The sequence below is a fragment of the Streptomyces colonosanans genome (assembly GCF_001866645.1).
Lineage (GTDB): Bacteria > Actinomycetota > Actinomycetes > Streptomycetales > Streptomycetaceae > Streptomyces > Streptomyces colonosanans.
On the sequence record NZ_MLYP01000029.1, the window covers coordinates 1 to 57495 of the forward strand.

Annotated in this window: 48 protein-coding genes and 9 pseudogenes (1 of these 57 only partly in view); 27 read left to right on the forward strand and 30 right to left on the reverse strand. The window is 69.6% G+C overall.

The annotated features are described in order from the left end of the window. The 10 genes from BIV24_RS11165 to BIV24_RS11210 form a co-directional block, all read left to right on the forward strand. A partial coding sequence (locus tag BIV24_RS11165) for a non-ribosomal peptide synthetase (RefSeq protein WP_143064592.1) occupies window positions 1-6623 on the forward strand: 6623 nt, incomplete at its 5' end. A gap of 2 nt (window positions 6624-6625) precedes the next feature. Beyond that, a complete protein-coding gene (locus BIV24_RS11170; RefSeq protein ID WP_071366094.1) occupies window positions 6626-6841 on the forward strand; it encodes an MbtH family protein in 216 nt (71 codons plus the stop codon). A gap of 5 nt (window positions 6842-6846) precedes the next feature. Beyond that, complete coding sequence (locus BIV24_RS11175; protein WP_071366095.1) at window positions 6847-8082, forward strand: cytochrome P450; 1236 nt, start codon at window positions 6847-6849, stop codon at window positions 8080-8082. A 34-nt stretch (window positions 8083-8116) separates the two neighbouring features. Next, window positions 8117-8860, forward strand: a complete 744-nt coding sequence (locus BIV24_RS11180; protein ID WP_071366096.1) for an SRPBCC family protein — start codon at window positions 8117-8119, stop codon at window positions 8858-8860. After that, window positions 8836-9060 carry a hypothetical protein gene (locus BIV24_RS11185; RefSeq protein ID WP_245766758.1) on the forward strand — a complete coding sequence of 75 codons (225 nt, stop codon included), beginning with the start codon at window positions 8836-8838 and terminating at the stop codon, window positions 9058-9060. The genes BIV24_RS11180 and BIV24_RS11185 overlap by 25 nt, the downstream gene beginning before the upstream one ends. Window positions 9061-9062: 2 nt before the next feature. Then, complete coding sequence (locus BIV24_RS11190; RefSeq protein ID WP_071366097.1) at window positions 9063-9815, forward strand: thioesterase II family protein; 753 nt, start codon at window positions 9063-9065, stop codon at window positions 9813-9815. 412 nt (window positions 9816-10227) lie between these two features. Next, entirely contained in the window at window positions 10228-11367 is a 1140-nt protein-coding gene (locus BIV24_RS11195; protein ID WP_177198685.1) for an alpha/beta fold hydrolase, read from the forward strand. Between the two features lie 204 nt (window positions 11368-11571). Continuing rightward, entirely contained in the window at window positions 11572-11853 is a 282-nt protein-coding gene (locus BIV24_RS11200) for a DUF5132 domain-containing protein (protein WP_071366099.1), read from the forward strand. 289 nt (window positions 11854-12142) lie between these two features. After that, the gene (locus tag BIV24_RS11205) at window positions 12143-12604 is read left to right on the forward strand and encodes an aldo/keto reductase (RefSeq protein WP_071366100.1); all 462 of its coding nucleotides are present in this window, start codon (window positions 12143-12145) and stop codon (window positions 12602-12604) included. Window positions 12605-12756: 152 nt separating this feature from the next. Next, the gene (locus tag BIV24_RS11210) at window positions 12757-13542 is read left to right on the forward strand and encodes an SDR family NAD(P)-dependent oxidoreductase (RefSeq protein WP_071366101.1); all 786 of its coding nucleotides are present in this window, start codon (window positions 12757-12759) and stop codon (window positions 13540-13542) included. A gap of 63 nt (window positions 13543-13605) precedes the next feature. Here the strand turns inward: BIV24_RS11210 and BIV24_RS36405 are convergent, their stop codons facing one another. The 8 genes and pseudogenes from BIV24_RS36405 to BIV24_RS31610 form a co-directional block, all read right to left on the reverse strand. Further along, window positions 13606-13971: a transposase gene (locus tag BIV24_RS36405; protein WP_079168169.1), complete on the reverse strand. Its 366-nt coding sequence runs from the start codon at window positions 13969-13971 to the stop codon at window positions 13606-13608. A gap of 36 nt (window positions 13972-14007) precedes the next feature. Continuing rightward, on the reverse strand, window positions 14008-14664 hold the full coding sequence (locus BIV24_RS11215; protein ID WP_071366102.1) for a TMEM175 family protein: 657 nt from the start codon (window positions 14662-14664) through the stop codon (window positions 14008-14010). Window positions 14665-15356: 692 nt separating this feature from the next. After that, window positions 15357-15746: pseudogene (locus tag BIV24_RS11220) on the reverse strand (AfsR family transcriptional regulator); the annotation flags it as partial. After that, complete coding sequence (locus BIV24_RS11225; RefSeq protein WP_071366104.1) at window positions 15670-16152, reverse strand: (2Fe-2S)-binding protein; 483 nt, start codon at window positions 16150-16152, stop codon at window positions 15670-15672. The pseudogene BIV24_RS11220 and the gene BIV24_RS11225, both read right to left, overlap by 77 nt. After that, complete coding sequence (locus tag BIV24_RS11230) at window positions 16149-17081, reverse strand: FAD binding domain-containing protein (protein WP_071366105.1); 933 nt, start codon at window positions 17079-17081, stop codon at window positions 16149-16151. The genes BIV24_RS11225 and BIV24_RS11230 overlap by 4 nt, the downstream gene beginning before the upstream one ends. After that, a complete protein-coding gene (locus BIV24_RS11235) occupies window positions 17078-19354 on the reverse strand; it encodes a xanthine dehydrogenase family protein molybdopterin-binding subunit (RefSeq protein WP_079168170.1) in 2277 nt (758 codons plus the stop codon). Before BIV24_RS11235 ends, BIV24_RS11230 begins: the two co-directional genes overlap by 4 nt. 267 nt (window positions 19355-19621) lie before the next feature. Next, window positions 19622-19960 carry a GNAT family N-acetyltransferase gene (locus BIV24_RS11240; RefSeq protein WP_071366106.1) on the reverse strand — a complete coding sequence of 113 codons (339 nt, stop codon included), beginning with the start codon at window positions 19958-19960 and terminating at the stop codon, window positions 19622-19624. Window positions 19961-20000: 40 nt separating this feature from the next. Further along, a pseudogene (locus BIV24_RS31610) lies at window positions 20001-20174 on the reverse strand (pirin family protein); the annotation flags it as partial. Between the two features lie 122 nt (window positions 20175-20296). Between BIV24_RS31610 and BIV24_RS11245 the strand changes: the two are divergent. Beyond that, the gene (locus BIV24_RS11245; RefSeq protein WP_071366107.1) at window positions 20297-20752 is read left to right on the forward strand and encodes a hypothetical protein; all 456 of its coding nucleotides are present in this window, start codon (window positions 20297-20299) and stop codon (window positions 20750-20752) included. 732 nt (window positions 20753-21484) lie between these two features. Here BIV24_RS11245 and BIV24_RS11250 read toward each other — a convergent pair. Further along, window positions 21485-22993 carry an MFS transporter gene (locus BIV24_RS11250; RefSeq protein WP_071366108.1) on the reverse strand — a complete coding sequence of 503 codons (1509 nt, stop codon included), beginning with the start codon at window positions 22991-22993 and terminating at the stop codon, window positions 21485-21487. A 57-nt stretch (window positions 22994-23050) separates the two neighbouring features. Between BIV24_RS11250 and BIV24_RS11255 the strand changes: the two genes are divergently transcribed. Then, the gene (locus BIV24_RS11255) at window positions 23051-23578 is read left to right on the forward strand and encodes an anthrone oxygenase family protein (RefSeq protein ID WP_245766759.1); all 528 of its coding nucleotides are present in this window, start codon (window positions 23051-23053) and stop codon (window positions 23576-23578) included. Here the strand turns inward: BIV24_RS11255 and BIV24_RS36410 are convergent. The 4 genes and pseudogenes from BIV24_RS36410 to BIV24_RS11265 form a co-directional block, all read right to left on the reverse strand. Further along, window positions 23527-23805 carry a DUF6059 family protein gene (locus tag BIV24_RS36410; RefSeq protein ID WP_425442557.1) on the reverse strand — a complete coding sequence of 93 codons (279 nt, stop codon included), beginning with the start codon at window positions 23803-23805 and terminating at the stop codon, window positions 23527-23529. The genes BIV24_RS11255 and BIV24_RS36410 overlap by 52 nt on opposite strands. Before the next feature lie 20 nt (window positions 23806-23825). Beyond that, window positions 23826-24485: an AfsR/SARP family transcriptional regulator gene (locus tag BIV24_RS11260; RefSeq protein ID WP_071366110.1), complete on the reverse strand. Its 660-nt coding sequence runs from the start codon at window positions 24483-24485 to the stop codon at window positions 23826-23828. Continuing rightward, window positions 24454-24669, reverse strand: a pseudogene (locus BIV24_RS36415) (AfsR/SARP family transcriptional regulator); the annotation flags it as partial. The gene BIV24_RS11260 and the pseudogene BIV24_RS36415, both read right to left, overlap by 32 nt. Beyond that, window positions 24666-25148, reverse strand: coding sequence for a flavin reductase family protein (locus BIV24_RS11265; protein WP_071366111.1), 483 nt, complete (start codon window positions 25146-25148; stop codon window positions 24666-24668). The gene BIV24_RS11265 and the pseudogene BIV24_RS36415, both read right to left, overlap by 4 nt. A 435-nt stretch (window positions 25149-25583) precedes the next feature. Here BIV24_RS11265 and BIV24_RS11270 point away from each other — a divergent pair, with 435 nt between their 5' ends. The 3 genes from BIV24_RS11270 (at window position 25584) to BIV24_RS35240 (ending at window position 27587) form a co-directional block, all read left to right on the forward strand. After that, window positions 25584-25910 (forward strand): TcmI family type II polyketide cyclase, encoded by a 327-nt coding sequence (locus tag BIV24_RS11270; RefSeq protein ID WP_071366112.1) that lies wholly within the window; start codon window positions 25584-25586, stop codon window positions 25908-25910. A gap of 88 nt (window positions 25911-25998) precedes the next feature. Beyond that, on the forward strand, window positions 25999-26403 hold the full coding sequence (locus tag BIV24_RS11275) for a cupin domain-containing protein (RefSeq protein WP_425442558.1): 405 nt from the start codon (window positions 25999-26001) through the stop codon (window positions 26401-26403). Window positions 26404-26438: 35 nt separating this feature from the next. Then, window positions 26439-27587 carry a beta-ketoacyl-[acyl-carrier-protein] synthase family protein gene (locus BIV24_RS35240; RefSeq protein WP_425442560.1) on the forward strand — a complete coding sequence of 383 codons (1149 nt, stop codon included), beginning with the start codon at window positions 26439-26441 and terminating at the stop codon, window positions 27585-27587. Between the two features lie 50 nt (window positions 27588-27637). On the opposite strand, the pseudogene BIV24_RS35245 reads toward BIV24_RS35240, so the two are convergent. The 6 genes and pseudogenes from BIV24_RS35245 to BIV24_RS36650 form a co-directional block, all read right to left on the reverse strand. Further along, window positions 27638-28753 (reverse strand): annotated as a pseudogene (locus BIV24_RS35245) (NAD(P)/FAD-dependent oxidoreductase); the annotation flags it as partial. A gap of 118 nt (window positions 28754-28871) precedes the next feature. Then, entirely contained in the window at window positions 28872-31109 is a 2238-nt protein-coding gene (locus BIV24_RS11285) for an MMPL family transporter (protein WP_071366115.1), read from the reverse strand. A 268-nt stretch (window positions 31110-31377) separates the two neighbouring features. After that, entirely contained in the window at window positions 31378-32046 is a 669-nt protein-coding gene (locus BIV24_RS11290; RefSeq protein WP_071366116.1) for a hypothetical protein, read from the reverse strand. Further along, window positions 32046-32369: a PadR family transcriptional regulator gene (locus BIV24_RS11295; RefSeq protein ID WP_071366117.1), complete on the reverse strand. Its 324-nt coding sequence runs from the start codon at window positions 32367-32369 to the stop codon at window positions 32046-32048. The genes BIV24_RS11290 and BIV24_RS11295 overlap by 1 nt, the downstream gene beginning before the upstream one ends. A gap of 11 nt (window positions 32370-32380) precedes the next feature. Next, on the reverse strand, window positions 32381-33724 hold the full coding sequence (locus BIV24_RS11300) for a helix-turn-helix transcriptional regulator (RefSeq protein WP_071366118.1): 1344 nt from the start codon (window positions 33722-33724) through the stop codon (window positions 32381-32383). A gap of 244 nt (window positions 33725-33968) precedes the next feature. Then, window positions 33969-34484: pseudogene (locus BIV24_RS36650) on the reverse strand (ATP-binding protein); the annotation flags it as partial. Window positions 34485-34619: 135 nt separating this feature from the next. Between BIV24_RS36650 and BIV24_RS11305 the strand changes: the two are divergent. Beyond that, window positions 34620-35357 (forward strand): DDE-type integrase/transposase/recombinase, encoded by a 738-nt coding sequence (locus BIV24_RS11305; protein ID WP_079168173.1) that lies wholly within the window; start codon window positions 34620-34622, stop codon window positions 35355-35357. A 467-nt stretch (window positions 35358-35824) separates the two neighbouring features. Continuing rightward, on the forward strand, window positions 35825-36229 hold the full coding sequence (locus tag BIV24_RS36420; protein WP_425442561.1) for a helix-turn-helix domain-containing protein: 405 nt from the start codon (window positions 35825-35827) through the stop codon (window positions 36227-36229). On the opposite strand, the pseudogene BIV24_RS34800 reads toward BIV24_RS36420, so the two are convergent. Next, window positions 36112-37668, reverse strand: a pseudogene (locus BIV24_RS34800) (acyl-CoA carboxylase subunit beta); the annotation flags it as partial. The gene BIV24_RS36420 and the pseudogene BIV24_RS34800 overlap by 118 nt on opposite strands. A gap of 323 nt (window positions 37669-37991) precedes the next feature. Between BIV24_RS34800 and BIV24_RS11315 the strand changes: the two are divergent. After that, the gene (locus BIV24_RS11315; RefSeq protein WP_425442559.1) at window positions 37992-38600 is read left to right on the forward strand and encodes a hypothetical protein; all 609 of its coding nucleotides are present in this window, start codon (window positions 37992-37994) and stop codon (window positions 38598-38600) included. Window positions 38601-38611: 11 nt separating this feature from the next. Here the strand turns inward: BIV24_RS11315 and BIV24_RS11320 are convergent, their stop codons facing one another. From BIV24_RS11320 to ltrA, 5 genes and pseudogenes are all read right to left on the reverse strand, one after another. Next, window positions 38612-38875: a hypothetical protein gene (locus BIV24_RS11320; protein ID WP_071366119.1), complete on the reverse strand. Its 264-nt coding sequence runs from the start codon at window positions 38873-38875 to the stop codon at window positions 38612-38614. A gap of 107 nt (window positions 38876-38982) precedes the next feature. After that, window positions 38983-39774 carry a class I SAM-dependent methyltransferase gene (locus BIV24_RS11325; protein ID WP_071366120.1) on the reverse strand — a complete coding sequence of 264 codons (792 nt, stop codon included), beginning with the start codon at window positions 39772-39774 and terminating at the stop codon, window positions 38983-38985. A 93-nt stretch (window positions 39775-39867) separates the two neighbouring features. Further along, window positions 39868-40155, reverse strand: a complete 288-nt coding sequence (locus BIV24_RS35250; RefSeq protein ID WP_245766763.1) for a transposase — start codon at window positions 40153-40155, stop codon at window positions 39868-39870. A 57-nt stretch (window positions 40156-40212) separates the two neighbouring features. Next, window positions 40213-41286, reverse strand: a pseudogene (locus BIV24_RS11330) (IS110 family RNA-guided transposase); the annotation flags it as partial. Between the two features lie 135 nt (window positions 41287-41421). Further along, a complete protein-coding gene (ltrA, locus tag BIV24_RS11335; protein ID WP_071366121.1) occupies window positions 41422-42852 on the reverse strand; it encodes a group II intron reverse transcriptase/maturase in 1431 nt (476 codons plus the stop codon). A gap of 1124 nt (window positions 42853-43976) precedes the next feature. On the opposite strand from ltrA, the pseudogene BIV24_RS31635 reads away from it, so the two are divergent. From BIV24_RS31635 to BIV24_RS11345, 3 genes and pseudogenes are all read left to right on the forward strand, one after another. After that, a pseudogene (locus tag BIV24_RS31635) lies at window positions 43977-44186 on the forward strand (IS5/IS1182 family transposase); the annotation flags it as partial. Window positions 44187-44285: 99 nt separating this feature from the next. Further along, window positions 44286-45140, forward strand: coding sequence for an NmrA/HSCARG family protein (locus tag BIV24_RS11340; RefSeq protein ID WP_071366122.1), 855 nt, complete (start codon window positions 44286-44288; stop codon window positions 45138-45140). Window positions 45141-45409: 269 nt separating this feature from the next. After that, window positions 45410-46012, forward strand: a pseudogene (locus tag BIV24_RS11345) (NADP-dependent oxidoreductase); the annotation flags it as partial. 151 nt (window positions 46013-46163) lie between these two features. Here the strand turns inward: BIV24_RS11345 and BIV24_RS11350 are convergent. From BIV24_RS11350 to BIV24_RS11360, 3 genes are all read right to left on the reverse strand, one after another. Then, window positions 46164-46937, reverse strand: coding sequence for a TIGR04282 family arsenosugar biosynthesis glycosyltransferase (locus BIV24_RS11350; protein ID WP_079168176.1), 774 nt, complete (start codon window positions 46935-46937; stop codon window positions 46164-46166). Further along, the gene (locus BIV24_RS11355) at window positions 46934-47632 is read right to left on the reverse strand and encodes a glycosyltransferase family 2 protein (RefSeq protein ID WP_071366123.1); all 699 of its coding nucleotides are present in this window, start codon (window positions 47630-47632) and stop codon (window positions 46934-46936) included. Before BIV24_RS11355 ends, BIV24_RS11350 begins: the two co-directional genes overlap by 4 nt. A 174-nt stretch (window positions 47633-47806) precedes the next feature. After that, window positions 47807-48865, reverse strand: a complete 1059-nt coding sequence (locus BIV24_RS11360) for an NAD-dependent epimerase/dehydratase family protein (protein ID WP_071366124.1) — start codon at window positions 48863-48865, stop codon at window positions 47807-47809. A gap of 80 nt (window positions 48866-48945) precedes the next feature. Here BIV24_RS11360 and BIV24_RS11365 point away from each other — a divergent pair, with 80 nt between their 5' ends. Then, window positions 48946-50352, forward strand: a complete 1407-nt coding sequence (locus BIV24_RS11365; protein ID WP_107459360.1) for a glycosyltransferase 87 family protein — start codon at window positions 48946-48948, stop codon at window positions 50350-50352. A 5-nt stretch (window positions 50353-50357) separates the two neighbouring features. Here the strand turns inward: BIV24_RS11365 and BIV24_RS11370 are convergent, their stop codons facing one another. Continuing rightward, the gene (locus tag BIV24_RS11370) at window positions 50358-50801 is read right to left on the reverse strand and encodes a GtrA family protein (protein WP_071366126.1); all 444 of its coding nucleotides are present in this window, start codon (window positions 50799-50801) and stop codon (window positions 50358-50360) included. A gap of 225 nt (window positions 50802-51026) precedes the next feature. Between BIV24_RS11370 and BIV24_RS11375 the strand changes: the two genes are divergently transcribed. The 4 genes from BIV24_RS11375 (at window position 51027) to BIV24_RS11390 (ending at window position 55746) form a co-directional block, all read left to right on the forward strand. Next, window positions 51027-52460 (forward strand): molybdopterin-dependent oxidoreductase, encoded by a 1434-nt coding sequence (locus tag BIV24_RS11375; RefSeq protein ID WP_079168178.1) that lies wholly within the window; start codon window positions 51027-51029, stop codon window positions 52458-52460. Between the two features lie 2 nt (window positions 52461-52462). After that, window positions 52463-52966, forward strand: coding sequence for a hypothetical protein (locus tag BIV24_RS11380; protein ID WP_071366127.1), 504 nt, complete (start codon window positions 52463-52465; stop codon window positions 52964-52966). Further along, window positions 52963-53643, forward strand: a complete 681-nt coding sequence (locus BIV24_RS11385; RefSeq protein WP_071366128.1) for a class I SAM-dependent methyltransferase — start codon at window positions 52963-52965, stop codon at window positions 53641-53643. Before BIV24_RS11380 ends, BIV24_RS11385 begins: the two co-directional genes overlap by 4 nt. A gap of 279 nt (window positions 53644-53922) precedes the next feature. Further along, the gene (locus BIV24_RS11390; RefSeq protein ID WP_071366129.1) at window positions 53923-55746 is read left to right on the forward strand and encodes a glycoside hydrolase family 15 protein; all 1824 of its coding nucleotides are present in this window, start codon (window positions 53923-53925) and stop codon (window positions 55744-55746) included. Window positions 55747-56042: 296 nt separating this feature from the next. On the opposite strand, the gene BIV24_RS11395 is transcribed toward BIV24_RS11390, so the two are convergent. Continuing rightward, window positions 56043-56435 carry a YbhB/YbcL family Raf kinase inhibitor-like protein gene (locus BIV24_RS11395; protein WP_071366130.1) on the reverse strand — a complete coding sequence of 131 codons (393 nt, stop codon included), beginning with the start codon at window positions 56433-56435 and terminating at the stop codon, window positions 56043-56045. An 818-nt stretch (window positions 56436-57253) separates the two neighbouring features. On the opposite strand from BIV24_RS11395, the gene BIV24_RS11400 reads away from it, so the two are divergent. Continuing rightward, window positions 57254-57495: the 5' end (the start) of an NTPase gene (locus tag BIV24_RS11400; protein ID WP_071366131.1), read on the forward strand. 289 nt of this gene lie beyond the right edge of the window; the window shows 242 of its 531 coding nt (coding positions 1-242); the start codon lies at window positions 57254-57256; the stop codon falls past the right edge of the window.

The following is a 57495-nucleotide window of genomic DNA, read 5'->3' on the forward strand; positions in this document are numbered from 1 at the left end:
AGGCGGGAGCCGCGTATCTGCCGATCGATCCGGAGTATCCGCGGTCCCGGGTCGAGTTCATGCTGGAGGATGCGCAACCCGCGCTGGTCGTGGACGATCCGGCCCTGGTCACCGAAGATTCCGGCTTCCCGGACACCACGGATCCCGTCGTCGCGCTGGACGCGCGCCATCCCGCGTACGTGATCTACACCTCGGGCTCGACCGGCCGTCCCAAGGGCGTCGTGGTCAGCCACGGGGGTGTCTCCAGTCTGGTCGCGGCGCAGGTGGAGCGGTTCGCCATCGACTCGCACAGCCGTGTGTTGCAATTCGCCTCGCCCAGCTTCGACGCATCGGTGTCGGAGCTCTTCACCGCGCTGCTGACCGGCGCCACGCTGGTGCTGCCGCCTCCGGGATCGCCGCTTTCGGCCCTGACCGACCCTGCCGCCGGAGTGACGCATGTGACGCTGGTGCCGTCGGTGCTGGCTGCCGTGCCGGAGGGCGCGCTGTCCGTGTCGACGCTGGTCGTGGCCGGTGAGGCGTGCTCTCCCGAGCTGGTCGAGCGGTGGGCGCCCGGCCGCCGCATGATCAACGCGTACGGCCCGACCGAGACCACGGTGTGCGCGACGATGAGCGAGCCCCTGACCCCCTGCGGCCAGGTACCACCCATCGGCCGCCCCATCGCCAACACCCGGGTCCACGTCCTCGACGAGCGGCTGCAGCCGGTTCCGCCCGGTGTCCCCGGCGAGCTGTACGTGGCCGGTGCCGGACTGGCCCGCGGCTATCTGAACCGTCCGGGGCTGACCGCCGAACGGTTCGTCGCGGACCCGTACGGCCCGGCAGGCAGCCGCATGTACCGCACCGGCGACCTCGTACGCCGACGCACCGACGGCGACCTGGAGTACGTCGGCCGTGCCGACCAGCAGGTCAAGATCCGCGGCTTCCGCATCGAACCCGGCGAGGTGGAGACGGTGCTCATCGCCCACCCCGATGTCGCCCAGGCAGCCGTGGTCGCCCGTCAGGACCGCGCCGAGGACAAGCAGCTCGTCGCCTACGTGGTGGCCCGCCACGGCACGCGGCCCGTCCGCGACCACGGCATCGAACAGGACCATGTGGGCGAGTGGCGGGAGATCTACGACGCATTGCCCATCACCGCGAACGAAGTCTCGTTCGGGCAGAACTTCACGGGCTGGAACAGCAGTTATGACGCCGAGCCGATCCCGGTCGAGCAGATGCGGGAGTGGCGTGACGCGACCGTGGAGCGCATCCGGGCCCTGCGTCCCCGCCGGGTGCTGGAGGTCGGTGTCGGCACCGGCCTGCTGCTCTCACAACTCGCTCCGGAATGCGAGACGTACTGGGCCACGGACTTCTCCGCCACGGCTGTCGACGCACTCGCCTCCCAGGTGAAGCAGGAACCCGGCCTGGTGGAACGGGTCGTACTGCGGACGCAGCCGGCGCACGACACCGAAGGGCTGCCCGTCGGCACCTTCGACACGATCGTGCTCAACTCCGTGGTCCAGTACTTCCCGACAGACGCGTACCTGGCCGAGGTCATCGATCGGCTGATGGAACTCCTCGCTCCCGGCGGAACCCTGTTCGTCGGGGACGTCCGCAATCTACGGCTGCTGCGGTCGCTGACCACCGCCGTGCAGCTGCACAAGGCGGACCCGGACACGGATCTCGCCGCGGTGCGACGTGCGGTGGAGCAGGCAGTGCGGGTCGAGAAGGAACTCCTGGTCGACCCGGACTACTTCACCGCCCTGCACGACCGCATCGACGGCCTGGGCGCCGTCACCGTCCAGCTCAAACGAGGCCACCACCACAACGAGCTGACCCGCTACCGCTACGACGTCGCCTTGCACAAGCAGCCCGTCGCCCCGTTCCCGCTCGAAGGGCGGACCGAGGTGGCATGGGACGGCCTGGACACCCTGCGCGGCCTCCTCGTCGAGGAGGACCCGGCCGTGTTGCGGGTCACCGGTGTACCGAACAGCCGCGTCGCCCGGGAGGCCGCGATCGCCCGAGCCGTGCAGACCGGCGACACCCCGCTGCCCGAGCTGCTGGACCGCCTCCACACGGTGGACGGCGACGACGGCCCGGACCCGGAGGAGTTCCCTGTGCTCGGTGCCGAGTACGGCCGCTGGGTCGGCGTGACCTGGTCCGGCACGGCGGACGACGCGGTGGACGTGGTCTTCGCCGACCTGTCGCGGCTGCCGTCGGGCGTGCCGGACGGGCTGTGCCGGCCCGCCCGGCACGGTACTTCGCCGACGTCGCTGACCAACGATCCAGCTGGGGTCCGCGCCACCGGTGCCCTCATGACCGAGCTGCGGGACTGGGTGCGGGACCGGCTGCCCGACTACCTCGTGCCCTCCGCGTTCGTCGCGCTCGACGCGCTGCCGCTGACCGCGGGCGGAAAGCTGGACCGCGCCGCACTCCCCGCGCCCGACCTCGGCTCCGCGGCGTCCAGCAGGGCCCCCCGCACCCCGCAGGAGCAGCTCCTCGCCGAGCTCTTCGCGAACGTCCTCGGTCTGCCCCGGGTCGGGGTCGACGACAACTTCTTCGACCTGGGCGGACACTCACTCCTGGCCACCCGCCTGGTCTCCCGCATCCGGGCCGTCCTCGACGCCGAGCTCGACGTGCGGGTCCTGTTCGAGACGCCGAGCGTGGCCGGTCTCGCGCGGCGGCTGGACGAGTCCGGACAGGCGGCCAGGCCCGCGCTGACCGCATGCGCGCGCCCCGAACGGGTGCCGCTGTCCCACGCGCAGCGCCGACTGTGGTTCCTGCACCAGATGGACGGGCCGAGCGGCACGTACAACATGCCGCTCGCCCTGCGACTGACCGGCGCTGTCGACCGGCAGGCGCTGCGCGAGTCGCTGGCGGACGTGGTGGCCCGGCACGAGAGCCTGCGTACCGCCTTCCGCGCCGAAGGCGGGGTCCCCTACCAGCACGTGCTCACCCTGTCGGAGGCCCGCCCCTGCCTGCCGGTGACCGACACCGACGAGGCCGAGCTGCCCGAACGGCTGGCGCAGGCGGCCAGGCGCGGGTTCGACCTCGACGCCGAACCACCGCTTCGGGCAGAGCTGTTCGCGCTCGCGCCCGAGGAGCACGTCCTCCTGGTCGTGGTGCACCACATCGCGAGCGACGGCTGGTCCATGGGGCCGCTCTCACGGGACCTGGCCACGGCCTACGCGGCAAGGTGCCGGGGCGAGGAGCCCGCATGGTCTCCGCTGCCCGTGCAGTACGCCGACTACACGGTGTGGCAGCGGGAACTGCTCGGTGAGGCATCCGACGCAGACAGCCGCTTCTACGCCCAACTCGATTATTGGACCAAGGCGTTGGCCGGGCTGCCCGAGCAGATCACGCTGCCGGCCGACCGGCCGCGCCCCGCGACCGCATCGCACCGCGGCGGTCAGTTGGCGGTGGGGATCGACGCCGAGCTCCACCAGGGGCTGCGGGAGCTGGCCACGAAGCACGGCGCGAGCGTGTTCATGGTGCTGCAGGCGGGCCTGGCCACACTGCTCAGCAGGCTCGGCGCGGGGAACGACATCCCGTTGGGGAGCCCGATCGCGGGCCGCACCGACCAGGCGCTCGACGACCTCGTCGGCTTCTTCGTCAACACCCTCGTGCTGCGTACCGACACCTCCGGCGATCCGGCCTTCACCGAACTCCTCGGCCGCGTCCGGCAGACCGCTCTGGCGGCCTACGCCCACCAGGACGTGCCGTTCGAGTATCTGGTCGAGGTCCTCAATCCGGCCCGTTCCCTCGCCCACCACCCGCTGTTCCAGGTCATGCTGGCCCTGCAGAACGCCCCTGCGGCCGACTTCACCCTGCCTGGTCTGAACGTCGGGCACGTGGCGGCGCCGACCGGTACGGCCCGGGTGGACCTCACGTTCAGTCTCGCCGAACAGCACGGTCCCGACGGCAGCCCCGCGGGAATTCTGGGAGCGGTGGAGTACGCCACCGACCTGTTCGACCCGGAGACCGTCGAGGCGCTCTTCGCCCGCTGGGCCCGGCTGCTGCGAGCCGTCGTCGCCGACCCGCAGCGGCCGATCAGCCGGATCGACACGGTGTCCGTCGAAGAACGCGGTCAGTTGCTCGCCGAGAACGCCGACGTGAAGTTGCCCGAGGCCGGGCTGCCCGAGCTGTTCGCCGCCCGGGTGCGCGCAACCCCGGACGCGGTGGCGGTCGTCTGCGGTGCCACCACTCTCACGTACGCGGAACTCGACGTGCGCGCCAACCGCCTGGCCCATGCCCTGATCGGGCAGGGAGTGCGGCCGGAGACGGCGGTGGCGGTGCTGCTGGAGCGTTCACCGGAACTGGTCGTGGCGATCCTGGCGATCGTCAAGGCGGGCGGCACCTACGTCCCGCTCGACCCTCGCTTCCCGTCCTCGCGCGTCGACCTGATCGTGCGGGAGACCGGTGCGGCGCTGGTGCTCACCGAGGACGTGCTCACCGCGCTCGGCCAGGCCGAGGCACGGACCACCGAACCTCACGTCCGTTGCCTACCTGAGCAGTTGGCCTACGTGATGTACACCTCCGGCTCGACCGGGCAGCCCAAGGGCATCGCCATCACCCACCACGACGTGGCGGGTCTGGCCCTCGCCCCCTGCTGGAGCGGCGGCGCCCACGAGCGGGTGCTGCTGCTTTCCCCGACGGCCTTCGACGCCTCCACCTACGAGTTCTGGGTCCCCCTGCTCGGCGGTGGCCGGATCGTCGTGGCCCCACCCGGGCAACTGGACACCCAGGCGCTGCGACAGGTGGTCTCGGACAACGATGTGACCGGTCTATGGCTGACGGCCGGGTTCTTCCGTCTCGTGGCGGAAGAACGGCCGGACGCCTTCGCCGGTGTGCGCGAGGTGTGGACCGGCGGTGACGTGGTCTCCGCCACGGCGGTCGCCAGGGTGATGGAGGCCTGCCCCGGCATCCGCGTGGTCAATGGCTACGGTCCCACCGAGACCACCACCTTCGCCGCCCACCACCGCATGACCACACCACCGGACACCATGCGCGGCGTACCGATCGGGCAACCGATGGCGAACATGCGCCTTCATGTGCTCGACGCCGGACTGCGCCTGGTCCCGCCGGGCGTCGTCGGCGAGCTGTACATCGCCGGGACCGGTCTCGCCCGCGGCTACCTGGGCCGCCCGGGCATGACCGCCGAGCGGTTCGTGGCCGACCCGTACGGCCCGGCGGGCAGCCGCATGTACCGCACCGGAGACCTGGTCCGGCGGCCGGCCGACGGCACAATGGAGTTCACCGGTCGCGCCGACGACCAAGTCAAACTACGCGGGTTCCGGATCGAGCCCGGCGAGATCGAGGCAGTGCTCGCCGGTTGCCCCGGGGTCGCCCAGACCGCCGTCGTCGTCCGCGAGGACCGGCCCGGAGACAAGCGACTCGTCGCCTACCTGGTACCCGCGCCCGGCCCGGCGCCCGACCCGGCGGACCTGTCCGAACGGTTGCGGCGCGCCCTTCCGGAGTACATGGTCCCGTCGGCGTTCGTTCCCCTCAATGCGCTGCCGCTGACCCGCAACGGCAAGCTCGACCGCGCCACGCTGCCCGCCCCCGAGTACGGCGCGTCCGGGCCCGGACGCGGCCCGCGCACACCTCAAGAGCAGTTGCTCTGCGGCCTGTTCGCCGAGGTACTGGGTCGCGAACGGGTCAGCATCGACGACAGCTTCTTCGACCTGGGCGGACACTCGCTGCTCGCCGCTCGCTTGGTCTCCCGGATCCGGGAGACCATGGGGGTCGGGCTGGGGCTGCGCGCCCTGTTCGAGGCCCCCACGGTCGCCGGCCTGTCGGAGCGCCTGGCGACGGGCAGCCCCGAGGACGCCTTCGACGTCGTCCTGCCCCTGCGCACCACCGGGGACCGCACCCCCCTGTTCTGCATCCACCCGGGCGGCGGCATCAGCTGGTGCTACAGCGGCCTGCTCACCCACCTGGGACCCGAGCACCCGGTCTACGCCATCCAGGCCCGCAGCCTCGGCCGGCCCGAGCCGCGGCCCACCTCCTACCAGGAGATGGCGGCCGACTACGCCGACCAGATCCGCAAGATCCAGCCGGAGGGCCCCTACATGCTGCTCGGCTGGTCCGCGGGTGGCCTCATCGCCCACGCGATCGCCACGGAGCTGCACCAGCGGGGCGAACGCACCTCGCTGCTGGCGATCCTCGACGCCTACCCGGTCAAGGACGTCACCTTCGACGAAGCACCCGTCCCCAGCGAACGGGACGTGCTGGTCGGCATGGCCGACTGCGACCCGGACGAGCTGGGTGACGCGCCACTGACCTATCCCGACGTCATGGAGATTCTCCGACGCCGCGGCAGCGCGCTGGCCAACCTGGAGGAACACCACATCGAAGCCGTCGTCGCCATCATGATCAACAACGCGACGCTCGCACTCGCCCACGAGCCGGACGTCTTCGACGGCGACCTGCTGCTGTTCAACTCCACCATCGACCGAGAGGACGACTCGGCCAACGCCGGTATCTGGCAGCCCTATATCACCGGGCGGATCGAGTCCCACGACATCGCCACCCGCCACGACCGCATGACACAACCCGGTTCCCTGGCCCAGATCGGCCCGATTCTCGCGGCGAAGATCGCGGACATCGCCGGGACCGTACCGAACCCGACGACCTGTCAGGAGCAGTGACCATGACCAACCCCTTCGAGGACAACGACGGCCGCTACATCGTTCTCGTCAACGAGGAGAACCAGCACTCCCTGTGGCCGTCCTTCGCCGACATCCCCGCCGGCTGGACGGTCGCACACCCGGAGGACACCCGCGAGGCATGCCTCGCCCACATCGAAGAGCACTGGACCGACATGCGACCCGAGAGCCTCGTCGACGCGATGGACGGCCAGGAGTAGCCCTCATGACGACCACCGTCGGTGATCCCCTGGCCGATCCGCGTACCGGACCCGGCGAGATCACCACTGCGATGCTCTCGGCGGAGTTCCGCCGCGACCCGTACCCGCTCTACGACCGGATGCGCCGGGAAGCCCCGGTGCACCGCAGCCCGCAGGGCATCTGGTACCTGACCCGGTACGCGGATGTCGAGCAGGCCCTGGGCGACCTGCGGCTCTCCAATGACCGCGACCGGATGACCCGCGCTTTCGGTGCCCGCGACGGCAGTCTGCGGGACATCAGCCGGCTCACCGCGCGGCTCGGACGCGTGATGAGCAACACCGACCCGCCAGAACACGCCCGGCTGCGCAAGCTGGTCAACAAGGCGTTCACCGTCCGGCGTGTCGAGGCGCTGCGGGACCGCATCCAGGCGGCCGTCGACCAACTCGTCGACAGGGCGTTGGCGGCGGGGCATGCGATGGACGTCATCGCCGCACTCGCCTCGCCGTTGCCGCACTCCGTGGTCTGCGAGCTGTTCGGGATTCCGGACGGTGACCGCGAACGCGTCAAGGGATGGTTCCGTGTACTGGGCCGGATGACGGAGGACATCGACAAGGCCGTGGAGGTGGTGGACCAGTTCGAGGAGTACCTGATGTGGCTCGTCGCCCGGCGGCGAAAGGCCCCTGGGGACGACCTGATCAGCGGGCTCGTCGCCACCCAGGCGCGCGACGACCACCTCACCGACACCGAGCTCCTGTCCACCTGCTTCATGCTCATCACCGCGGGCGATGAGACCACCACCAACCTCATCGGCAACGGCACCCTCGCCCTGCTCTGTAATCCCGGCCAGTTGGCCGGGCTGCGCACGGATCCCACGCTGATCCGAGCGGCAGTCGACGAGCTGGTGCGCTATGACTCGCCGACACAGGCGATCGTGCGGGTGGTGGCCGAGGAGGTGGAGTTCGCCGGACAAACCCTGGACGCCGGGGACCTGGTGTATCTGGTGCTTGCCGCCGCCAACCGCGACCCCGAACGCTTCGAGGCCCCTGATCGACTGGACCTCACGCGCTCCGGCAACCGGCACCTGGGCTTCGGCAATGGACCCCACTTCTGCCTCGGGGCGCCACTGGCCCGGCTGGAGACCGAGCTGGCCATCGGCACGCTCGTCCGTCGACTTCCAGAACTGCGCCTGGACACGAACCAGTTGGAGTGGCGTCCCAACCCATTGCAGCGACGCCTGGTCGCGCTGCCCGTCGCCTACTGAACACCACCGAATCGCTGATCAAGGAGTCACCGTCATGACCCGGGAATTCCGGGTGCGCCGGGAACAGGACCTTCCGGCCACACCCCAACAAGTCTGGAACGCGGTCGCCACCGGAGCCGGCAATCTCGGCTGGCTCTACCCCATGGAGGTCGAGCCACACGTGGGCGGCGCCGTCACCCGCGGCCACGCCACCGTCGTCGAATGGAAGCCGCCGCACCGCTTCGCCTGCCGTTCCGAGGACGGCAAGGGCTTCTCCAACACCCTCAGCTACGCCATCGAACCCGGGAACGACGGCATCTCCCATCTCTCCATGGGGATCCACTGGGTGCACGAAGGAACCGTGGACGACGGCTGGGACACCCGCGCCGACGCCGCCGAGAAACACGTCGACTTCTACCAGCACAGCCTCGCCGAGTACCTGCGCCACTTCGAAGGGCGCCGCGCCACCTACGTCAAGGCCGGCCGGCCCGCACCACCTGCGCACGCCGACGTGTTCACCGCACTGCTCCGGCAGGCCGGCCTCACCGATGGCACCGCCGTCGGCGACACGGTGCGCTTCCGCGTACCGGACGGCCTCGGCGGGCCACGGGACGCCGTCGTGGACTACCTCAGCGGCAACTTCCTCGGCCTGCGCACCACCGACGGGCTCTACCGCTTCTTCAACGGGTACGCGTGGAACTGGCCGATCTGGCTCGGACACCATCTGTTCACCGACCCCGTCGACGAGAAGCAGGCAACGCAGGAGTGGAAGGCATGGCTGGAGAAGGCGGCACCCTGATGGAGGCAAGCCAGATGTCCGCTACCGGAACACTCCTGTATTCCGCGGAGCTCATCCAGGAAGGCGGCGTCTACAAACTCGTCGTCACCGACCGCCTGCGCCACACCGTGCAGACCGCGTACATCCCCAGGAGGGCGGTGGAGCAGATTCCCACATTCCTCTCCAAGCTCGACTCCAAGCAGCTCAACGGTTTCCGGTAGCCATGGCGGCCCACAACGACAAGAAGTGGTTCCGTGTTCACCGGCGCGCGGAGGACCCCAGGCTCCGACTGGTGTGTTTCCCGCACGCCGGCGGCACGGCACAGCTGTTCCACGGCTGGCCTATGCTGCTGCCACGGGACATCGAGGTGCTCGCCGTGCGGTACCCCGGCCGCCAGGACCGGCTCGCCGAAGCGTGCATCGAGGACATGGCCACCCTGGCCGACTCGATCGAGGACGCCCTGCTGCCCTGGCTCGACCGGCCGTTGGCGCTCTTCGGACACAGCATGGGATCTTGCGTCGCTTACGAGGTGTCCCTACGGCTGGAGGCCCGCGGCATCGTCCCGCAGCACCTGCTGGTCTCGGCACGCGCCGCTCCCCACAGCGCCGAACACACCGCACTGCACCTCACCGACGACGAAGCCCTCATCGCCCGCGTGCGACAGCTCGGAGACCTGCACTCAGAGGCATACGACGTCCCCGAGCTGCGTGAGCTGCTGCTGCCCGCCCTCCGCGCGGACTACCGGCTCATCGAGGGCTACCACCCCCGCCATCCCAGCCCGGTCAAGGCACCGATCACTGCGTACGTCGGTCGGGACGACCCGAGTTGTGTTCACGACCGGGTGCTCGCCTGGTCCGAACTCGCCGCCCCGGGCTCCTTCGAACTGCGCTCGTTCCGCGGCGACCATTTCTACCTCGTGCCTCACGAAGCCGAAGTGGTCGCGGACGTCGCCCGGCACTTGACGCCCGCGACGTAACGCACCTTCGGGTGGGGAGTGCTCCGACATGCAGGAGGTGAAGAACGACAACCTCACCAAGCGCGGCGTACTGCCCCACCGGGCCGCACCATCCGCGCCTGCCGCCCCGGGCCGACGACCGGACGAGCCGGTACCTGTTCAGCCCGGAGCTGCTCGCAAACTCAAGGCTGCGACTCGCACCGGTCGCCCATCCGGGCCAGCGGCGATCGGGCACCGCTTCCGGACATGGCGCACCGTTCAACCCGGCTGAGCATGTCGGCTCCAGCGGCTGCCCGTACGGCTGCGACTGGAGGCGGAGCCCGATGTCGCGGCGTATGGCGCCCGCCGGGTTCCCCGGGGACGATGCCTGTACCGGGCACTCAGGCGCACGGCATCGGCAGCAGCGGCCACGAGGACCGAGATGGAGGCAACGATGCGACCGGACACACGCGCCACCGACGCAACGCTCCGGCTGCTCAGCCGGGACTGGGCCGGACTGGTCATCGCTCTGCTGCCGGCGGCTGCCGGCGCGTGGTGTATCGCCCTCGGAAGCGGCTGGAGGGTTCTCGGCGGTGTGCTCTGCGCCGCGGCCCTGGCACTCGCTCTCGGGTCTCTTCGCCACCTGGTGCATGTGGCACGCGTACGGGTGAGGCATCCGCCACCCGGACGAATGGTCGACCTGGGCGGTCATCGCATGCACATCCTCGCCGAAGGGGACAGGGGGACACGGCCGACGGTGGTGTGGATGCCGGGCGGCCATGTCGGCGGGTACGCCCTGTACCCGCTGCACGCGTTGGCGCGGGAGCGGATGCGTTCGGTCCTGGTGGACCGTCCGGGCTCCGGCTGGAGCGACCCGGGCCCGTTCCCCCGCACGACGGCCGCCGAAGCCGTCGAACTGCTCGCCGTGCTGGAGCGGGGCGGCGAAAAGGGGCCCTACGTCTTGGTGGGGCACTCCTTCGGGGGACTGCTCATGGCCAACGCAGCCAGGCGCCGCCCCGACCTGGTGTCGGGTCTGGTGCTGCTCGATCCGACCCCACCCGACGCGATCGCCTTTGGCCCGCCTGTACCAGCCCTACGGCGGGCCGCCGGGCAGCAGATCGCCATCGCGATGCGCCGCCTCTTCGGCCTCCACGCCCTTGCAGACAGGAACGGGGCTCATGCCTCCGAGGACCCGGCGCAGGTCCTCTCCGCGGTCGAGACCAGTGCCAAAGCAGCCTGCGCCGCCGCGTCGATCCTGCGAGAGCTGTCGCCGGACGGCATAACGAGAGACGGCTGGCACACGGTCGTGCACGACGGCGATCTCGACTCGCTCCCGCTCCTCCTCGTGGCGCCACGCGACCTGACCGGTGGTGACGAGATCTTCGATGCGGTCGACGCGCGGGAGAACGCCCGGGTTCGGCACTTCTTCCTCACCGTAAGGGAACGGTTTCTCGCGACTTCCAGCAATGCCCGGAGGGTCTACACCCCGGCGGGAACCGGCCATGATTTTCCGAACCAGGTGCCCGAGTTCGTCGTGCAGGTGGTGAGCTCATTTCTGGACGACTGTGCGGCGGGCACGCCGAACCCACCGTGAACGGTTTCGGAACCACCGTGGACTCCGGCGCTCCTCCGCCCAAACGAATGAAAGGCGTCGGCACACTCGGGCGCATCTGCCGAGGCCCGACTACGGTGTGTTCCGGTGGGGGTGGAATTCCTGCCCAGCGCCGCTGACCGACATGGCGGGCCCAGCACGTGCGGCGGCAGGAGCCGTGTTGTGTACACAAGAGAGGGTTCGCGCATGCCCCCTGTAGTACCTCCCTTCCTCATCGGCCTGATCACGACCCCCCTGCTCAAAAGAGTCGGCAAACCGCTGATGCGGGGCATCGTCAAGACGTCGGTCGGTCTGACTCTCGAAGTCAAGCGTGCAGCCATCGAGGCCGGCGAGGAGATCCAGGACCTCACCGCCGAAGTGGCCGCCGAGCGTCTCGCGACCCGTTCGCCTCGGAGGCGTCATATCCAAGCCGATGGTGAGGCCAAGCCCGACGGCAAGCTCGCGGCGCGGGGCGTCACAGCAGACTGAACACCGGCGGTCCACAAGAAACCGGGTACGGGTGGGAGCAATCTGCTCCCACCACCCGCTGGTGGGACCAGGACCACTTCAAGCGCCTCGACGTCGCCTTCGACAACGCCGGCACCGAAGGCTGGCCCCTCTTTCCTGCCTGATGGCTTTGAAGGAGCCCTCGTCCCGGTTCGCGTGATGACAGCCGATATCTGCACCACCTCACCGGCGAGACTGGTCAGGTCACGCGCAGCCCGCCGTCCACGAACAGGTCCTCGGCGGTGACGCCGGTGTTACGGAGCAGGAACCGGTGGAGACGTTGCAACCGCCGTACCACCCCTTCCGCCGCGAGATCGAAGACGCGATCCTGCCCTACGCCCGGCAGCACGACATCGGTGTGCTGGTCTACGGCCCGCTCGCGCACGGCCTGCTCACCGGCACCCTCAGCAAGGACACCGCCTTCCCCGCCGACGACTGGCGCGCCGAGAGCAGCGTCTTCCGCGGCGAAAGCTACCAACGCAACCTCGCCGTCGTCCGCGAGCTCCAGGAGTTCGCCGCATTCCGCGACATGACGGTCAGCCAGCTGGCCATCGCATGGACCCTGGCCCGTCCCGGAGCGCACGTGGCCATCGTCGGCACCCGGCAGGCCCACCACGTCGACGACAGCCTCGCGGCAGCGGACATCACGCTCGACGAAGCCGAGCTGCAGGACATCGTCTCCATCACGGCCGCGGCGACCCCGGCCGTCGGCCCGTCCCCGGAGAGTGTGTGATGACCGAGTGAGTACGGCGTCCAAGCCGACGCTGCACCTCGCCGTCTGCGGCTGGTTTCCGAGGTAACAGCACCGGATCTGAAGGAGCGTCAACACACGGGGCGGCGCTCCACGGGCAGATGCGAGGCAACACACCGGAAAGGAAGAAAACAATGACAGCAGTGCACAGCTCGCGTTTCGCAGGCAAGGTCGCCGTGGTCACCGGAGGCAGCCGAGGGATCGGCGCGGCAGTCGCCGCGCGCCTGGCTGCGGAGGGGGCCGCCGTCGCCATCGGCTACCGAGACAACCAGGAGAAGGCGCAGGCCCTCGCCTCCGCGCTCAGCACCGACGGCGGCCGCGCCATGGCACTGCGCGCCGACGTCGCCGAATCCGACCAGACGAAAGACCTTGTCGAACGGGCAGTGGCAGAGTTCGGGCAGCTCGACGTCCTGGCGTCCTGCGCAGGCATCGAGCACTTCGACGCCTTGGAGAACATCGCCCCGGCCGACTTCGACCGCGTCTTCGCCGTCAACACCCGAGGTCAACTGTTCGCCGCGCAGCACGCCGCCGCCCACATGAGTGCGGGCGGTCGGATCGTGCTCACCTCCTCCGTCAGCGCCTCCCGGGCAGTGTTCGGCCACACCTTGTACGCGGCGTCCAAGGCGGCCGTGGAAGCAATGGTCCTCAATCTGTCCGCCGAACTCGGCCAGCGCGGCATCACCATCAACGCCATCGCCCCCGGCGGCACCGCCACGGATATGGCGGCCGAGAACGTCCACAGCTACCAGCACCCCAAAGTCCGGGACACCATGCCCCTGCCTCAATGGCTCGCGGTCCACGGGGCGCTCGGCCGCCTGGCACAGCCGGAAGAGATCGCCGCGGGCTACGCCTTCCTCGCCTCCGACGACGCCGCCTATATGACCGGCCGCACCCTGCCCGTCGACGGCGGCTTCTTCTGAGGTCGCAGCCGTCGTCGCGGCCCTGGAAAACAGTCTGCTGCTTCCCCTCGCACCTCCCCGGGCTCACGCGGGGCCGTCCGCTTCAGCCTCCCCTGGAGTCCGCTCCCGACTACTGGTGATCGAGGGGCCCTTCTTGCCCCACGTCTCGCTGAACTCGTTCAGCCACTGACGGCCGGTTCCTCGCCGACGGCGGCGTAGACGGACTTGGCGTCTCGGGCGACGCCGGCCCAGTCCCGGCGGGACGCGTAGCGCAGGCTGTTGCGAGCAGGGGACGATGCAGGTCTGCACCACTGTCTGCGGCCAGGCGACGTTCACTGTCGGACAGGGCGACAGACCGTCGCAGACCAGCATCAGCACAGCGCGCACGCCCCGGTTCTTGCTCTCGGTCAGGACCGTCTGCCAGTACTTCGCGTCCTCGCCCCCCGTCACCGGCCCACAGCCCGGGAATCTCCACGGGGTGCTGTATCAAGAGGAGCCGTCCCGCCCGCCGGGCAGGCCTTCGCTGGTGACGAAGTAGAAGACCGGGAGGAGGACGAACACCGCGATCGCCAGCAACGGTGCGATGAACACCCCAAGAAGCCCGGCGACGGTGTAGGCGAGGGCTCCGGCCCACGAGCGAAGCCGTCCGTGCCGCACATACGTGTCCTCCACGTCAGGGTCCAGCAGCTCGGGCCGCCGGGCGATCTGTTGATAGAAGGCAACCCAGCTCAGGCACATCGCTGCGGCGAGGCCGGCGTAGAGAGCAACGGCCACCCGCGCGTCGGAGTCCGTGAGGTCGGCCTGCAGTGCGTCCGCGACCACCGCCGTGGGGAAGGAGAGTGCCGCCGTGGTGAGCAGGAGAAACAGGTTGGCGGCATGTAGTCCGCGGTCCATGGCCCTGATGCGGACGAACGCCTGATGGTGGTTGAGCCAGATCACCGCAACATAAGCGAAGGACGCCAGGTAGCCGAGATAGGCAGGCCACTGAGCCAGCAAAGCCCGGCCAAGGCCGCCCGGCTTGTGCGGCGGGTCAGCGAGATTGAGGACCAGAAGCGTGACGGCAATGGCGAACACCCCGTCACTGAAGGCCTCGGCCCGTGTGGTCTCGGAACGAGAGAACTTGCGAGGATGGGTACGGGACAAGTCGGCTCCTGGACTACTTGGCTCATGTCGGATTCGGGCGGTTTCCGTCGCGGCGCATCCTCGAGGGATCGGTCCGTCCGCCAGTTCTTGGGCCACCGTCCGTGCGCTCCGTCGGTCTGACCGTGGGCCCGCGAGCGGGGTCCGACCCCTCTCTGGGCTCCGAGTTGCACCAACTGCCGCTTGCAGCGGTGACGGATCACAAGTATGGGTGCCGTCTCCTTCCCCATCCGCCGAGAAGAGTGCTGTGCGCTCCCGGACAAGAAGAGGGCGCGGGCGGAGAAGTCAGCCCCTCTTGTTCACTCACCCGTGGCGAAGTTTGGCATGCCTGTCATCCCTCCTGGAGATGACCACCGCATGCATCACGCGTACCTGCAGCGCTTGGAGCGCGCCGACTCAATACCACTCGCTCGTGGCGGACCTGGGCCGCGGCTCTACAGACTGACGAAGATTTCGTCAGCCGATCACTACAGAGCGCGGTGGTGTCGACATGCCCTGGCGCCGGAGAATGCGTTACACGGGAGCCGACCATGACATCTGCGCAAACCGACGTTCGGTAGCCGGAGCGGCGACAAGTGACGGCACGCATCTGATCACGTAAGCACCTCAAGTAACGCGAAATATCGTCCAGGTCCCAGCGCTCGACAGTCAGTAGACGACTTGCCTTGAACACCGCCGATCTCGTCGCGTTGCTGCGCGTCGAGGAAACCACGGACGGCCTCGCCCGGGTCCATGACGGCCCCGGAGGGGTCGAAGCCGCGCAGGTTGACGTAGAGCTGCCCGTCCGGATATCGGTCGGCGACCTGGCGGGCCCAGTGGACGGCGAGCGTGGTATTGCCGACACCCGCCATTCCGCCGATGGCGCTGATCACCACTGTCTCGGCGTGCTGCCCGCCACCGTCGAGCATCTTGAGAACCTCATCGAGTTCGGCGCGCCGTCCTGTGAACACTGGCAGGTCGTGGGGCAGTTGGGCTGGCTGCGGTTCGGCAGACATCCGCTCGTGCGTGTCAGACGGTGGTTTCCCGCTGCTCCTGGGCCGCGCGCGTGATGGCGCGTCGGATGGGTTCGTAGCCGGTGCACCGGCAGATGTTGGATCCGACCACGGCCGCAATGGCTTCCGGGTTGTCGGCGAGGTCGGGATCGGCTTCGAGTGCTCCGGCGGCCGCCATGAGGAAGCCTGGTGTGCAGAATCCGCACTGGAGTGCGTGCTCGGCCGAGAAGGCCCGTTGCAGGGGGTGAGGTTCGCCGTCGGGTCCCGTGAGCCCCTCCACCGTGCGGACGGAGCTGCCGTCGCATTGCACGGCCAGCACCAGGCACGCTCGGACCGCCTCGCCGTCCATGAGGACGGTGCAGGCCCCGCAGATGCCGTGCTCGCAGCCCAGGTGCGTACCGGTGAGGCGCAGGTCGTCGCGCAGCACGTCGGCGAGCAGGCGACGGGGTTCCACGTCGAGGGCGTGTTCCGCGCCGTTCACCGTCAGCGTGATCTTCATCGGTGGCCTTCCTCCCGTGCGGCCATGCGCGCACGCTGGTCCGACGCCGCTTCGCGAAGCGTTCTGCCGACCAGGACGGCAATGGCCTGCCGCTTGTACTCCGCGTCGGCGTACGGCTCGGCGACCGGTGCGGCGTCATCCTGGGCGGCGACGCGGCCGGCGCGGGCGAACGGATGGTCGTCGGGCAGGCGGAGCACCTTCGGGAGCGTGCCGAGTTCGGTACCGAGCAGCGACCGTTCGGCGGCGCGGGCCCGTACCGGGCGGTCGGCGGAGTTGACCAGTCCGATCCGTGCGCCACTGATCACGCCGTCGTTCATCGTGAGGGCCGCGGCGACGGCAACCTGGGCGAAGCAGAAGTGAGTGCGGCGGTGCTCGATGAAGCCCACACCGCTGTTCTCGCCGAGCAGCGGAAGGCGTACGGCGGTGATGAGCTCTTGGGGCCGACGCGCGGTGTTGTAGGGCCCGAGGAAGTAGTCGCCGGCCGGGATGGCGCGGGCACCGTCGGGGCCGTTCACCTCCACGGTGGCGTCCAGGGCGACGCCGATGGCGCACCATTCCGAGGCGGGATGGGCCCAGGCGAAGCTGCCGGCCATGGTCCCGCGGGAACGGATAGGCGGGTGGGCGATGTTGACCACGGCCCGGGACAGCAGGGTGCCGAGTGGGCCCGGTACGGCATCGGCCGGTTCGAAAGCCGCGTGGCGGATCAGGGCGCCGACGCGCAGCTCGTCGCCCTCGATACTCATGCGGTCGAGCTCCGGGATGCGGTTGATGTCGACGACGAGCTGGGGCCGGATGCGTTGCAGGTGCATCTCCAGGATCAGGCTCTGCCCTCCGGCGAGCACCTGGGCCTTGCGCCTGGTGTCGCCGAGTGCCTCGACGGCCTCGGCGACGGTACGGGGTGCCACGTAGTCGAAGGATGCGGGTTTCACCGAACGCCTTCCTGGTGTCTCGAGGCGCGTGCCGCGCGCCAGACGCTGTCCGGGGTGAGCGGCATCTGCAGCAGGTCGGGATCGGCGATCCGCAGGGCGTCGGCCACGGCGTTGACGATGGCTGCCGGGGTGCCGATGCAGCCCGACTCCCCCGCGCCCTTGGCACCCAGCGGCGTGGTGGGGCTGGGGGTGCGGGTGTCCCTGATGTCGATGGGCGGGATCTCCGTAAACGTCGGGAGCAGGTAGTCGAGGAATCCGCTCGCCAGATGCGGTACGCCGTCGTCGTGGAACGTCATGCCTTCGTAGAGGGCCTGTCCGATGCCCTGTACGGCCGATCCGAATGCCTGCCCGTGCACCATCGTGGGGTTGAGGACCACTCCGCAGTCGTCGACGGCTACGAGCCGCAGGACGTTCACGGTGCCCAGGTCCGGGTCCACCTCGGTCACCGCCGCGTGGGCGCCGAAGGGGAATGCCATGCCGGCCGCGTACCGGTCCTCGACGCGCAACGGCCCTGTGGTCTTCACCAGGTCGCCCAGGCTCGTGGCCGCCGAACCGTCATGGGCGGCGTGCACGGTGCCGTCCGCCCACTGGACCTCGTCGACCGGCAGGTCCCACAGCTCCGCCGCCCGTGTGCGGGCCTCGTCGATCAGGAGGGTCGCCGCGTGCTGGAGCATGGCGCCTGCCACCTGCGCCGACCGGCTGGCGAAGGAGCCCAGTCCTTCGGGCTGCTCGTCGGTGTCGCCTTCGACAAGGCGGACCTGCGCCTCCGGGATGCCGAGGGCCTTGGCGACCAGTGCGGGGAAGACCGTCTCGTGACCCTGGCCGCTGGGCGCCGCACCGCACCGGGCGGTGACGGTGCCGTCTTCGTGGACCTCGAGGCTGCCGAACTCGTGGAGGCCGCCTGGTTCGCCACCGGAGCGCTCCACGTAGCAGGAGACGCCGATGCCCAGTGGCAGGGCGTCCGGGTCCTCGCGTCGGCGGGCCTGCTCCGCACGCCACTTCTCGTAGCCGAGCGTCTCGAGGGCCAGGTCCAGGGCGGCGGCGTAGTTCCCGCTGTCGTAGCGGCGTCCGGTCGGCGTCTCGTACGGAAAGGCGTCGAGCGGAATGAAGTTACGCCGACGCAGCTCGATCGGGTCGAGCCCTAGCCGCCGGGCCAGCAGGTCCATGGTCCGCTCGATCGCGATCGCGGCCTCGGGACGACCGGCGCCCCGGTACGGATAGGTCACCATGGTGTTGGTGAGAACCGAGCGCAGCGTCGCGTGGACGCGTGGGGTGGTGTACGCGCCGGTCGCCATCCATGCCGTCTGCATGGGCAGTCCCGCACCGAGGTGCGGGTAGGCGCCGATGTCGGCGTCGATCGTCAGCTCATAGGCGAGGAGCCGCCCTTCGGCGTCTGCGGCGAGCCGGACGGTCTGGTCCTGTCCTCTGCCCCGGGTGGCGACGAGCATCGACTCCAGGCGGTCCTCGATCCAGCGCACCGGCCGCCCGAGCTTCACCGCCAGGTGGGCGACGACCACGAACTCGGGGAAGGCGGCGCTCTTGGACCCGAAGGCGCCTCCGGTGTCCGGGACGACGACCCGGATCCGGTCGGTGGGCCAGCCGAGCAGCGCGGCCAGTTCACGACGCAGCCGGTGCGGCATCTGGTGCCCCGACCACACCGTCAGCCGATCTCCCTCGGGTACGGCGAGGATCGTGCGGCATTCCATGGGGCTGGGCATCAACAGTTGCTGACGGTATCTGGCCTCGACGACGGCGGCTGCGTCCTGCCAGACGGACGGGTCGATGGGTTCTCCCGACTCGCCCCGCAGGGCGATGTTGCTCAATCCGTCGAACAGGCGGACGCAGTCGTCCAGCGCCGCAGATGGTGTCACCACGGCGGGCAGGGGATCGATCGTGGAGGTGACCTCGGCAGCCCCGTCCTCGGCCCGGTACCGGTCCTCTCCGAGAACGACCGCCAGCGCCTCGCCCGGGTAGCGCACCCGGTCCTTCACAAGAGCCGGCCACTCCCGGCCCGCGACGGCGTCCTCCGTGGAGAGTCCGGCCAGCAAGGTGTACGGCACCCGAGGAAGGTCCGGCAGATCCGCCGCCGACCAGGCGCCCACGACACCCGGCACGTCACGGGCCGCCGTACAGTCCACAGCCTGCAGCAGGCCGTGAGCCACTTCGCTTCTCACGAACGCGGCGTCCAGACAGCCCGGCACGTCGATATCGGCCACATAGCGGCCTTTCCCGGTGAGCAGTCGCTCGTCCTCGCGCCTCACCCATTGCGCCACAACAACACCTCGTCGTGCATTGCGGGAACTGACAGGGCGACAGCCGCATCCCTTCACCTGCCGCTGTGCGGGATTTCCGGCCCATCGCTGCGGTGGCTACCCCTGCAGAACGCCACCCTGATGGAATTTAGCGGCTTCGACACTATCCACGCTGGAAGCGAAAGGACGAGTCACGGGCCGACATCGTGCGCTGTGAGGACGGAAGGAGTGCGCTGCCCGCACGGTCGGCCGCTGAGTCCAGCGGCCGACTCGAAGGGGGGCGAGCCGTCAGCCCAGTTCCGTGTCCAGCCACTGCAGGACCTCGGGTGTCACGGGGTCGGTGATGTCGGAGAACTCGTCATGCTTCGTCAGGAACTTGGCCACGTACGGGCAGACGGGCACGATCCGCTTTCCGGAGTCACGCACGTCGGTGAGCGCCTCCTGAACCAGCCGGGAGGCCAGACCCTGTCCGGCGAAGGCCTCGTCGACCACGGTGTGGTAGAAGACGCGCTGTTCACCGCGGTCAAGGTAGGCGGTCAGTCCGGCGCGCTTGCCGTCGACCAGGATTTCGTAACGGTTCTTGGCGTCATTCCGCTCTACGGTCGGAGCGGTGGAGTGCTGGCTCATCGGGTGCCTTTCAGATGGGGGATGTGACGCGCCGGACAGGTCAGTGGCGCGGTGGATTCCTGCGTGGCCTGATGACGGCGTTCGGCAGAGCGGGGGCGGGAAGACGCTCTCCGGCATACCCTTCGACGGCGCCGAAGCGCTCGGAGGAGTTCTGCCAGTCGTCCCGGGCCTTGGCGATGTCTTCGTGGCTGCGCCCGATGAAATTCCACCACATACCGCGGATTTCACATATCTGTGCAGGTCAGGGACGTCTTGGACCGTCGGGGATCAGCAAAACGTCAGCATTGGTCTCCGAGGAGTCGCTGGGTCATGGTGTCGAGGTCTTTGGTTCACGGTATGGGCAGGTTCTTCAAGGACTGCGAGCATCCGGCGTCGAGGTGGTCGAAGTGCCCGCACCTGTACAAGATCCGGTACCGGGACGCGGCCGGGAAGCAGGTCGAGGAGTCGGGGTTCGCCACCCAGGACCGGGCGATCCGCCGGTTGACGGAGATCTACAACACGAAGAAGGCGGCTGGTCGCAACCAGGCGAAGGCGGAACGGGCCGCGAAGTACGGTGCGATGCGCTTCGCCGAGTACGCCACCGAGTGGAAGGCCGGCCAGCGGGACCTGGCCCCGGCCTCCGTGCGGCATCTGGGCTCGCTGCTCGAGCACCACCTGGACGAACACCATCGGCAGCGTCATCCATGGGAGACCGTACGGCGTGCGGTGACGGAGAGTTCGGCGGTCACGCCCGGCGGAGTGGCCGCGGGTTGCGGGCCGAGGCGGTGGACACGGTGGCGCAGCGGGTCGTAGCCGTATCGGCCAGGAGGCAGGCAGCAGTCGGCGCCGACGACGAGTTCGGTGTCCACCGGGTGCAGCGCACCGGCGGAGGGGGCCGGGCGCAGCCGTCCCGAGCCGTCCGAGGCGGCGAGGGAGAGTCGGAGCAGGGCCCGCAGGTCGAGCTCGGCCGGGCCGGCTTGGCAGCGGCGGGCCCGGCCAGGCCGGGCCCGCCGGTGTGTCGGGGCCGGGACACCGCGCGGAGCGGGCGTTCCGCAGAGCAGTGGCGAGGTCCACCGGAAGGTCCTCCCGCGGGTGGTCCATATCCTCCGGGCGGCCGCCGCCGACGGGGCGTTCCATGCCCGCTGGACGGCTTTCCCGGAGGTGTTTCGCCTCCCCTGCAAGACCGTCGCCAAGGCGTTCCATGGCCTCGGGGCTGCGGCTCCCGGAGTAGGTGATCTCCGTCCATCGGGCGGTCGTGAACGCGGGGGGCAGGCCGCGCAGTTGGTCCCCTGTGGCGCGCAGTGGGGAGGCGGTGATCTCGTCGCGCTGAGCGGCGCTGGTGGTGTAACGGTCCCAGAAGCAGATGTCCCGTTCTCTTTGGTGGATAGCCGGCGATGTCGACCGGCCCCTGATCACCGCCTGGGCGAGATCCAGCCCATGTTGCCGGATCGTCGTGTTGCAGTCGCTGTTCCGGCCCCCAGCCCACCACCCCCCCCGCCCCACCTTCACGGTCGAGCCCTGCTGGCCCGAGGTCTTCGCGTCCGCTCAGGCATCGGCGTGCGCGGGAGCGTCCTGCTTGCCGCCCGTGACGACGAAGGCCATGATCAGCGCGGCCACGACGAACACCAGCGCCCCACCGATGAAGGCCCGGGTGAAGCCGTACGTCATCGCCTCCTGCGCCCGGGCGACCAGGGCGGCGTCATCCCTGTCCAGGCCGTCGAAGTACTCCGCGTTGGCGTTCGGCAGGCGGGTGTTGGCTTGGAGGTACGCCACCATGGCGAGGGCGGCGACGCCGACGGCTCCCCCGGCCTGCTGCGCGGTGTTGAGCAGGCCCGACGCGCTGCCCGAGTCGGCCTCGTCGACACCGCGCACCGCGCCGAGCGTCAGCGGCACGAAGGTCAGGCCGAGTCCGGCGGCGGTGACGAACATGGCGGGCATCAGTGTGCCCACGTAGGCGGAGTGCGGGGTCAGCCGACTCAGCCAGAGCATCCCGGTCGCGGCGGCGACCAGGCCGGGCCCGGCCACCATCCAGGGTGGCAGCTTGACGACGAGCTTCGAGGCGATCGGGGCCATCATGCCGATGCCGGCGCTGAACGGCAGGTAGGCCAAGCCCGTCTTGACGGCCCCGTAGTCCAGCACGTGCTGCATGTACAGGGTCAGGAAGTAGAAGGTCGAGAACATGCCCAGTCCGGTGAGGAACAGTGCCGCGTACGTGCCGACGCGGCTGCGGTCCTTCAGGATGTGCAGGGGCAGCATGGGGTGTGCGATGCGGGCCTGGCGCTCCAGGAACAGCACGAGCAGCACCGCGGCGACCGCCAGGTAGGTCGCCGTGACGGGGCCGGTCCAGCCGGTCTGTCCGCCCCGGGTGACCCCGTAGATCAGGGAGAGCAGACCGGCCGTGCCCGCCGCCGCGCCCGCGAGATCGAGCTTGCCGTGGTCGCGGTCGGCCTCTTCGAGCACGGTCGTTCCGGCCAGCACGGCGATGCCGATGGGGATGTTCACCAGCAGCACCCACCGCCAGTCGAGGTACTCGGTGAGGAGTCCGCCGAGGATCAGGCCCAGGACCGACCCGACACCGGCCATGGCGGCATACGTGCCCATGGCGCGGTTGCGCTGCTTACCCTCGGGGAAGTTCGTCGCGATCAGCGCGAGCGCCGTGGGCGCCGCGACGGCCGCGCCCACGCCCTGGAGCACCCGGGCGCAGATCAGCAGTCCCTCGTTCGGGGCCAGGCCGCCGAGCGCCGAGGCCAGGACGAAGGTGACGATGCCGAGCCGGAACACGCGGCGGCGGCCGAAAAGGTCACCGGCCCGGCCGCCGAGTAGCATCAGTCCGCCGAAGGTGACCGCGTACGCGTTGACCACCCAGGCCAGATTGCCGTCGGACATGTCGAGTGCGCTCTGGATGCTCAGCAGGGCGATGTTCACGATGGTGGCGTCGAGCACCACCATCAGCTCCGCGGCGGCGATGACCAGCAGGGCCAGTACCGGACGACGGTTGAACCCGGCGGCGGCCATCGCCCCGGGGCTCGCGCCGGTCTGTGTTGCTGATGACATGGGACCTCCAGATCGTGGCCCCCGCTACCGTGGACGTCCTCGTCCCCGCGACGACTTGTGCAGCAAGGGCCGGATGACTCAACGAAGGGAAAACTGATGCGTGTTCGTACAACGAAGGCTATTGCGGTCACCGCCACCGGCCTGCTCGCCGGCGCGTTCGGCTATGGCGCGGTCAATTTGGGTCCGACCTTCTGGAGCGTGCCGTTGGAAACACGGCTGACGTTTCATGCCGAACTGATGAAGATGAACTCTCCGGTGATGCTGACGGCGATGGGGGTCTCCGCCCTCGGCGCCCTGGCGCTGACCTTGCAGACTCGTGGCCGGGAGCGCTGGCTCGCGGCCGGGGCGACGGCGCTGACCGCGACTTCCTTCCTGGTCACCCGCTTCGGTAACGTACCGATCAACGCGCAGATCAAGGTGTGGGCGGTCACATCGCCGCCGGCCGACTACGCCGAGATCCTGCACCGTTGGGACCTGTTCAACCAGACGCGCACGGCCACCGCGCTGGCTGCCTTCGTCCTGCTCGTCATCGCTCAGAGCGGTTCCGGTCCGCGTGCGACTCGTTCCGCCACGCCTTCCAGCTGACGGTTGAGAGCCATCTCCGTCTCCGTCAAAGGCTGGTCCCAGAGCATGTTTTCAGGGTGCCCGGGTACCGCCGGCTCGCCGGCGTCGGGGGTGGGAACGGAGAACTGGCTCTGGCCGAAGGCGACGAATCCATCCGCGAAAAAGCGCCACAGGGACCTCAAGGACAAACGCATGGGGACATCGTGGCCGGTCGTGAAAAAGCACGGATAAAGTCCGGGATTCTTCATGACCGGCCGTCGTCCTCGGCTCAGGCGGACGCTCGAATCGGCATGTGGAGCACCTTGTCGTCGGCGAGCACGGTCTGGTGGGCCATGCGCAGTTCCAGCCCGGGTTCGATGCCGAGCTCCTCGATGAGGTGCGCCCGGGTGCGGCGGTAGGAGGCGAGCGCGTCACCGCTGCGGCCGCTGCGGTGGAGCGCCGTCATGAGCCGGGCGCAGAACCCCTCGCTGAGCGGGTTCTCCGCCACCATCCTGCTGAGTTCGCCGATGAGTTCGAGGTGCCGGCCGAGCTCTAGGTCCAGGTCGATGCGCCGCTTGAGCGCGCTCATCCACTCCTCGTCGTACTGCAGTGCGGTACCGGAGAGCGCCGAGCTCTCCCGCAGGCCCTCCAGCGTCGGCCCTCGGCGGAGGTCCAGGGCTTCCCGGTACTGCTTCGAGGCCAGGTCGTGGTGGCCCGCCACCGCCGACTGCGCGGCCATCGCACACAGCCGGTCGAAGCACACGGTGTCGAGAATGCCCTCGTTGACCTGGAGCTGGTAGCCGGGCGCCCGGGTACGCAGGGTGCACCAGCGGCCGTCGAGGTCGTAGCGGATCAGGAACTTTGCGCAGCTGCGAGACGTACACGCGGAGCGCGGCGAGCGCGGTGGTCGGCGGCCTGTCGCCCCACAGTTCGCGGAGGAGGGCATCATTGGACACGGTCGCGTTGGGCCGGATGAGCAGGGCGGCCAGCAGCTGCCGCAACTTGCGCTGAGGCAACGGGACTTCCGTGGACCCCACGACGATCTCCAGTGGCCCCAGCAGGCCCAGCGCGACTCCGCGGGGGGTGATGTCCGGCAGACCGCACGTCGGCTGCTGCTCCATGGTGAGGGTCATCTCAGCACCTCCAGACGCGGGTGGGCGCTGCGGAAGAACGTCAGCGGCTGCTCCTCGCGCAGCAGGCCCAGGTCGACTACCTCGCCGACGATGATGACGTGGTCCCCGCCAGGGAACGTGGTGTGCAGACGGCAGTCGAGGAAGGCCAGCGCGTCACCCAGAACCGGGGAGCCGGTCGCACCGGAGCCGTGCGGCAAGTCGCCGAAGTCCGCGGTGTCGCGGCGGGCGAAGGCCCGGCAAAGACCCGCCTGGTCGGCGGCCAGGATGTTGACGGCGAAAGCGCCGGCTTTCTCGACGGCGGCGAGAGCCCGCGAATCCTTGTGCACGCAGAACAGCACCAGGGCGGGGTCGAGGGAGACCGAGGTGAAGGAATTCACCGTGACCCCGACCGGATCCTCTCCGTCGGCCCTTTGACACGTCACGACGGCGACGCCTGTCGGATAGCGGCCGCACACCTCGCGAAGCACCCCCGCCTCCACGGGCGTAGCGCCCCTTTCCTCGGTAACGGAAACGATAAAGCTGTCCAACGTGCTCCCCCTAGAAATACCGCGCTCATCTCTCTCACCGGCGCGAAGCGGCGCCGGGAGCGGAAAGCGCTGGCACCAGACCCTAACGAGGCTACGTCGGCACCGCCTTCGTCCCAAAGGACAAGGCGGGGCGTACTTTCGGCTGGACCGCCCCTACCAGAGCACGGTGCCGGATCGCATAAGCCCTGCTCAAGAATGAGCGGAGAAGACCCTCCGAGCGCGGTGAGGGTCTGCCCCGGGCTTTGGCCCCGGCCGACGCACGGCGCCCCCCGGTCTTGGGCCATTGCCGCAGCCACTTTTCCCCGCCCTCATCCGCGCTTTATCGCGCCGGGTGAACCTGTTTTGGCCGGTCACCGAGCGACCGGACCCGGAACGGAAGGAATCAGAATGCGCAGCACTCTCATCGTGGCTCGCATGAAGCCGTCCGCCGAAGCTGACGTGAAGCGCATCTTCGCCGAATCCGACGCCGGCAAACTTCCCCACCTGATCGGTGTGAAGGAACGCAGACTGTTCCGCTTCCACGATCTCTACATGCACTACATGGCGTCCGACGAAGACGTGAGCGGGCCCATCTCCGAATTGACGGGCCATGAGCTTTTCGTCGATGTCAGCGAGCGGCTGAGCCCCCACATCTCGGCATACGACCCGGCGACGTGGCGCGGCCCTCAGGACGCCATGGCCCATGAGTTCTACACCTGGCGCGCGCAGGGCTGACGCGGCCCGTGCCTGCACATCCCGGGGACCAGACGTCACCGGTTGGGGGGACCGCACCGCTGGTGCGGGACAGCGAAAGGAGGCTGGCGTGGCCAGCGAAGGAATGACCAAGATCGCGGCGAAGGACGTCGAGTCCAACAGGCGTCGGGGCGGCGACCTGCGCACGCTGCTCAGCCCGGCCACGGCACACGCCACCGCGGGCTTCATGGGGGTGCTCACCCTCCAGCCCGGTGAGGTCGTCACCGAGCACTACCACCCGTACTCCGAGGAGTTCCTGTACCTCGTCAGCGGGGAGCTGCTCACGAAGATCGACGGGGAGCCGATGCCGCTCGCCGCGGGGGAGGCGCTGCACCTGAAGATCAACGTCCGCCACCGGCTGGAGAACCACGGCACGGAGCCAGCCTTCATGGTCTTCCAGCTGGGCCCGCTGGCGCCCCGTCCGGAGCTGGGCCACGTCGACACAGAGCCCCTGCCGGGTCAGGAGCCGGCGTGACCCGCCGCAAGGCCGTCGTCACCGGGATCGGAGTCGTGGCCCCGGGCGGCGTCGGCATCAAGGCCTTCTGGCAGCTGCTGACCGACGGCCGTACGGCCACCCGAACCATCTCCCACTTCGATGCCTCGGCCTACCGCTCGAGGATCGCGGCGGAGTGCGACTTCGACGCCGCCGCCGCGGGGCTGACCTCCGAGGAGGTCCAGCGCATGGACCGCGCCGCGCAGTTCGCCGTGGTCGCCGCGCGGGAGGCCCTGGCGGACAGCGGTGCTGCGACCGACCGGGTGCCGCCGCACCGCATCGGTGTCTCGATCGGCAGCGCCGTGGGCGCCACCATCACGCTGGAGCAGCAGTACGTCAAGGTCAGCGACCGCGGCGACAACTGGGTCGTGGACGCGTCGAACCCGTACCCGCACCTGTACGGGGCGCTGGTCCCGGGCACGCTCGCCACCGAGGTGGCGTGGACGGCCGATGCCCAGGGCCCGGTCCGGGTGGTGTCAACGGGCTGCACCTCGGGGCTCGACTCCGTGGCCCAGGGTGCCCAGTTCGTCCAGGACGGGTCGGCCGACGTCGTCCTGGCCGGTGCCACCGACGCGCCCATCTCGCCGATCACCGTCGCCTGTTTCGACGCGATCAGGGCGACCTCGCCCAACAACGAGGACCCCGAGCACGCCTCGCGGCCCTTCGACCGCAACCGCGACGGCTTCGTGCTCGGCGAGGGCGCGGCCGTACTGGTCCTGGAGGACGAGGAGTCCGCGCGGCGCCGTGGTGCGCGCGTGTACTGCGAGGTCGCGGGATACGCACAGCGCAGCAACGCGTTCCACATGACCGGTCTTCGCCCGGACGGCAAGGAGTTGGCCGAGGCGGTGCGGGTGGCGCTGTACCGCGCCCGGGTACCGGCCAATGCCACGTCGATCTCCTTCGCCTCGTACTGCGCGCAGGCCTGTGCCGTTCCGTCGAGGAGGGCCTTGAAATCGTCGTTGTCGGGCCACCAGAGGCCGGTGTGCGGCACCTCCTCCAAGGCGTCGAAGACGCTCGCGTCGCGGTCGGCACGGTACTTGCGCAGGGCGTTGTTGATCCGCAGGGTGCCGGGGGTGTTGCCGCTTCCCCAGATGCGGAACACCGCGTCCCAGAGACGAAAGTGCGAGAAGGCGATGAACGAGCAGTTGACGAGCATGTCGTTGTAGTCGAGCAGGCCCTGCTCAAGCTCCTCGACGTAGCGGAAGCGCTCCTCGTCGAAGTCGTCGTCCGCGAGTGCGGCGAGGAGCCGAGGGGCGAGGGCGTGGATGATCTCGAAGGTGTTGGACATGCCGCGCGAGTACAGCGGGTCGAGGAAGCCCGCGGCGTGGGACATCAGGCACCAACGGTGGCCCACGGTCTGGTCGGAGGAGTACTGCAGCCGGCCGGTGGACACCCACTCCCTGACCTTCCTGGCCCCCTCGAACTGCCGCTCCACCGCCGGGAACCGGCTCAGCAGCTGTGTGAACTCCTCCTCCGCGCTGACGCCCTCCGGCTTGGGGTACAGCCGTGGGTCGAGCGTGACACCCACGCTGCACAGCGGGTTGCGCGAGAGCTCGTGCTTGTCGAAGGGGATGATCCAGAACCAGCCCCGCTCGAAGAGGTGGTGCATGGTGCCGTTGTGCCAGGGCACCGGCGGCCGGCTCTTCTCGGGCACGTCCAGCACGTCGTCGAACGGCTTCACCCCGATCATGTGCGTAAACAGCGACCGGGAGTGGTGCCGGAACCGGGCCGGCTGCTCGCGCAGGCCGAGGCGGTCGGCCAGCGGCGAGCGCAAGCCGCTCGCGTCCACCAGGTAGCGAGCCCGGACCACGTGCCCGTCGGCGCCGGTCACGGTGACACCGTCGTCGTCGAAGTCGATCTTCTCCGCGCGCCACTGCTGGCGCGTGTCGCAGCCGTGTCCGACGGCGACGCGCAGCAGGTAGGCGTCGCTGTCCTGGCGGAAGAGGTGGCTGGCGGACGTCAGCGCGTCGGGGATGACGAACTGGTGCGCCTCGTCCGGGTCGGGCTCCTGCCCCGGACGGTGCAGCATGAAGCCGAAGTGCTGCTTGCGGCCGAAGGTATTGCTCACCTTCTCGTTGATGGTCGTCGCGTCGGTGAGGGCCTGGAGCTCGGGGATGTCGTAGCGTTCGGCGAGCACCTGGAGCCAGGCGACGAGCTGGGGAATCATGGACTCCCCCACCGCGAAGCGGGGGTGGGTGCTCGCGTCGGCGATCAACACCTTGGCCCCGCTGCGGGCCAGTACCGCGCCGAGGGTGGATCCGGCGATTCCCGATCCCAGGATCACCACGTCGTGGCTGGGCCTTTGTGTGGACACTGTCGGTTCCCTTCGCACTCGTTTGGTCCGGCCGCCGTATTGCCGTCGGCGCCCGCGCGACCACCCTTGCGTACGCCGATGAAGGCGTGAGAAAGCGCGCGCAAGCCACCGCGCCGTAGCACGGTGGCTTGCGTCGTCAGGCGCGGCTCTGCGGGTCGGCCTGCGTGGCGAAGGCTGCGGCGTCGGGCGCCACCTCCTGCCCCCCGTACCCGGCCGCGTCGTCGTCGGCAGGGTGGGTCCTTGGGCCGGGTGCCTGTCCGGGGGAAGTAACAAGCAGCCGGCCCAAGGAGCGCGGGAACCACCAGTTGGAGCGCCCGAGAAGGGTGACCAGAGCCGGGGTGAGCAGGCCCCGGACCACGGTGGCGTCGATGACGATGCCCGCCGCCAGAGCGGTGGCGAACACCTTCACGTCGGTGATCGGAATGCTGGCCAGCGCGGTGAAGGCCAGGAAGAGGATGAGCGCCGCGGAGGTGACGAGCCGGCCCGTGCGGCTGATGCCGGTCACGACGGAGGGGACCACGGTGTCGCGCTCGCCCCTGGCCGTCAGCTCCAGGTGGGTCTCACGGATGCGGTGGAGGATGAACACCTCGTAGTCCATGGACAGCCCGAAGAGGAAGGCGAACACCGCCATGGGAATCCAGATGGTCACCGCCCCGATCGCCGGGGTGTCGAACAGCGCCTCGCTGCCGTAGCCCTTCTGCCAGACAAGGACGACCACACCGTAGGCCGCGCAGGTGGACAGCGCGTTGAGGATCAGAGCCTTGATCGGCAGGACGACCGAGCGCAGGGTACGGGCGAGCACCACGAAGGTGAGCAGGGCGACGAAGATCAGGATGAGCCCGAGGGAGCCGTAGACCGCGTCGATGAAGTCGACGTCCGTGGCGGGCCCGCCGCCGGCCAGGGTGCCGGGGGTGTCCTGGGCGACGTCCATGACCTCGGTCACGGTGGACCGGCCGGCGCTGCTGGAGGGGTCGGCCGTGGTCCACACGTCGATGATGCGCTGGCCGCCGCGCGCCCAGTCGGCCGGGGCGGCGGAGCCCGCGACGCCGTCGAGCCCGGCGAGCTGGGTGTGCAGGGCGTCGCCGCCGCCCGCGGGCACGACGACCTCGAGGGGGCGGGCGATGCCCTCGCCGAAGCCCGCGTCGACGATCCGCTGGAACGCGGCGGCGGGCTTGCCGCCCTGGGCGAGGGTCACGGTGGCCGGCTGCCCCAGGCGCAGGGCGAGGACGGGCGCGGCCAGGCCCAGCAGTACCGCGCCGCTGAGCACGGCGCACAGTGCGGGACGGCGGGTGGTGACTCCGGCGATCCGGCCCCACAGCTTGCTGTCCGGGCGGTGGGCCCGGCGCGGCCGGTCGAGATTGTCGCCCCAGGCGTACAGCATGACGGGCAGCAGAGTGACGGCGATGGCGACGCTGACCAGCGGGATCAGCAGACCCGCGTAACCGACGCTGCGCAGGAACGGGACGGGCAGGACCACGAGCGCGGCCAGGGAAATGGCCACTGTGGCGCCGCTGAGTGCGACGGCGTGGCCGGCGCTGGCGACGGCCCGTACGACCGCCTCTCGGCGCGCCTCGGGGTCGGCGCCGTCCGACCCGGGCTTCTGCCGCTCCTCGCGCCAGCGGGTGACGATGAGGAGCGCGTAGTCGATCGCGATGCCCAGGCCGATGAGCGCCACCAGGAACTGGACGATGAAGGAGACATCGGTGATCCCGGTGATGCCGCGCACCAGCAGGAACGTGGTGGGGATGGCGACCATGGCCATCAGCAGGGGCACGATGGCGAGGCCGCTGGCGAAGACAAGGGCCAGGACGATCAGGGCACCGAGTGCGCCGATCAAGGTCTCGTAGATCGGGCTGCGCGTGGCTCCGCTGTCACGCCCGGAGAGGACCGGCTGTCCGGTCAGCTCGACCGGGGCTCCGGCGATCTTCGTGTGCTCGACGACCGCCTTGATGCCCGGGAGGGACTGTTCGTACGGGACGTTGGAGCGGTTGGCCGGCGGGTAGACGAGCGCGACGGTAGTGCGCTTGTCCTGGGAGACCAGGGACTCGCCGCCGGGGTCCGCATAGGAGACGCTGCGGCCGCCCTTCGGAGTGACCTTGGCGATCAGCGCGCCCCACTGCTTGCGCACGCCTTCGCTGTCGACGGTCGTGCCCTTGGGCGCGGTCACCACGAGCAGCAGGGGGGCATTCTTGCCGCCGGTCTGGGCGAAGCGCTGGGCCAGGGCGTCGTTCGCCGCCTGTGACTGCTTGTCAGGGAGCCGCGACTCGTAGGAGAGCTTGTCGATCGTGCTGCCCGACAGGGCACCTCCGGCCAAGGTGAGCACCACCCAGACCAGTACGACGGGCAGCCGATGGGAGAGCACCCACCGCGTCATGCGCTCCAAGGTAACCCTCCTGTAGGGACGCTACTGTGTAGCCAAGCTACATATACCGGAGGACAAGTTAGCCCGGTGATCCCGGCGACGCAACACCAAATCTGGTGCCCAGCAATGGAGTTGACATGGAGTGACATGTTCCGGAAACGCGGAGAGCCCTCGGCGGGCGCACCCCGAGAGGGGGTGTCGCCCGCCGAGGGCTCTCTTCACGGACCGCTCCGGGGCGGACAGCGCAGCCGACGGCGGCCAGGGCCGAACAGGGTTGGCGCTACAGGGAGTCGGTCCCGCGAAGGACGGCGAGGAAGCGCTTCAGGGCCGTGCCGAAGTACGCTCCGGCCAGGAGCGTCAGCGTCGCGGGGATTGCGACCATGGGCCAGTCCAGGGACTCCGGATGGCTCAGGCCCCGGTTGAGCAGAAGGAGGACCAGCGCACCCAGGACGCCGAGCAGGCCGATGAGGGCCGCGAGGGTGCCGGTGGTGATGGTCTGGTCGCGGCGGGCGGCCGCCGCGGCGATTCCGGTGCCCTTCCGGAGCCCTGACAACGCGCCCGCCAGGGACAGCACACAGCCGAAGGCCACGATCGACAACCCGATCAGAAGCAGCGGCGGGTGGTCCGGCCAGGGCCCGGCCGGGCCCCCGAGCAGCGCGGAGGCCCAGGTAGCCGCGAGCAGCGGCAGAGCGCAGACCGCCTGCAGGGACAGCCGGTTGGCGCTGATGCGCACCGTGGCGTCGTTGTAGGCGCGGGCGACCTCGGAGGGCGGACCCCACTCCAGGACGGCGCGGTGCGCAGCCTCTTCGACGTCGGTGCAGTCGTCCAGGTTGCACTCCGCCGCGCACTGGAGGCCGTCCAGCAGCTCGTCGATGATGTCCGAGCGGCGCGAGTCCGGTCCGACCAGGTACTCGGCCACGTGGTCGGTGTAGCGCTGCAGTACGGCCATCACGCCTTCCCGCCCAGTACGACCGTGATGACGGAGGAGATCTCCTGCCACGCCGTCCGCTTGTCGGCCAGGGCGCGGCGTCCGGCCGTTGTGAGGAAGTAGTTGCGGCGGCGGCGGCCGTTGTGGGTAATCCACTCGCTGCCGACCAGCCCCGCGGCCTCGAGCCGGTGCAGCGCCGGATAGACCGTCCCGGTGGGGAGGTTGATGGCATCGCCGCTGCGCCGCCTGAGTTCCTCGATGACGGCATAGCCGTGTTGCGCGCCGGGTTCGAGGACCGACAGCAGCATGCCTTCCAGATTGCCTCTCAGGTTCTCCGCCTTCACGTTTCCTCACACTACACAGCGGAACCGGACACGTCTGCCGGGATCGCGCGGTCCCGGGCCGGTCGCGGTGGTGCCGGTGCGGCGGCCATCTGCTGCGCGGCGTCGCGTGCGCACGCAGAAGCGAGGTCTCGCCGGGCTCTGACGCCCAGTTTGCGGTAGACGCGGGTGAGGTGCTGCTCCACCGTGCTGACCGTGCCGCGCAGGCAATGCGAGATCTCCTTGTTGGTGTGCCCGTCCGCCGCGAGCACGGCCACGCGCCGTTCCGCGGCGCTGAGAGGGCCGACGGCGGCGGCCCCGTCCCCACGGCGCTCACCCGGTCGCCGCCCGTGCGGCGCCAGCGCTTCGAGCTCGGCCGCGAGGGCGGCCGCCAGCGGCCGGGCCCCGCACCGCCCGGCGAGCCGGGCGGCCGTCGCCAGGCCCGTCCGGAGGTGGCCGCGGGCGAGCTCGGCCAGGGCGTCCGCGGTCTGCAACGAGTCGCCGGCGGCGCGCAGGACGGCGACGGCCTCGGTGAGCAGAGCGATGCGTTCGGCGCCGTACTCGGTGTCCGCCAGGACCCGCAGCGTGAGCCCGCGGGTCGACAGCAGCGTGCGCGTGGCCCGGACCTCGGTGCCGGTCGGCGGATCCGCGGCCGGGCCCCCGGTCATCGGCGCCGCCCGACGGACGGTCAGGGCGGCCTCGTCGAACCGGCCGGGCCAGAGCAGGTGCCTGGCCAGGTCCAGCGCGTGCCGGCCGGGCAGCAGGCCGTCGCGCAGCGCCGTGGCGAGTTCCTCGAAGTGCCGCGCGCCGAAAGACGGGTCGAGCAGCCAGGCGGTGGCCGCCAGCCGGGCTCTGAGCCCCGCCCGTTCGCCGTCGTCCCGGCACGCGGCTGGAGCGGCGGCAAGGCAGGCCCGCGCGTCGTGAATCCGGTCGGCCGCCAGGTGGCGCCCAGCGGCGTCGCGCAGCACGGCCACGGCCCAGGGCAGGTCGTCGTGTGCCGCCGCGAGCAGGTGCGGGGCGATCCGCGTGGCGGCGGCCCCGTCCGCGTGGAGCAGCACCGCCGCCCGGCGGTGCAGGTCCCGGCGGGCGGGTGCGGCGAGGCTGCGCAGTACCGCTGCGCGTGCTGCGGGATGCCACAGCCGCGTACCGCTGAGGAGTCCGGCCGTCTCCAGCGCCCCGCAGCGCCCCGCGACGGCCGCGGGCTGCGCGTCGAGCATCCGGGCCGGCAGGTCGTCGTCCGTTTCCTCCTCGTCGACCACGGCGAGGACCTGGGCGAGCGCGAGGACGGCGGGGCCGCCCCGGTGCAGGCAGCTCAGCACAGTGTCCGCGTAGGCATCGGCGAGGACGGGCTCCGCCGCCGCCCGCCGCGGTGCCGGCACGCTTCTGGTCGGCCACGATCGCCCGCAGGAGCAGGGGGTTTCCGGCAGTGATGCGGTGGCAGTTCGCCGCCAGCACCTCCGCCGCGGCCCTGCCGAGGGAGCGGGCCAGCACGGTGGCCACCGCCGCGCGCGACAGGCCTTCCAGTACGACGTGGCGGTAGCGGGGGTGGCGCCGCAGCTCGGCGTGCAGCCCCAGGTGGGCCGGCCGGGAGGCGATGCACTCGGCGACCACCAGGGCAATGCGCGACGAGCGCAGCTGCCGCGCCAGCTGGAGGATCGCGTGCAGGGAGAGGGAGTCGGCGAGGTAGATGTCGTCGACGCACAACAGGACCGGCACCTTCTCAGCCGTCTGCAGGAGCCCCGCAGTCAGGTCGTGCAGGGCCGCGCCGGTCGCCCGGTCGGGCGGCCACTGGGCCGAGCCGCCACCGGGCAGGCGTGCGGGAAACCGTGCCAGGGTGCGGGCGAGGGCGCCGCCTGCGTCTCCCGGGAACTCCGTGTATCGCACCAGCTGGCCGAGCACGCCGCCCTGCGTATCCCGTTCCGGCCAGGAGCCGGTGGCCCGCAGCACGGCGTGACCCGCCTGTACGGCCTCGCATCGCAGCGCGTCGAGGAGTTCGGTGCGCCCGCAGTCGAGGCTGCCGCTGACGGCCGCGACGCCGCCCCGGCCCTGGGCCGCGTCCTCGAACACCTCGGCCAGTTCGGCGAGTCGGGGAGCTCGTTCAGCCGGCCGCACGGGTGCCTCGTCCGATGGCGCCCACATCCTCCCCGGAGACGCCGCCGACGGCACCCGGCTCAGGTACGACGGCCAGGCCCCGCCAGGAGCTCCTCGCGCGGATCAGGTTCAGCACCGGCCCAGAGGCGGTCGGTGGCCAGGGCGCCGAACAGCGTCGGTCCCATGAGGATGCCGGCAAGTATCTCGCCGACCACGGGCGGCTGGCCGATGCGGCCGGCCAGGGCGCCCAGACCGCGGGCGGTGCCCGAGCTGGTCGCCGAAGGACCGTCCCAGGTATTCACCTGGGACATCACCAAGCTCGCCGGACCGGAGAAGGGCGTCTGGTTCCACGCGTATGTGATCATCGACATCTTCAGCCGCTACGTGGTCGGCTGGACGGTCGAGCGTGCCGAATCGGCCGAGCGGGCCAAGGAGTTGATCCGTGAGACCATCAAGCGCAACGGCATCGTGCCCGGGCACGTCCACGCCGACCGCGGCACCTCGATGACGAGCAAGAAGGTCTCCCAGCTCCTGATCGACCTCGGCGTGACCAGGAGCCACTCCCGCCCCGGGGTGAGCAACGACAACCCCTACAGCGAGAGTCACTTCAAGACCGTCAAGTACGCGCCGGACTACCCGGAAAGGTTCGATTCACTGGCGCACGCGCGGGGGTGGATGGAGGGGTTCATCACCTACTACAACCACACCCACCGCCACTCCGGGATCGGCTACCACACCCTGGCCAGCGTGCACTTCGGCACCGCCGAGCTGGTCCGCGAGCAGCGCGCGGCCACGCTCGCCGAGGCATACGCACGACACCCGGAACGGTTCAACCGCCGCCCGAAACCGCCCAAGATCCCCCGCCAAACGTGGATCAACGACCCGGCCAAGTGGCGCCAACCAGAACCACATAATTCATAGCACTACACATGTCTCACTTGACTTGACAGGCAGCGGCTTGCAAGGCCGACTTCGGCGCGATGAGCCGCACAACGAGTCTGGCTGATTCGCCGCGCATCGCTTCACGCCGTCCACGGCCGGAGGTCCCGCTCGCCATCCGGCAAACGCACGGCGCCTCTGGCTGAACATGCAGCTCGCCGCGCCGGCCCCTCAGTCCTGGACCGGAAGGCCCCTTCGGGGCATTGACCTGCATGGGCCACCAGCCCCGCGCGGGTGTGCGGAATGCCTGCGCGGAGCCTCAGCCACTTCATAGCCCTACTCGGCGAGCCTCGCCCTGCCTTCGTACAGGTGCGTTTTCGTGCTGCCGTCACACGTCTCTGCGGGACGGTGCGGCGCAATAACGGCCACACACCCATGTCGTACCGTCGTCGACCAGATCAGGGAGTGCGGAGCACATGGAGCATCTTGCCCGCCGCGCCATCACGACCATGCGCGAGAATTACCACGAGCCATTAGTACTGGACGACCTGGCCCGATCGGCGATGATGAGCAAATTCTATTTCATCAGGGTCTTCCAACGCACAACGGGCGTGACGCCCGGGCGATTTCTGAGCGCGGTACGCCTGCACGAGGCCAAATCCCACCTTGTACACAGCTCGTTGAATGTGGCCGAAATATCCGCACGGGTGGGTTACAGCAGCGCCAGCACGTTCTCACGGCGCTTCACGGCCTCGGTAGGGCTCTCCCCCACCCAGTTCCGGCGAAGCGGCCGGGGCTTGCGGGAGGGCAGGTCGGCGTGCTTGGTGCGGAGCATCGCCAGGGACTTGACCAGGACCTCGCGGGTCTCTGCGGGGTCGATCACGTCGTCGACCAAGCCGCGTTCGGCCGCGTAGTACGGGTGCATCAGCTCGGCCTTGTACTCCTTGACCATCTTCTGCCGCATCGCCTCGGGGTCCTCGGCGTCTGCGATCTGACGGCGGAAGATGACGCCCGCGGCACCCTCGGCACCCATGACCGCGATCTCGTTCGTCGGCCACGCGTAGGTGAGGTCCGCGCCGATGGACTGGGAGTCCATGACGATGTAGGCACCTCCGTACGCCTTGCGCAGGATGAGCGAAATCCTCGGCACGGTCGCGTTGCAGTACGCATACAGCAGCTTCGCGCCGTGGCGGATGATGCCGCCGTGCTCCTGGTCCACACCCGGCAGGAACCCGGGCACGTCCAGGAGAGTGACGATCGGAACGTTGAACGCGTCGCACATCTGCACGAAACGCGCCGCCTTCTCCGAGGCCTCGATGTCCAGCACACCCGCCAGCGTCTGGGGCTGGTTGGCGATGATGCCGACGACCTGACCGTCCAGGCGGGCGAGCGCGCAGATGATGTTGCGCGCCCAGCACTCGTGGACCTCCAGGTACTCGCCGTCGTCGACGATCTCCTCGATGACCTTGGCCATGTCGTACGGCCGGTTGCCGTCGGCCGGGACCAGGTCGAGGAGGACGTCGCTGCGGCGGTCCACCGGGTCGTCGGAGTCCGCGCGGGGCGGGTTCTCACGGTTGTTCTGCGGCAGCAGCGAGAGGAGGTAGCGCACCTCGGCGATGCAGGTCTCCTCGTCGTCGTACGCGAAGTGGCAGACGCCGGAGGTCTCCGCGTGGACGTCCGCGCCGCCCAGGCCGTTCTGGGTGATCTCCTCGCCCGTGACCGCCTTGACCACGTCCGGGCCGGTGATGAACATCTGGGAGGTCTCGCGGACCATGAACACGAAGTCCGTCAGCGCCGGAGAGTACGCGGCACCGCCGGCGCACGGGCCCAGCATCACGGAGATCTGCGGGATGACTCCCGAGGCCTTCGTGTTGCGCTGGAAGATGCCGCCGTAACCGGCGAGGGCGGAGACGCCCTCCTGGATACGGGCGCCCGCGCCGTCGTTCAGGGAGACCAGCGGGGCGCCGGCCGCGATGGCCATGTCCATGATCTTGTGGATCTTCGTGGCGTGGGCCTCGCCCAGCGCGCCGCCGAAGATCCGGAAGTCGTGAGCGTAGACGAAAACCGTGCGGCCCTCCACCGTGCCCCAGCCGGTGATGACACCGTCGGTGTACGGCTTCTTCGCCTCCAGGCCGAACCCGGTCGCCCGGTGCCGGCGCAGCTGCTCCACCTCACGGAAGGACCCCTCGTCGAGCAGCAGTTCGATACGCTCACGGGCCGTCAGCTTGCCCTTGGCCTTCTGCGCCTCGGTCGCGCGGTCACTCGGGCCGCGGCGCGCCTGCTCACGCAGAGAATGCAATTCCGTCACACGCCTATGGGCTCCTGATCCCGGAAAATCCACATGCCCGGGCATTTCATTGGCAACTCCCGTTTTCATCGACCATCCCCCGTAGGTCACACGCACTACGGCGCGCTGATTTCCGTTCTCACGCTACACGCCACACGTGGCAGGAAGTACCCCTGTCCGCCGCCCACTTTCTTTACCGGGGCTTAATAGTGGCCCCTATTCCGGGCACACGAAAAGAGGGCCGCCCGGCAGCTTGCCGGGCGGCCCTCGGAACAGGACGCAGGATGTTCAGCCAAGGGTGAAGCGGTCCGCCAGGGGTCTTGATGCGCTGCATGCCGGCCCCCGGCACGCTGCTGCCTGTTGTCCAAGGTTGCAGAGAGGGGTGGGCCATGGTCTTGGACCCGCAGCGCTGGCTGGAGCTCCGGCGCTTCCGCGGCCTGGTGGAGTCCGGGGCGATGAGCCTGTCGGAGGTCGCCAAGGAGACCGGGGACCACCTGGCCCGAGCACGGGCAGCGGACTCCGACCGGCGGCGGACCCGTGTCCTCAAGGTCCTCGACAAGCTGGCCGCGGACGGCGAGGAGATCACCGTCTCCTCCGTTGCCCGCGCCGCCGGCGTCCACCGCAGCCTGATCCACCGGCATGGTGACCTGCACGCGGCCGTTCTCGCCCGAGCGGGCGAGCCGCGTCCCGGCACGGCGACCGGAACGCAGGTCAGCCGCCAGTCACTGCTGGCTGACGTCGCGAATCTGACAGCCCGCAACGGCCGTCTGTCCGCGCACATCACCCGGCTCGAACGGCGGCTCTCCGAGGCGTTGGGACAGGCGGCCTGGGAAACCTCCGGCCTCGGCGCCCCGGCTGACGTCGAGACACTCGCGCGTCGGACCGCCGAGCTGGAACAGCAGATCCTCGACCTCCGCGCCGAACTCACCGAACGGGACGAGGACCTTGAAGCCGCCCGCGCTGCGAACCGTGAGCTGATGGCCCAGGTCAACCGCTGACGCCATCGCCGTCACCCCCACCACGCCGGGGCGGCGGCGTTGATCGCCAGATGCACCGTGTTGTCCGCGACGATGACCAGGGCGTTCGCAAGCCCCGACGGCACGGTCACCGGCGAGCCCTGGTTCACCTGCGCATCAGCCCACTTCACCCGCCGCGAGGCGGGCGCCAGCAGGTTCCTCGCCCAGACCAGATACTTCGCGGCCCGATAGCGGTCCAGCACGATATGCGTCACCACGATCGCAGCCAGCGCGAGCGGAGACTGCGTGATCAGCAAGAACGGCAGTCCATACGGGCTCAGCGAAGTTAGTGGGGGTCGGGCTGGCACAGCGCTCCACTTGGCCATTCGGAGACACGGCCGTCTCGGCCGGCCCCACGGCTGGGTCAGCCCGGCTTGACCGCCAGCGTCGCAAAATAGTGCGACATGTATTGAGCGGATGCGTTGGATTGGTGCGGCGCTTCCGTGAAGCCGGTGAGGACGAACCCCGCGGCAAGTTGCCCGCCGATCTGGTCGGTGAGGGTGTGGCTGTATTCAAGAGGGGCATCCGCGCCGAACTTCGTGGCGCGTTCCTCGGCCGAGTACTGCGTGACATCGCTGTAGGGCAGCTTGTGCACGACGATCAGCTCGCCGCGCTCGTCGAGCGCCTCGTGGTCGAACAAGTACACATCAGGGTTGAGGAAGCCCACGAGCAGAGTTCCGCCCGGTCGCAGGACGCGGAAGCACTCACGCCACACCGGTGCCAAGTCTGGTACGAATACGTTAGAGACCGGATGGAGTACGACGTCGAATGTTGCGTCGCCGAAGGCGCTGAGGTCGCGCATGTCGCCTAGGACGGTGCGCAGCTCGAGTCCGTCGCGCGCCGCCACCATCTGGTCCTGGCCGAGCTGGCGGGGTGAGTTGTCGAATACGGTGACCCGCGCGCCTGCGGCGGCGAGGATCGGACCCTGCTGGCCACCGCCGGAGGCCAGGCACAACACGTCCTTGCCGGTCAGGTCCGTCGGCAGCCAGGAGCGGTCGACTGGCTCACGCCCGATGAGAACAATCGACCAGTCGCCCATGCGGGCGCGCTCGACATCCTCAGCACTCACCGGCCTCGACCACTCGTTGCCCTCTTGGACATACTTGTCCCAGGCTGCCCGATTGTGGGCAACGGGGTCGACAACAATGTCCTGCACGTTTAACTCCCTGCTACAGCCAAGCGGACACCGGCGGTACTGACAGTTCGGTGCCGCTAGCCAACACGATTGCAGGGTGCGGGCTCAACGAGATTAGCGGGCATCGAGGTGTCCACGGGCTCGACGGGTGGTCGCGCAGCGGGTGCGGAAGCGCTGGTTGCCGGGGTTGCGGAAGCCGTAGGCGTCGCGGGCGATTGTCTTGATGACCTGGTTGGTGCCTTCGGAGCCGGCGTTGGTGATCCCCGTGTGCAGGAACGCAAGGATCTCCCGCCACCATGTCTCGACGGTTGTGGCCAGGCGCTGCAGTTCGGGAAGGTCGGCGTCGGCGCATCGGCGGTAGGTGCGCGACACCTGTCGCACACACGACACGCACTGGTGCATACCGCTGAGCTGGGCAACCCTGACGCCCACCGGGGTCACCCGCCCCTCAACGCCGAGAGAAGCAACGTGGCGGTCGCCGGCTTTTCTGCGATGGTCGTAGTGGGCCCTGGCGCCCTGTGATTTGGTAAGGGAGACGAACGCCCACACGTAGCCGACTGCGGCCAGTCGCTGGTTCTTGACCTTGCGGCTCATGACCTTGCAGCTTTTGCCGCTAGCGCGGGTGACCGGGGCACTTCCGGCGTATGCCTTGAGCGAGCTGGCGCTCGCGAACCGGCTTCGGTCGTCGCCGATCTCCGCAAGGACTCGGGCTCCGGTTAAGGATCCGAGCTCTGGAAAACTGCGGATGATCGCTGCGTCCGGATGCTTCTCGAAGGCTTGAGCAGTGGCTTCTTCAAGCTGGTCGGCATTGAGGCAGGCAGTGTTCAGTCTCCTGAGCAGGGCAGATGTCTGCTGACCGAGGGCCTCTTCGATCTGCGGGGCCTGGTGGAGGTAGTCGCGCTGGAAGACTTCGTGCAGTCTGTCGGCTTCGGCCTGGATACCGCGTACTCGGCCGGCCTGCTTGAGCAGGGACTGCAGGCGACGCCGTGTCAGTTTTGCGGCTGCTGTCGGAGTTGGAGCCGCAGCAAGGATCACGCGTGCTTCGCGGGCATAGAGGCCGTGCTTGTGGTCGGCGAGCGCTTCCAGGATGGCTGGGTAGAACTCGCGCAGCTGGGAACGGAGCTTGTTCAATGCCTGGCCGCGGTCCCAGACGGCATCCTGCTGGGCCCGGGCAAGCACCGCGATGGCCTGGACGAGCTCGGAATCCGCAGGCAGCGGCCGGTGGGCGGCCATGTCGGTCCGAAGGATGTTCGCCAGCGCCGCGGCGTCGACGGCATCAGACTTCTTGCGGGCGATGGAGTGGCGGTCCCGGTAGCGGGCGACTGCCAGCGGGTTGATTGCGTAGACCGGCCGTCCGGTGGCCCGCAGGCAGGAGACCAGAAGCCCACGGGAGGTCTCGATCGCGACGGGGATCGGGGCGTCCGCGCAGTCGCCGTGCTCAATCAGCAGCGCGGTGAGCTGAGCGAATCCTTCGGCATCGTCGCTGATCCGCTGCTTGGCGAGTTGCTTCCCACCCGCGTCGACCAGCGCGATGTCGTGGTGGGGTCGGCGCGGAGCGCGGTACTGGGATTCCTCCCAGCCCGTTTCTCCACGCCGCCCTCCCGAACCGGACGTGCGAGTTGGCCCCGCATCCGGCTCTCCACAAGCCCCGTTGAGCAGTTGCTTTCCTCAGGTCGTGCTGGGCCAGGGCGACGGGATGGTCGTCCCTCGGGGCCGGTATCGCGTGGTGACTACCGAGCCCGGGTTGAACAGGACGACGCTCCCGTCGTGCGGCCACCATCCGCCGTCGCAGTAGCGGCGACGGAGTTCCTTCCACCCGGTGCCGAGGTGCTTGCGTCGGAGCCATCCGAAGACCTGACGCCATACGATCATGCGCAGGTATTGGAAGGCCCGGGCGGACACCCCAGGGCGGAAGTAGGCGGTCCAGCCCCGCAGCGCCTGGTTGAGCTTGTGCAGCAGGACTGCCAGCGGCAGGCTGACGTTCATCCGGCAGAGCGCCTTCGTCTTGGCCTTGATGGACCGAAGTGCCTTCTTGGCCGGGTAGTTGTAGACGTACTGCCGGTCAGTTCCCCGCTTCTGATGGCGCTGGATGCGCCAGCCAAGGAAGTCGAGGCCCTCGTCGATGTGCGTGATCAGCGTCTTCTCCTCCGACAGCCGCAGGCCGACGGTGGAGAGGACCTCCGCCACTTCGGGAAGCAGTGCCTCCGTGTGAGCTCGGGTTCCCGAGACCAGAATGACGAAGTCGTCCGCATACCGGATCAACCGGTAGTTGGCCAACCCCTTCTGGCGCCGGGTGAACCGTCGCTTCGGGCTGGTCTGCGGCCCGCCCTCGATCTGGATGAAGTGCTCGTCCAGGACCGAGAGGGCCACATTGGCCAGCAGCGGCGAGAGAATCCCGCCCTGCGGGGTGCCAGTGACCGTCTCCTTGGAGGTGCCAACCTCGGTGAGGATGCCCGCCTTCAAGAACGCCTTCACCAGCGCGAGCACGCGCTTGTCCCCGATCCGAGCCCGCACCCGGTCCATCAGGGCCGAGTGCGAGATCTCGTCGAAGCACGCCGTGATGTCGCCCTCCAGCACCCATTCGTACGTCTTGGATGCCAGAAAACGCGTCTCGGCCATCGCGTCATGCGCCCGCCGGTTGGGGCGGAAGCCGTACGAGCACGGAGCAAAGTCCGCCTCGAAGATCGGCTCCAACACCAGCTTCAAGGCCGCCTGGACCACCCGGTCGGCCACAGTCGGAATCCCGAGGCGGCGCCGCTTGCGCGACCCCGGCTTGGGGATCATCCGTTCCCTGACCGGCACCGGACGGAAACTGCGGGACTTCAACTGCTCCCGCAACTCGGCAAGGAACCCCGCCGCGCCGAACCGTTCCCGGACGAAGGTGACGGTCATGCCGTCCACTCCGGCCGAGCGTGCGCCCTTGTTCCCCGCAACCCGCTCCCCGGCCATGGCCAGGAACGCGGGATCACAGACGAGGTTGTACAGATCGTCGAACCGACGATGAGGATCGTCGTTCGCCCAACGGTGCAGCTTGGTCTGGATCTCCAGTACCCGCCGCTCAGCCCGGAACGAGCCGAGCAGCGGATCACTCGTATTCACCAGCGGCCTCCTGGTCTTCCAGCACTTCCACTACTGACTTGCTGGCCCCCTTCGCCATGCGGCCGGCTTTCCCGACCTCGGACTACTACGGAGCCTCCGCCCCGCCCGGCGCCGCCAGCAGACGACGTGCCTGTCCTTCCGCCGCGCTGGCTGCGCGAGGCGAGGACGACACCGGACGGTTCCCACGTTCACTTGAAAGTCGATCGACGGGTGAGGCGTGCCCAGCTCTACCCCTGCGGCATCGCCACGGCTACGCCGCAGACATTCACCGTGACCTCCTGGCCGTTGATCACATGGCGACCAGGAGTTACCCGCTCTCGCACAACAAGCAGGTACGCACCGCGACCAGCCCATATCCGCCAGATTTGAGCTGGTGGGCCGTTAAGGGGCGTCAGACACCGGTTCCTCTCGTACACCTTCCCGTCTCGCTGACCGGACCCGCACCATCTGGCAGTACTGGCACGTCCCGGCGTTGTCAGGGCTGCTCCCACCCTCCCCGGCGCCTCCCGGATCAGGCTGCCCTCAGCTTCACCCGACCGCTGCGACGGCCAGGAGTCGAAGGTCTCTCACCCCCGCTCGACTTCAAGCGCCTCGTGGCGCACATGGTCTTCAGCCCAGTCCACCCCGCAGAACACGGGCGTCGGTAACGCGGTAATCTCCATGCAGCCCTCCTCTGTCGTGACTCTTTGCCCAAGTCAGAGCCTGTGCAGGGCGCGCGTGCTCCCTAATGGAAGTGCTCAAGGCACGTCATCCCACCAGCCGTTCGCAACCCCAGCGAGTCGTGCGGCCCTCGGTCTGCTTCGGAGCTGAAGCTCAGGCAGTGGAGAGAGGTGGTCCGCACAACTGGCTCGCACTGCGAACAGCGAACCGCTTCAGGAACAGAGAGCGAGCGCGACGGCGCAAGGCGTCCTGACTTGCACCATCACGACCACTCTGGTGCTTTTGCAGGCAGGCCTGCGCTCGTCTCGTATGTCTCGATGTCCGCTGATGGGCGCGGAGTTGACCTCGTCTTGTCAACAGGACTCGATGGTCCGGGCATACTCAAAGGCTCGCTCCGCGCCCTGAAGGACGGCGCAGCCCCAACCATGATCAGGGCTCGCCTGCCGACCTTCGGGTCCCATTAGGCCTACTCGTCTCGCGGAAACCGCGCTCACCTGCGCAGACGCGGCATCAAGGCTGTCATCCCGGAGAAGCGGGACCAGGCCGCGAACCGGAAGAAGAAGGGCTCTGGCGGCGGTCGGCCCGTCAGCCACGACGCGGACCTGTACAAGGAGCGCAACACCGTCGAGCGGCTGATCAACAAGTTGAAGGCCTGGCGGGGCATCGCCAGCCGGGACGCAGCGCTGGGCGTGTCGTCCGAGACCGATGGTTACCGTTGGGGCCGGCGCTGATGATCCGTTGCCGCCGCTGCGCACAAGGAAGGGAACATTTCAATGGTCCATGAGCCGATCTTGGTACTTGCGGCAACCGGGGGACAGGGCAGGGCTGTGACCGACGCACTGCTGGGTCGCCGGGCCCGGGTCCGCGCGCTGGTGCGCGACCCCCAGCGGAAAGCGGCGCGGGAACTGGCCGACCAGGGTGTCGAAGTGGTGGCGGGATCCTTGAGCGATCGCAGGTCGCTCATCACCGCGATGCGCGGGGCGGCCGGGGTCTTCGCGTTCACCACTCCGTTCGAGGCCGGCGTGGAAGCGGAGGTGGTCCAGGGACAGACAATCCTGGCTGCCGCCAGGGAGGCGGGGGTGCCGCATCTCGTGTTCAGCTCGGTCGCCGGAGCCGACCAGCGGAGCGGCGTACCGCATTTCGACAGCAAGGCACGCATCGAGGCCGAGCTGACCGCCGGCGAGGTGCCCCATACGATTCTGGGGCCGACGTATTTCTTCGACAACGCTCTCGGCGGAGCAGAGCGCGTTGTCGATGGCACTCTCGATCTGCCGCTCCCGCCCGATCGGCCGTTGCAGCAGCTTGCCCGCACCGACCTTGGTGCGTTCGCGGCGGAAGTGCTGCTCAACCCCGCACCTTACGTCGGGCAGCGTATTGAGCTGGCCGGCGATGCACCCACTCCCACGCAGATGGCGGCTGCGCTCGGCGCGGCGCTGGGACGGGAAGTCCGCCATAGGCAAGTACCTCTGACGGCAGTCGTCAATCCGGACATGCATGCGATGTGGACGTTTCTGAACGGACCCGGCTACCGCGTCGACATCCCCGCACTGCACGCTGCTCATCCGGAGGTCCCTTGGAGCAGCTTCGCCGATTGGGCGCACCGCACGTTCGCAACCGCGGCCCGCTGAAGCAGCCACGCCAATACGGTCACGGTATTTGAGTTGATTCGCGGACACTTCCTGGTGCTACATCCACCTCATGGGCACCATCCTGCGGCCGCGGCCGACATCCTCGGCCGCTCCACAGCCTCGCTGCCGCCGCTGCGCGACGGGATCGCCACGACTCCCCTTACGGGCCGGCAGGCGGCGTGTGGACTGCCGACCCGGAGCACGGTCCAGAGGTGGCGCGCCGCATCCGCACCGGCACGTTCACCGTCAACGGCGCATCCCGCGACATGCGTGCCCGCAACCTCGCTCCGCTGCCGGCCGACATCGACCACGCCGTGGCCGCCGCGGTGCCGATCTCCGGGCTGACCGCATGGCAGGGCCTGTTCGACCATGGCCGCCTCACCACAGGACAGACCGTCCTGGTCCACGGTGCCGCGGGCGGCGTCGGCTCAATCGCGGTGCAGCTCGCCCAAGAGGTCGGTGCCCGAGTCATCGGCACCGGCCGGGCCTCCGCCCGGGACAGGGCGCTCGCGCTCGGCGTGGACACCTTCCTCGACCTGGAGACCGAGAAGCTCGAGCACGCCGGCGACGTCGACGTCGTGTTCGACGTGATCGGCGGGGACATCCTCGACCGCTCGGCCACCCTGGTACGAGCCGGCGGCACCCTTGTCACCATCGCCATGCCGCCCAAGGTCCAACCCCGGTACGGGCGGGCCGTCTTCTTCGTCGTCGAACCCGACCGCACCCAGCTCACCGACCTCGCCGCGCGGCTGAGAGACGGACGGCTCAAGCCGATCATCGGCGCCGTACGGCCGCTCGCCGAAGCACCCGCCGCGTTCATCCCCGACAAGCGCACCCCCGGCAAGACGATCATCCGAGTCACCGAGGACTGAACACGAGACCCATCGTGATCGGAATGCGGATCGCCAGTGGCCTCCTGACGGTCGCTGCGCTAGTGCCGCATCAGGCAACGTTCGCCCTGGGTGGTCTGCGACGATGGCTCCATTCCGCATTCGTGATGTCGAGGCCATCGCCTCTGTGTCCTCAGTCGCCGGTCCGATCCTGGTCGTGCGCGTAGGCGTCAGCAGCGGCCTCCTCACCGGGGCTGTGCGGCAGCGAGGCCGACGGCGAATCTCCGGCCGAGGAGAGCAGGCCGGAAAAGTAGCGCTCCAAGCGGGTGGCGAACCTCGATCCCGGCGCCGTGGCTGCCACCTCGGCCGCGTCGGGTGCTGTGTCCACGTCGCGCAGGAGCGGCAGGTCGCGCACCCGAAGGCCCGCCCCGGTGAGGCGGTCGCGCTGGGCGGCGCCGGTGTACGCGGTGGACATCGGGATGCCTCGCAGCAGCGCCGGGTCGGGCACAGCCAGGCCGAGCGCCCAGAACCCGCCGTCCTTCGCCGGGCCGAACCACGCGTCGCACTCCCGCCATGCGCCGGGATCCATCACGGGGGCGAGGAGCTTCGGCGTGAGCTGTGGGGTATCCATGCCGACCAGTAGCGCGGGGCCGTCCGTCACGGCGGCGAAGGCCGCGGCCAGCCGCTCGTCCAGGCCGCCGGACGCCTGCGGGATCACCTCGATGCCAGGCGGCAGCCAGCGTCCAGGCGCGCCGTCCAGAAAGAGCACTCGGCGGCGGGCCGGGCAGCGCAGTACGGTCTCGAGGGTGTCGGCGAGCGCCGCCTCCGCCAGCGCGGCCGCCTGGGCGGGGGTGAACGGCGGGGTGAGCCGGGTCTTGACGTGCCCAGGCCGTGGCTCCTTGGCGATCACCAACAGCGCGGTCGGGCTGACCGCGCTCTCAGCCGTCGACCCGACCGGGCCGCTCACCGGAGTACTCTCGCCGGACGCCGCGGCGGCTCGCTGAGCACCGCGCGCATGTCGCGCACCGCGTGCCAGGTGCCACGCCAGGTTCCCGTGATCTTGGAAGGTCCGGTGCGCGGGTAGTACGGCACGTCGACCTCGCGCACCCGCCATCCGGCGCCGGCGGCGCGCACGACCATCTGCAACGGGTAGCCGGACCTGCGGTCGGTCAGGTCCAGGTCGAGCAGGGCCTCCCGGCGGGCCACTCGCATCGGACCGAGGTCGTGCAGGCGCAGGCCGGTGCGGCGGCGGATCAGCCGGGCCAGTTGGCGATTGGCGAGCCGGGCGTGCATCGGCCAGGCCCCGCGCGTCGTCGGCCTGCGCCGCCCGAGCACCAGGTCCGCCTCACCGTCCAGGACAGGCTGGGCGAGGGACGGCAGCAGCCCCGGGTCGAGGGAGGCGTCGCAGTCGCAGAAACAGACCACGGGCGCGGTGGCGGCGCGCAGCCCGGCCGCACAGGCGGCGCCGAAGCCGCGCACCGGTTCGCCCACGACATACGCGCCCAGCGAAGCGGCGAGTTCGGCGGATCCGTCGGTCGAGCCGTTGTCGACGACCACGGCTCGCCAGCCGGGCGGGATCCGCTTCAACACCCAAGGAAGGGCGGCCGCTTCGTCGAGGCACGGGAGTACGACGTCCGCAAGGGGTCGATGCCTCTCGGTCACGTTTTTCAGCGTACGGTGAGAAATGGGGGTTGGCGCGCCCGGATCGCACCGGACGCAGGCCGACGCACCGTCTCCGATGTCGGTCGGCGCGGTTCGGACGCCGGGCGCTTCCGTCGTGTGAGGGCCGCAACGTATCCGACGGCTGCCGGTTCAAGGCCCACTCCCACGCGCGCGTTACCGAGGTGCCGTTGCCGTGCCACGCAGGGAGGCCTTCGCGAACTCCTGCATGCCGTCGGCGAACGGTACCTGGGGCAGCCAGCCGAGTTCCTTGCGCAGCCGTGACGAGGAGGCGGTGATGTGGCGGACGTCGCCGAGTCGGTACTCGCCGGTCACCACCGGCTCGGGCCCGCCGCAGGCAGCGGAGAGCGCGGTGGCCATCTCCCCCACGGTGTGCGGGCTCCCGCTGCCGACGTTGTAGGCGCGCAGTGTGCCCTCCGGGATCGCCGCACCGACCGCGCCGAGCGCCGCCAGGTTGGCGGCGGCCACGTCCCCGACGTGGATGAAGTCCCGGCGCTGACGGCCGTCCTCGAAGACTCGGGGCGGCTCGCCGCGGGCGAGCGCGGAGCGGAAGAGCGAGGCCACCCCGGCGTACGGGGTGTCGCGCGGCATGCCCGGCCCATAGACGTTGTGGTAGCGCAGGGCGACCGCCCGGCCGCCGGTGGCCCGGGCCCAGGCGGCGGCCAGGTGCTCCTGGGCGACTTTCGTCGCCGCGTAGACGTTGCGCGGGTCGGGCGGCGCTTCCTCCGGCACCAGGCCGGGGGTCAGCGGTTCGCCGCAGCGAGGGCAGAGGGGCTCGAACCGCCCGGCGTCCAGGTCGGCGACCCGGCGCGGGCCGGGCCGGACGGTCCCGTGGTGGGCGCAGTCGTAGCGGCCCTCGCCGTAGTAGACCATCGATCCGGCCAGGACGAGTTCGCTCACCCGCAGCCGGGCCATGGCAGCGAGCAGGACGGCGGTGCCCAGGTCGTTGCACCCCACGTAGGCGGGCGCGTCGTCGAAGTCCCGGCCCAGGCCGACCATTGCCGCCTGGTGGCAGACGGCGTCCACCGTGTGCAGCGCCTCCTCGACCGCCGTTCGGTCCCGCACGTCGCCGCGCACGAACGCGACACCGGGCGGGAACTGCGGGGGCTCGGGGGACCGCACGTCCAGCACGCGCACCTCATGTCCGGCCTCGACCAACGCACCGACGACATGGGAGCCGATGAACCCTGCCCCACCCGTGACGAGAATCAGCACGCCTTCGAGGCTACGGCTGGATCCGCATACGCGGCGCGGCGAGTCCGTCCGGCGCGTTCGCGACTGCCACTGTGGCGGGTGTGGGAGTACGTACGCTCTGCGCCATCACGCTCCTCGCCGCCCTCACGGCCGTCGTCGCCGCAACCCTCCGCACAGGCGGTGATCTCGGCCGTCCGGCTGCGCTGTTGTACTGGTACGCCGCCGCGTGGGTGCTGTTCGCCGGCGCGGTGTGGGTGGTACGGCGCGTGCCGTTGCGCACCGCCGTGGCGCTGATCCTGGCCGGCGGGATCGCCCTGTGCGTGGCGGCACTCTCGGCTCCGCCACGCACCAGCGACGACATGTACCGCTACGCGTGGGACGGCAAAGTGCAGGCCGTGGGAGTCTCCCCGTACGCCTACCCGCCTGACGCGCCGCAGCTTGCCCGGTTGCGTGATCCATGGCTCTTCCCTGCCGGGACCGCGTGCCGTGGGTGGGACCTCCGCTCAGGGAGGGGTGTGTGCACGCACATCAACAGGCCGTCCGAACGCACGATCTACCCGCCCGTGGCCCAGGGGTGGTTCCTGCTGGTACATGCCGTCTCCCCGGCGGGCGGGCGGCACAAGCCGCTGCAACTCGCCGGCGCCGTGCTCGCCGTCGCCACGACGGTGGCGCTGCTGCTGGTGCAGCGGCGTAGGTGTGGTGACACGTGGTGGGTGGCGCTGTGGGCATGGTGTCCGGCCGTGCCGTTCGCCGCGGTCAACGACGCCCATGTGGACACTCTCGGAGTACTGCTCACGGTGGCCGCGCTCGTGACGGCCGCGGGAGCACGCCGTGGAGCGCTGCTCGGGGCGGCGATCGTCGTCAAGCTGCTGCCCGCACTCACCCTTCCCGGCGCGCTGTCGGGGGTGCTGGCCCCCGGACGCAGCCCGCGTACCCGGCTCCGGGAGACGGCGAGCGTGCTGCTCGCCGCCGTTGGTGTCGTGGCGCTCGCCTATCTCCCGTACCTGCTGACGCCCGGTTCCTCGGTACTGGGTTATCTGCCCGGCTATCTGCGGGAGGAGGGGTACGAGTCGGGTGACGTCGGCCGGTTCGCGCTGCTGCGGCTGGTGCTCCCGGACACGTGGGCCGGTCCGGCCGCTGTCACACTGGTCGCGCTCAGCGCCTGGCATGTCCTGCGGCGCGGCGATCCAGAGCGACCGTGGCACGGTTCGCTGCTGGTCACAGGCACTGCGCTGCTGCTCACCTCGCCCGCGTACTACTGGTACGCGCTGCTCGTCGTGGCCCTCGTGGCAATGGGTGGCCAATGGGAATGGCTCGCCGTCGCTGCTGCGGGCACCGTGCTGTATGTCGCCGGCGCACTGCAGTGGCATGGCGTCCAGGCTTCTGCGTACGGGCTGGCCGCTGTGACGGTGCTTGCCGGTGCACTCGTCCGGAGGCGGGCACATGGCGGCAAAGACGGGCGGCGGGACAGTGCGGGAGGACAGGCGTGTCAGCCACACCAGCAGTAAGGGGGTCAACGGTGGCGGCGGCTGAAGACGACCATCCGTAAGACGGTGAAGCGCACCACGGTCACCAGGGCAAAGCTCGGTGCGAGCACCAGGGTCTCCGCCGCTGGTGAGGCGGTGGTCCGGTAGTGACGGAAGAACAGGACAGCGCCCGAGGTGACCAGGTACGCCAGGACGAACAGGCCACCCGCGGCCAGATGCGCCTGGAGGACCCGGACCGTGGAACCACGAAAGGTCAGCCGGCGGTTGGCCTCCGTGTTGAGGACAGTGACGACAAGAAGGGAGGCGAAATTGGCCAGGATGGGCGGCGACCAGTGACGCAGAAACCAGTACAGCAAGGCCTGGGCCACCGTGGAGGCGACGCCGATCACGACGAACCAGAGCACGTCCCTGGTCAGTGCGGTGCGGCCGGGCCGGATCAAGGCGCTGTGCCGTGCGCTGAGGCGTCGCACTCCACCATCATGAGGCCACTGTGCGACCCGTCGAGCGGTGCGGAGCGCCGGTTCGGCCTTTCGACTGGCGGCAGACACCCGCATGCACCACCGGAACGGAAAGCCGACCCGATCTGTGCCAGTTTGTAGCTGACACGTTGACAGGCACTGACGGCGCGGTGGGGTTCGTCCACCCTCTGAGAGTCGCCCTGGGGCCGCCGGGCGCCGGAACGGAGGAGGCAGCCGATGGACAGTGGTGGACGGCCGCCGGCCCCGGGCTCCGGCGGGCCGCAGCGTCCCGAATCGGACGAGGATCACGTGCAGGGGCGCCTCGAACGCATTCGCGCTGCCGCTGCGGCGTGGGCCGCCAAGGGCTCCGCTCGTGCCCGGGCCCTCGTGCGGCGGGTCGAGCAGACTCCCCCGCCCCCGGGGCCGTTCCGTCCCGGCTTCTGGCGCAGTCCCATCCGCGGGCCCTGGCTGACGTCCGTGTTCGGCCTGGTGCTGCTGATCGGCATCCCGCTGCTCTTCGTGACCGGCGCCCTGTCCTACGCCGCCTACAACCCCAGCCTCGGCGCACTCAACGACCAGACCCCGGACAAGGGTCTGCTGGGCTTCTACCTGTTCGACTGGCCCACACATCCGTACTGGCTGTACCGACTGACCCAGGGCGTGCACGTGACGCTCGGCGTGGTCCTGGTGCCGGTGGTACTGGCCAAACTGTGGTCGGTGATCCCGAAGCTGTTCGAGTGGCTGCCGATCCGCAGCGCCGCCCATGCGCTGGAGCGGCTGTCGCTGCTGGCGCTGGTGGGCGGGGTCGTCTTCGAGTTCGTCACCGGGATCCTCAACATCCAGCTTTACTACGTCTTCCCGGGCTCCTTCTACACCCTGCACTTCTACGGCGCCTGGGTGTTCATCGCCGCGTTCATCGTCCATGTGAGCCTGAAACTCGGCCGGATGACCCGTTCCCTGCGCTCCCGCAACCTGCGGACGGAGCTGCGCACCGGGCTCGCCGGCACCCGGCCGGAGCCACCCGACCCGGACGGCCTGGTCGCGCTCGAGCCCGCGGCGCCGACCATGAGCCGGCGCGGCGCACTCGCCATGGTGGGGGGCGGTTCGCTGCTCCTCCTGGTGGTCACCGCGGGACAGAGCATCGGCGGCCGGCTGCGAAGGACCGCCCTTCTCGCGCCGCACAACCGTGACCCGGGTGGCGGCCCGAAGGACTTCCAGATCAACAAGACGGCCGCTTCCGTCGGCGTCACCCCCGCCCATGTCGGGCCGGATTGGCGGCTGGAGGTCCGCGGCCACGGACCGACGCACGTCCTCACCCGCGCACAGCTCCTCGCGATGCCCCAGCATGCCGCCGCACTACCGATCGCCTGCGTGGAGGGATGGTCCACCGACAACCAGCACTGGAGCGGCCTTCGGCTGGCCGACCTCGCCGCCCTGGCCGGCCTCCCCGACGCCGCAAACGTCCTGGTGGAGTCAGTCCAACCGCCCGGCCCCTACAGCTCGGTGGTACTGCGGGGCAACCAGATCCACGACCCCCGATCGCTGCTCGCCCTGCGAGTCAACGGCGCGGACCTCTCGCTCGACCACGGCCACCCAGCCCGCGTCATCGTCCCGGCCAACCCCGGCGTGAACAACACCAAGTGGGTGCACCGGCTCACCTTCAGGACGTGACCATGGCGCGCTTCGTCCGTTGGTACGGCTCCGGTCCCCTCCATCTTCTCGTCCTGATCGCCTCGTTCGCCCTCACCGGCTACGCCATGGTGCGCATGTTCGCTGTCCGCCCGCTCGAGGTCGCGATCTGGTTCGTCGGCGCGGCGATCGTCCACGACCTGATCCTGCTGCCCCTGTACTCACTCGCCGATCTGTCGGCCCACGCTGTTCTGCGGCATCGCGCCACCCGCATGCCGCAACCGCCGTGGATCAACTACCTGCGGGTGCCCACTTTCCTCTCCGGCGTGCTCCTGCTCGTCTGGTTCCCCCTCATTCTCGACCTCGCGCTTCCCTACCCGGACGCCGCACGACTGTCCGAAGGCGTCTACCTCGGCCGATGGCTGGCCATCACCGCCGTGCTCTTCGGCGCCTCCGCCCTTGCCTTCGCTCTCAAGCTCCGCCACCTCCGACGGGCCGCCCGCGCCGACGAGGAACGACCCGCACCGGGTCACGACGCCGCATCATGACATCCGGCGAGGAGCGGTCGCCCTGCGCCGGCGCAGACCCCTACGCACTGGCCCTGCGCAACGGCCACGAACGGGTCTACCTGCGGCTGGCGGACGGACGCCGGATCCGGATGCCGGTGGATCGCTGGTACGCGCATCCCACCGTGGCCGACGAGTCCGTGCTCACTCGCTGCGTCGGCCCCGTTCTCGACGTCGGGTGCGGGCCCGGCCGGCTGTGCAGGGCACTCCTGAGTCGCGGAGCTTTCGCGCTCGGCGTCGACGTGGCTCCCCGCGCGGTGGCCCATACCATCGCTCTCGGTGGAATCGCACTGCGCCGATCGGTGTTCGACCGGCTACCGGCCGAGGGAGGCTGGCAGACCGTCCTGCTCATCGACGGCAACATCGGTATCGGCGGTGACCCGCGCGCCCTGCTGTACCGCTGTATCCAGGTCACCGCCCCGACAGGTGTTCTCCTCATCGAGGTCGACCCCGACGATGTCGAGGAACGCTGCACCGCCCAGTTCGAAGACACCCATGGCCACGAAGGTCCGCCGTTTCCCTGGGCACGTCTGGGAGCACCAGCACTTCACAGGATCGCCGAGGACCTTGCCCTCAGCGTCACCGACCAGTGGAGATACGGTCACCGATGCTTCCTCGCCCTCGGCTGCCCGGACTCAGCCTCGGGACGTCGTTGCTGAGGCGGGGCTGATCACGCGGTGACGAGGAGACACGGCGTACGCCGACCGGACGCCGAGCGCGGGGCGCGACACCGGGTTGTGCCACCCGGTCGGGGCAACTGTCGGCGGCCGGCACGTGCGAGCCACCGATCGTGCTGATTGGGTGGGGTGAAATCCACCGTGCAGGGAGGCTGGAATCAATAACACTGGTCAGGCGCCTGGAGAGACCTGCGGCGCGGGCGACTCGTCACATCGTCCCGGCCGGGCCACGTCCGGCCCAAGGTGGACGGGCTGAGACGCATGAGTACGCGACCGATCGGTGACCACGCTCTGCTGTCCGACTGCCGCTCGGCCGCGCTGGTCACCTCAGGCGGCTCGGTGGACTGGCTGTGCCTGCCCCGGTTCGACAGCCCGGCGATCTTCGCTCGACTCCTCGACGAGGATGCCGGCTACTGGTCGGTCCGCCCTACCGGCCCGGTCGACATCAGCCGCCGCTACATCGAGGACACCCTTGTTCTGGAGACGACCTTCCGAACAATCGAGGGTACAGCGGTCCTGCGCGATGCCCTTGCCCTGGGGCGGCGCGAACGCGGGCACGCGCTTGGCACCGCTTCCCCCGGAATGCTCCTGCGACAGATCACCTGCACCGAAGGGTGGGTGAACATCGAGATCGCCTACGCCCCGCGCCCGGAGTTCGGACTCGTCCACCCACTCCTCTCAGCCGTGCGAGGTGGGCTCGCCGCGTACGGGGGCGCCCATTTCCTGCTGCTGTCCAGCCCCGTGGACCTGCAGGTGAGCGGCTCCACAGCGCACGGCCGAATCCCGCTCTCGGCAGGGCACCGCCTCGAATTCGCCCTGCACGTCGGGCCGGCGTGGGAAGGCGAGTCGGTGAGCTGGCGGGCGAGGCGGATCCGGCGCCGTATGTCCGACACCATCGAAGGCTGGCGCTCCTGGTCCAAGCTCCACCGCGGCTACGTCGGCCCCTGGCAGGACGAGGTGGGCCACAGCGGACGCGTGCTGCGTGCCCTGACCTTCGCTCCCACCGGCGCCATCGTCGCCGCGGCCACCACCTCCCTGCCCGAGAAAACGGGCGGGTCGCGCAACTGGGACTACCGCTACACCTGGGTCCGCGACGCGAGCTTCACCCTGCAAGCGCTCGCCACGGCCGCCTGCGAGAAGGAGAAGAATCGGTTCTTCGAATTCCTCGCGCGGGCCGCGGCAACCCAACTTGCCCGCGGTGTCGACCTGCAGATCATGTACGGCATCGGTGGCGAACGCGACCTGAGCGAGCGGCGCCTGCCTCACCTGACCGGCTGGCGCGACAGCAGCCCCGTACGGATCGGCAACGACGCCTGGCGCCAACGCCAACTCGACGTCTACGGCGAACTCCTCGACGCCGCTCACCAGACCCTTCCGCCCGGTGAGCCTCTCGACCCGGCCACCCGCACCTTCCTGGTCCAGGCGGCCGAGACAGCCGCCCAGCGGTGGACGCGACCGGATCAGGGCATCTGGGAACGACGCGGACCCAGCAGACACTTCCTCCACTCGAAACTGATGTGCTGGGTCGCCCTGGACCGCGCCATCGCCATGGCCCCCGCCCTCCAGGCCGACGAACACCTGCCCCACTGGCAGCACGAACGCGACCAGATCCGCCGAGCCATCGAACAACGCGGTTGGAACCCCCGCCTTGGCTCCTTCACCCAGGCATTCGACAGTGACGACCTCGACGCCTCCGCACTGATGCTTCCCATCGTCGGCTTCCTGCCGCCGCACGACCCCCGCGTCCAGTCCACCGTGCTGGCCGTCGCCGCCCACCTGACCGACCGAAACGGCCTGGTCCGCCGCTACCCCGCCGACGAGTTGCAGGGACAAGAAGGCGCCTTCCTGCTGTGCACCTTCTGGCTTGCCCAAGCCCTCGCGCTCACCGGCCACACCACTCGTGCACGACTCGTCTTCCAAGCCGCCCTCGCGCACGCCAACGACCTCGGCCTGCTGGCCGAAGAGACCGACTCCACCACAGCGGAGGCCCTCGGCAACTTCCCCCAAGCCTTCAGCCACATCGGGCTCATCAACGCCGCTCGCGCCATCCGCGACGCCGAGCGACGAACAATGCACACTCAGTAGACGAACACCGTATACGCGCCAACCGCCCCGCCGATCCACACGCTCACGCGGGCGCACAGTGAACGGTCGCCGCCCATCGCGCAGTCGGTCAGCGCAACGGCCGGAACTCCCTTGTGATCCCTGCCGAGCCGGCCGAGTCCACCATGCCGGCCCGCCTCGTCGAGCAGGCCGCGGGCGTCCTCGGCGGGCTCGACCTGCTGGTCGACAACGCGAGTAGGGTCCGGGCCGACAAGCTGGAGTCCATCGGCGTGGACGACATCCGGGCCGTGACAGCCGGCCCGCCGGCTACGCCGCGGTCAATGCCGCGTGTAGGGGGCTACCAGCACCGTGGTGGCGTCGGCCCGACTCCGTAGCTCTTTGAGGGTCTGGCTCGGCGAGGCGTTCCGGCCGAAGGACGCCGGCAGGGGGTTACGGAACGCATACAGCGTCAGCTGGTACTCGTGCGTGCGACCGGCAGGCGGGCAGGGGCCGTCGTACGCCGCCTCGCCGAAGTCGTTCAGGAGTTCCCGGGCACCGGGCGTCAGAGTGTGCGCCCGCGTTCCCGACGCCGTCGCCGGAAGGCCGACCTGCAGCCAGTGAATCTTCTGGTTCTCCAAGTCGACCATGGACAGGGCGAGTTCGGCGGTCCCAGCGGGGATGTTCTCGAACCTGAGCCCCGGGGAGTAGTCATGGGGGCTGTCACAGGTCATCAGAGGGAGGAACGCGCCCGACGCGTCGAAACCCTGACCCCGGCCGAGGGTGAAGCGACCTGTAGGCACCGCCGTCGCCCGGGAGACCGCACTGGACGGGGCCGACGTCGCCCGGGTGTGCCCGGAGTTTGACGAGCATGCTGCGGTCGTCAGCAGCGCGGCTACGGCAATCGCCCCTGAGACACGGAAACGACGCTTCATGATGGAACCGTATGCCAGGCGGACACCGACCGCCTGTACCGGCTCACGGCTTCCTGATCTTCGTGCCTCGGCCCCGGCTGGGCCGAGGCACCGGAAAGGCCCGACCCCGGTTGCGTCCCGGGAAGTGGTCTACGGGTTCGGCCTGATCCGGGGTTTGCTCCGGTTTCGGGCGTAGTGCCGACGATCGCGCACAGCACAGGCAGCGGGCGAGGGCTCCCCGACTGCTCCCGCCAACGCCTCAAGGGCCCTCCGAAGAGAATCCCTGACTTGCGGAAACGCCGGCGAGCCAGGCACGGGCGCGCCGGTCGGTGTCCTCGATCAGGTCAAGCCCGGTCGCAGAACCGGGCAGGTGCATCGTTGCTTCCCTCCGGCAGAAGTGCCGCGGTCCGAGCTCTCGGGAGCGATCCGCAGGTCGCGCGGTGCACCGACCCGTGTGCCCGCGCCGGAACTTGCCGTGCTGCTGAGCTCAATTGCGGTCATGGGCGCCGCTCACCCGGTGAACGGTACGGACAGCACCCGGCAGGCGCACACAGCACCCGATCAGCCGAGTCGGGGCGGCGGGGCCCTTCCTCGCTGGATACCTGGTGGAAGAACACCGACCCGAGAGGAAATACGAAATGCGGACGAAAATCCTGCTGGAGGGACGCCCCGGTGTGGGTAAGACGACCGCCGTTCGCCGACTGGCCGCGCTTCTGCGCAGCCGTGCCATCGTCGGCTTCACCACGGAGGAGATCCGGCAGGGCGGCGCCCGGGTCGGTTTCGCTCTGGAGACGGCAGCGGGACACCGCGCCGTACTCGCCCATGTCGACTTCCCGGGACCGCCGAAGGTGGGAAGATACGGCGTCAACTTGGACGTGAT

Excerpts from the sequence above, each read along its gene's own strand:
- BIV24_RS11170 (WP_071366094.1), top strand. The coding sequence starts at position 6,626 with ATGACCAACCCCTTCGAGGACAACGACGGCCGCTACATCGTTCTCGTC.
- BIV24_RS11175 (WP_071366095.1), top strand. The coding sequence starts at position 6,847 with ATGACGACCACCGTCGGTGATCCCCTGGCCGATCCGCGTACCGGACCC.
- BIV24_RS11180 (WP_071366096.1), top strand. The coding sequence starts at position 8,117 with ATGACCCGGGAATTCCGGGTGCGCCGGGAACAGGACCTTCCGGCCACA.
- BIV24_RS11185 (WP_245766758.1), top strand. The coding sequence starts at position 8,836 with ATGGCTGGAGAAGGCGGCACCCTGATGGAGGCAAGCCAGATGTCCGCT.
- BIV24_RS11190 (WP_071366097.1), top strand. The coding sequence starts at position 9,063 with ATGGCGGCCCACAACGACAAGAAGTGGTTCCGTGTTCACCGGCGCGCG.
- BIV24_RS11195 (WP_177198685.1), top strand. The coding sequence starts at position 10,228 with ATGCGACCGGACACACGCGCCACCGACGCAACGCTCCGGCTGCTCAGC.
- BIV24_RS11200 (WP_071366099.1), top strand. The coding sequence starts at position 11,572 with ATGCCCCCTGTAGTACCTCCCTTCCTCATCGGCCTGATCACGACCCCC.
- BIV24_RS11210 (WP_071366101.1), top strand. The coding sequence starts at position 12,757 with ATGACAGCAGTGCACAGCTCGCGTTTCGCAGGCAAGGTCGCCGTGGTC.
- BIV24_RS11225 (WP_071366104.1), bottom strand. The coding sequence starts at position 16,152 with ATGAAGATCACGCTGACGGTGAACGGCGCGGAACACGCCCTCGACGTG.
- BIV24_RS11240 (WP_071366106.1), bottom strand. The coding sequence starts at position 19,960 with ATGAGCCAGCACTCCACCGCTCCGACCGTAGAGCGGAATGACGCCAAG.
- BIV24_RS11245 (WP_071366107.1), top strand. The coding sequence starts at position 20,297 with ATGGGCAGGTTCTTCAAGGACTGCGAGCATCCGGCGTCGAGGTGGTCG.
- BIV24_RS11250 (WP_071366108.1), bottom strand. The coding sequence starts at position 22,993 with ATGTCATCAGCAACACAGACCGGCGCGAGCCCCGGGGCGATGGCCGCC.
- BIV24_RS36410 (WP_425442557.1), bottom strand. The coding sequence starts at position 23,805 with ATGAAGAATCCCGGACTTTATCCGTGCTTTTTCACGACCGGCCACGAT.
- BIV24_RS11260 (WP_071366110.1), bottom strand. The coding sequence starts at position 24,485 with ATGATGCCCTCCTCCGCGAACTGTGGGGCGACAGGCCGCCGACCACCG.
- BIV24_RS11270 (WP_071366112.1), top strand. The coding sequence starts at position 25,584 with ATGCGCAGCACTCTCATCGTGGCTCGCATGAAGCCGTCCGCCGAAGCT.
- BIV24_RS11285 (WP_071366115.1), bottom strand. The coding sequence starts at position 31,109 with ATGACGCGGTGGGTGCTCTCCCATCGGCTGCCCGTCGTACTGGTCTGG.
- BIV24_RS11290 (WP_071366116.1), bottom strand. The coding sequence starts at position 32,046 with ATGGCCGTACTGCAGCGCTACACCGACCACGTGGCCGAGTACCTGGTC.
- BIV24_RS11305 (WP_079168173.1), top strand. The coding sequence starts at position 34,620 with ATGAGGATGCCGGCAAGTATCTCGCCGACCACGGGCGGCTGGCCGATG.
- BIV24_RS36420 (WP_425442561.1), top strand. The coding sequence starts at position 35,825 with ATGCGCGAGAATTACCACGAGCCATTAGTACTGGACGACCTGGCCCGA.
- BIV24_RS11315 (WP_425442559.1), top strand. The coding sequence starts at position 37,992 with ATGGTCTTGGACCCGCAGCGCTGGCTGGAGCTCCGGCGCTTCCGCGGC.
- BIV24_RS35250 (WP_245766763.1), bottom strand. The coding sequence starts at position 40,155 with ATGCACCAGTGCGTGTCGTGTGTGCGACAGGTGTCGCGCACCTACCGC.
- BIV24_RS11340 (WP_071366122.1), top strand. The coding sequence starts at position 44,286 with ATGGTCCATGAGCCGATCTTGGTACTTGCGGCAACCGGGGGACAGGGC.
- BIV24_RS11375 (WP_079168178.1), top strand. The coding sequence starts at position 51,027 with ATGGACAGTGGTGGACGGCCGCCGGCCCCGGGCTCCGGCGGGCCGCAG.
- BIV24_RS11380 (WP_071366127.1), top strand. The coding sequence starts at position 52,463 with ATGGCGCGCTTCGTCCGTTGGTACGGCTCCGGTCCCCTCCATCTTCTC.
- BIV24_RS11385 (WP_071366128.1), top strand. The coding sequence starts at position 52,963 with ATGACATCCGGCGAGGAGCGGTCGCCCTGCGCCGGCGCAGACCCCTAC.
- BIV24_RS11390 (WP_071366129.1), top strand. The coding sequence starts at position 53,923 with ATGAGTACGCGACCGATCGGTGACCACGCTCTGCTGTCCGACTGCCGC.
- BIV24_RS11395 (WP_071366130.1), bottom strand. The coding sequence starts at position 56,435 with ATGACCTGTGACAGCCCCCATGACTACTCCCCGGGGCTCAGGTTCGAG.